The sequence below is a fragment of the Asticcacaulis sp. P2_C5 genome, from assembly GCF_056404555.1.
Genome location: NZ_JBFUDU010000005.1, coordinates 284,572 through 341,682 on the forward strand (window position 1 = coordinate 284,572; position 57,111 = coordinate 341,682).

Annotated in this window: 54 protein-coding genes (1 of these 54 only partly in view); 29 read left to right on the top strand and 25 right to left on the bottom strand. The window is 59.7% G+C overall.

From position 1 onward, the window contains the following. The 3 genes from rpoH to AC1DXO_RS11140 form a co-directional block, all read right to left on the bottom strand. Positions 1-262 carry the 5' portion of an RNA polymerase sigma factor RpoH gene (gene rpoH / locus AC1DXO_RS11130; RefSeq protein ID WP_476978310.1) on the bottom strand. It extends 638 nt beyond the left edge of the window, so only the first 262 of its 900 coding nucleotides appear in the window; its start codon is at positions 260-262; its stop codon lies beyond the left edge, outside the window. A gap of 328 nt (positions 263-590) precedes the next feature. After that, positions 591-1,565 (bottom strand): hypothetical protein, encoded by a 975-nt coding sequence (locus AC1DXO_RS11135; RefSeq protein WP_476978211.1) that lies wholly within the window; start codon positions 1,563-1,565, stop codon positions 591-593. Between the two features lie 98 nt (positions 1,566-1,663). Then, a complete protein-coding gene (locus tag AC1DXO_RS11140) occupies positions 1,664-2,668 on the bottom strand; it encodes an RluA family pseudouridine synthase (protein ID WP_476978212.1) in 1,005 nt (334 codons plus the stop codon). A gap of 114 nt (positions 2,669-2,782) precedes the next feature. Here AC1DXO_RS11140 and AC1DXO_RS11145 point away from each other — a divergent pair, with 114 nt between their 5' ends. The 3 genes from AC1DXO_RS11145 to AC1DXO_RS11155 are packed head-to-tail and all read left to right on the top strand — an operon-like array spanning position 2,783 to position 4,061. Continuing rightward, positions 2,783-2,974 (top strand): hypothetical protein, encoded by a 192-nt coding sequence (locus AC1DXO_RS11145; protein WP_476978213.1) that lies wholly within the window; start codon positions 2,783-2,785, stop codon positions 2,972-2,974. An 18-nt stretch (positions 2,975-2,992) separates the two neighbouring features. Beyond that, positions 2,993-3,868 (top strand): SPFH domain-containing protein, encoded by an 876-nt coding sequence (locus tag AC1DXO_RS11150; protein WP_476978214.1) that lies wholly within the window; start codon positions 2,993-2,995, stop codon positions 3,866-3,868. A 4-nt stretch (positions 3,869-3,872) separates the two neighbouring features. Further along, on the top strand, positions 3,873-4,061 hold the full coding sequence (locus AC1DXO_RS11155; RefSeq protein ID WP_476978215.1) for a type II toxin-antitoxin system antitoxin: 189 nt from the start codon (positions 3,873-3,875) through the stop codon (positions 4,059-4,061). Here AC1DXO_RS11155 and AC1DXO_RS11160 read toward each other — a convergent pair. The 3 genes from AC1DXO_RS11160 to folE all read right to left on the bottom strand — a co-directional run bounded on the left by AC1DXO_RS11160 (position 4,058) and on the right by folE (position 6,015). Further along, positions 4,058-4,483, bottom strand: coding sequence for an ExbD/TolR family protein (locus AC1DXO_RS11160; RefSeq protein ID WP_476978216.1), 426 nt, complete (start codon positions 4,481-4,483; stop codon positions 4,058-4,060). The two genes, AC1DXO_RS11155 and AC1DXO_RS11160, sit on opposite strands and share 4 nt — an antisense overlap. A 132-nt stretch (positions 4,484-4,615) precedes the next feature. Continuing rightward, positions 4,616-5,050, bottom strand: a complete 435-nt coding sequence (locus tag AC1DXO_RS11165; protein ID WP_476978217.1) for a biopolymer transporter ExbD — start codon at positions 5,048-5,050, stop codon at positions 4,616-4,618. A gap of 332 nt (positions 5,051-5,382) precedes the next feature. Next, a complete protein-coding gene (gene folE, locus AC1DXO_RS11170; protein ID WP_476978218.1) occupies positions 5,383-6,015 on the bottom strand; it encodes a GTP cyclohydrolase I FolE in 633 nt (210 codons plus the stop codon). A 319-nt stretch (positions 6,016-6,334) separates the two neighbouring features. Between folE and cysS the strand changes: the two genes are divergently transcribed. From cysS to AC1DXO_RS11220, 10 genes are all read left to right on the top strand, one after another. Next, the gene (gene cysS / locus AC1DXO_RS11175; protein WP_476978219.1) at positions 6,335-7,744 is read left to right on the top strand and encodes a cysteine--tRNA ligase; all 1,410 of its coding nucleotides are present in this window, start codon (positions 6,335-6,337) and stop codon (positions 7,742-7,744) included. 3 nt (positions 7,745-7,747) lie between these two features. Further along, positions 7,748-8,305, top strand: coding sequence for an SRPBCC domain-containing protein (locus AC1DXO_RS11180; protein ID WP_476978220.1), 558 nt, complete (start codon positions 7,748-7,750; stop codon positions 8,303-8,305). A 376-nt stretch (positions 8,306-8,681) separates the two neighbouring features. Beyond that, complete coding sequence (locus tag AC1DXO_RS11185) at positions 8,682-9,200, top strand: hypothetical protein (protein WP_476978221.1); 519 nt, start codon at positions 8,682-8,684, stop codon at positions 9,198-9,200. Between the two features lie 113 nt (positions 9,201-9,313). Beyond that, positions 9,314-9,742 carry an iron-sulfur cluster assembly scaffold protein gene (locus AC1DXO_RS11190; protein WP_476978222.1) on the top strand — a complete coding sequence of 143 codons (429 nt, stop codon included), beginning with the start codon at positions 9,314-9,316 and terminating at the stop codon, positions 9,740-9,742. Between the two features lie 177 nt (positions 9,743-9,919). Beyond that, entirely contained in the window at positions 9,920-10,162 is a 243-nt protein-coding gene (yidD, locus tag AC1DXO_RS11195) for a membrane protein insertion efficiency factor YidD (protein ID WP_476978223.1), read from the top strand. A 148-nt stretch (positions 10,163-10,310) separates the two neighbouring features. Further along, positions 10,311-12,278, top strand: a complete 1,968-nt coding sequence (gene thrS, locus AC1DXO_RS11200; RefSeq protein WP_476978224.1) for a threonine--tRNA ligase — start codon at positions 10,311-10,313, stop codon at positions 12,276-12,278. A gap of 235 nt (positions 12,279-12,513) precedes the next feature. Beyond that, positions 12,514-13,521, top strand: coding sequence for a glycosyltransferase family 2 protein (locus AC1DXO_RS11205; RefSeq protein WP_476978225.1), 1,008 nt, complete (start codon positions 12,514-12,516; stop codon positions 13,519-13,521). Between the two features lie 260 nt (positions 13,522-13,781). Further along, entirely contained in the window at positions 13,782-14,132 is a 351-nt protein-coding gene (locus AC1DXO_RS11210; protein ID WP_476978226.1) for a helix-turn-helix transcriptional regulator, read from the top strand. Continuing rightward, complete coding sequence (locus AC1DXO_RS11215; protein ID WP_476978227.1) at positions 14,129-15,469, top strand: HipA domain-containing protein; 1,341 nt, start codon at positions 14,129-14,131, stop codon at positions 15,467-15,469. Before AC1DXO_RS11210 ends, AC1DXO_RS11215 begins: the two co-directional genes overlap by 4 nt. A gap of 72 nt (positions 15,470-15,541) precedes the next feature. After that, a complete protein-coding gene (locus AC1DXO_RS11220) occupies positions 15,542-16,711 on the top strand; it encodes an FAD-dependent oxidoreductase (protein WP_476978228.1) in 1,170 nt (389 codons plus the stop codon). Here AC1DXO_RS11220 and AC1DXO_RS11225 read toward each other — a convergent pair. Then, a complete protein-coding gene (locus AC1DXO_RS11225) occupies positions 16,689-18,140 on the bottom strand; it encodes a nitrilase-related carbon-nitrogen hydrolase (RefSeq protein WP_476978229.1) in 1,452 nt (483 codons plus the stop codon). The genes AC1DXO_RS11220 and AC1DXO_RS11225 overlap by 23 nt on opposite strands. 158 nt (positions 18,141-18,298) lie before the next feature. On the opposite strand from AC1DXO_RS11225, the gene AC1DXO_RS11230 reads away from it, so the two are divergent. Further along, positions 18,299-19,066: a LytTR family DNA-binding domain-containing protein gene (locus AC1DXO_RS11230; RefSeq protein WP_476978230.1), complete on the top strand. Its 768-nt coding sequence runs from the start codon at positions 18,299-18,301 to the stop codon at positions 19,064-19,066. On the opposite strand, the gene AC1DXO_RS11235 is transcribed toward AC1DXO_RS11230, so the two are convergent. The 4 genes from AC1DXO_RS11235 to AC1DXO_RS11250 all read right to left on the bottom strand — a co-directional run bounded on the left by AC1DXO_RS11235 (position 19,067) and on the right by AC1DXO_RS11250 (position 25,455). Then, positions 19,067-19,477, bottom strand: coding sequence for a response regulator (locus tag AC1DXO_RS11235; protein WP_476978231.1), 411 nt, complete (start codon positions 19,475-19,477; stop codon positions 19,067-19,069). It lies immediately after the preceding gene. Positions 19,478-19,704: 227 nt separating this feature from the next. Then, positions 19,705-20,397, bottom strand: a complete 693-nt coding sequence (locus tag AC1DXO_RS11240; protein WP_476978232.1) for a TetR/AcrR family transcriptional regulator — start codon at positions 20,395-20,397, stop codon at positions 19,705-19,707. A gap of 49 nt (positions 20,398-20,446) precedes the next feature. Continuing rightward, entirely contained in the window at positions 20,447-22,666 is a 2,220-nt protein-coding gene (locus tag AC1DXO_RS11245; RefSeq protein ID WP_476978233.1) for a beta-glucosidase, read from the bottom strand. 5 nt (positions 22,667-22,671) lie between these two features. After that, positions 22,672-25,455 (bottom strand): glycosyl hydrolase, encoded by a 2,784-nt coding sequence (locus AC1DXO_RS11250; RefSeq protein WP_476978234.1) that lies wholly within the window; start codon positions 25,453-25,455, stop codon positions 22,672-22,674. A 247-nt stretch (positions 25,456-25,702) separates the two neighbouring features. Between AC1DXO_RS11250 and AC1DXO_RS11255 the strand changes: the two genes are divergently transcribed. The 4 genes from AC1DXO_RS11255 to AC1DXO_RS11270 all read left to right on the top strand — a co-directional run bounded on the left by AC1DXO_RS11255 (position 25,703) and on the right by AC1DXO_RS11270 (position 32,219). Further along, positions 25,703-26,062 (top strand): hypothetical protein, encoded by a 360-nt coding sequence (locus AC1DXO_RS11255; protein WP_476978235.1) that lies wholly within the window; start codon positions 25,703-25,705, stop codon positions 26,060-26,062. 269 nt (positions 26,063-26,331) lie between these two features. Continuing rightward, a complete protein-coding gene (locus AC1DXO_RS11260) occupies positions 26,332-28,668 on the top strand; it encodes a TonB-dependent receptor (protein ID WP_476978236.1) in 2,337 nt (778 codons plus the stop codon). A 182-nt stretch (positions 28,669-28,850) separates the two neighbouring features. Next, the gene (locus AC1DXO_RS11265; protein WP_476978237.1) at positions 28,851-29,795 is read left to right on the top strand and encodes an alpha/beta hydrolase; all 945 of its coding nucleotides are present in this window, start codon (positions 28,851-28,853) and stop codon (positions 29,793-29,795) included. A 30-nt stretch (positions 29,796-29,825) separates the two neighbouring features. Then, positions 29,826-32,219, top strand: a complete 2,394-nt coding sequence (locus tag AC1DXO_RS11270; RefSeq protein WP_476978238.1) for a family 78 glycoside hydrolase catalytic domain — start codon at positions 29,826-29,828, stop codon at positions 32,217-32,219. Positions 32,220-32,604: 385 nt separating this feature from the next. Here the strand turns inward: AC1DXO_RS11270 and AC1DXO_RS11275 are convergent, their stop codons facing one another. From AC1DXO_RS11275 to AC1DXO_RS11290, 4 genes are all read right to left on the bottom strand, one after another. Next, positions 32,605-33,801, bottom strand: a complete 1,197-nt coding sequence (locus AC1DXO_RS11275) for an FAD-dependent oxidoreductase (protein WP_476978239.1) — start codon at positions 33,799-33,801, stop codon at positions 32,605-32,607. Positions 33,802-34,025: 224 nt separating this feature from the next. Then, a complete protein-coding gene (locus AC1DXO_RS11280; RefSeq protein ID WP_476978240.1) occupies positions 34,026-34,862 on the bottom strand; it encodes an SDR family oxidoreductase in 837 nt (278 codons plus the stop codon). After that, complete coding sequence (locus AC1DXO_RS11285; RefSeq protein WP_476978241.1) at positions 34,863-35,369, bottom strand: GNAT family N-acetyltransferase; 507 nt, start codon at positions 35,367-35,369, stop codon at positions 34,863-34,865. A gap of 21 nt (positions 35,370-35,390) precedes the next feature. Next, positions 35,391-36,215 carry a helix-turn-helix transcriptional regulator gene (locus tag AC1DXO_RS11290; RefSeq protein WP_476978242.1) on the bottom strand — a complete coding sequence of 275 codons (825 nt, stop codon included), beginning with the start codon at positions 36,213-36,215 and terminating at the stop codon, positions 35,391-35,393. Positions 36,216-36,435: 220 nt separating this feature from the next. Here AC1DXO_RS11290 and AC1DXO_RS11295 point away from each other — a divergent pair, with 220 nt between their 5' ends. After that, entirely contained in the window at positions 36,436-36,873 is a 438-nt protein-coding gene (locus tag AC1DXO_RS11295) for a MarR family winged helix-turn-helix transcriptional regulator (protein WP_476978243.1), read from the top strand. A 77-nt stretch (positions 36,874-36,950) separates the two neighbouring features. On the opposite strand, the gene AC1DXO_RS11300 is transcribed toward AC1DXO_RS11295, so the two are convergent. From AC1DXO_RS11300 to AC1DXO_RS11320, 5 genes are all read right to left on the bottom strand, one after another. Next, on the bottom strand, positions 36,951-38,375 hold the full coding sequence (locus AC1DXO_RS11300; protein ID WP_476978244.1) for a serine hydrolase domain-containing protein: 1,425 nt from the start codon (positions 38,373-38,375) through the stop codon (positions 36,951-36,953). A gap of 9 nt (positions 38,376-38,384) precedes the next feature. Then, positions 38,385-38,948: a hypothetical protein gene (locus AC1DXO_RS11305; protein WP_476978245.1), complete on the bottom strand. Its 564-nt coding sequence runs from the start codon at positions 38,946-38,948 to the stop codon at positions 38,385-38,387. After that, positions 38,945-39,469: an RNA polymerase sigma factor gene (locus AC1DXO_RS11310; RefSeq protein WP_476978246.1), complete on the bottom strand. Its 525-nt coding sequence runs from the start codon at positions 39,467-39,469 to the stop codon at positions 38,945-38,947. Before AC1DXO_RS11310 ends, AC1DXO_RS11305 begins: the two co-directional genes overlap by 4 nt. 718 nt (positions 39,470-40,187) lie before the next feature. Further along, entirely contained in the window at positions 40,188-40,751 is a 564-nt protein-coding gene (locus tag AC1DXO_RS11315) for an RloB domain-containing protein (protein ID WP_476978247.1), read from the bottom strand. Further along, entirely contained in the window at positions 40,748-41,980 is a 1,233-nt protein-coding gene (locus tag AC1DXO_RS11320; protein ID WP_476978248.1) for an AAA family ATPase, read from the bottom strand. The genes AC1DXO_RS11315 and AC1DXO_RS11320 overlap by 4 nt, the downstream gene beginning before the upstream one ends. Positions 41,981-42,754: 774 nt before the next feature. Between AC1DXO_RS11320 and AC1DXO_RS11325 the strand changes: the two genes are divergently transcribed. Then, complete coding sequence (locus AC1DXO_RS11325) at positions 42,755-43,717, top strand: alpha/beta hydrolase (RefSeq protein WP_476978249.1); 963 nt, start codon at positions 42,755-42,757, stop codon at positions 43,715-43,717. 19 nt (positions 43,718-43,736) lie between these two features. On the opposite strand, the gene AC1DXO_RS11330 is transcribed toward AC1DXO_RS11325, so the two are convergent. Both AC1DXO_RS11330 and AC1DXO_RS11335 read right to left on the bottom strand, forming a co-directional pair. Further along, positions 43,737-44,537 (bottom strand): helix-turn-helix transcriptional regulator, encoded by an 801-nt coding sequence (locus AC1DXO_RS11330; protein ID WP_476978250.1) that lies wholly within the window; start codon positions 44,535-44,537, stop codon positions 43,737-43,739. 160 nt (positions 44,538-44,697) lie between these two features. Beyond that, positions 44,698-45,627, bottom strand: coding sequence for a helix-turn-helix domain-containing protein (locus AC1DXO_RS11335; protein WP_476978311.1), 930 nt, complete (start codon positions 45,625-45,627; stop codon positions 44,698-44,700). A gap of 67 nt (positions 45,628-45,694) precedes the next feature. Between AC1DXO_RS11335 and pobA the strand changes: the two genes are divergently transcribed. Next, a complete protein-coding gene (gene pobA, locus AC1DXO_RS11340; protein ID WP_476978251.1) occupies positions 45,695-46,864 on the top strand; it encodes a 4-hydroxybenzoate 3-monooxygenase in 1,170 nt (389 codons plus the stop codon). A 145-nt stretch (positions 46,865-47,009) separates the two neighbouring features. Here the strand turns inward: pobA and AC1DXO_RS11345 are convergent, their stop codons facing one another. From AC1DXO_RS11345 to AC1DXO_RS11355, 3 genes are all read right to left on the bottom strand, one after another. Beyond that, a complete protein-coding gene (locus AC1DXO_RS11345; RefSeq protein WP_476978252.1) occupies positions 47,010-47,846 on the bottom strand; it encodes an SDR family NAD(P)-dependent oxidoreductase in 837 nt (278 codons plus the stop codon). Between the two features lie 110 nt (positions 47,847-47,956). Next, complete coding sequence (locus AC1DXO_RS11350) at positions 47,957-48,859, bottom strand: LysR family transcriptional regulator (RefSeq protein WP_476978253.1); 903 nt, start codon at positions 48,857-48,859, stop codon at positions 47,957-47,959. A gap of 155 nt (positions 48,860-49,014) precedes the next feature. Continuing rightward, positions 49,015-50,223, bottom strand: coding sequence for a LysR family transcriptional regulator (locus AC1DXO_RS11355; protein WP_476978254.1), 1,209 nt, complete (start codon positions 50,221-50,223; stop codon positions 49,015-49,017). A gap of 103 nt (positions 50,224-50,326) precedes the next feature. Here AC1DXO_RS11355 and AC1DXO_RS11360 point away from each other — a divergent pair, with 103 nt between their 5' ends. From AC1DXO_RS11360 to AC1DXO_RS11395, 8 genes are read left to right on the top strand one after another with little or no spacing between them, the layout of a single operon-like run. After that, on the top strand, positions 50,327-51,013 hold the full coding sequence (locus AC1DXO_RS11360) for a 4-carboxy-4-hydroxy-2-oxoadipate aldolase/oxaloacetate decarboxylase (RefSeq protein ID WP_476978255.1): 687 nt from the start codon (positions 50,327-50,329) through the stop codon (positions 51,011-51,013). Further along, positions 51,013-52,104, top strand: coding sequence for a 4-oxalomesaconate tautomerase (locus AC1DXO_RS11365; protein ID WP_476978256.1), 1,092 nt, complete (start codon positions 51,013-51,015; stop codon positions 52,102-52,104). Before AC1DXO_RS11360 ends, AC1DXO_RS11365 begins: the two co-directional genes overlap by 1 nt. Further along, on the top strand, positions 52,101-52,949 hold the full coding sequence (locus AC1DXO_RS11370) for an NAD(P)-dependent oxidoreductase (RefSeq protein WP_476978257.1): 849 nt from the start codon (positions 52,101-52,103) through the stop codon (positions 52,947-52,949). Before AC1DXO_RS11365 ends, AC1DXO_RS11370 begins: the two co-directional genes overlap by 4 nt. Then, positions 52,946-53,986: an amidohydrolase family protein gene (locus AC1DXO_RS11375; RefSeq protein ID WP_476978258.1), complete on the top strand. Its 1,041-nt coding sequence runs from the start codon at positions 52,946-52,948 to the stop codon at positions 53,984-53,986. Before AC1DXO_RS11370 ends, AC1DXO_RS11375 begins: the two co-directional genes overlap by 4 nt. Then, entirely contained in the window at positions 53,986-54,876 is an 891-nt protein-coding gene (locus tag AC1DXO_RS11380; protein WP_476978259.1) for an amidohydrolase family protein, read from the top strand. Before AC1DXO_RS11375 ends, AC1DXO_RS11380 begins: the two co-directional genes overlap by 1 nt. Next, positions 54,873-55,268, top strand: a complete 396-nt coding sequence (ligA, locus tag AC1DXO_RS11385; protein WP_476978260.1) for a protocatechuate 4,5-dioxygenase subunit alpha — start codon at positions 54,873-54,875, stop codon at positions 55,266-55,268. The genes AC1DXO_RS11380 and ligA overlap by 4 nt, the downstream gene beginning before the upstream one ends. Next, the gene (locus AC1DXO_RS11390) at positions 55,268-56,116 is read left to right on the top strand and encodes a class III extradiol dioxygenase subunit beta (protein ID WP_476978261.1); all 849 of its coding nucleotides are present in this window, start codon (positions 55,268-55,270) and stop codon (positions 56,114-56,116) included. Before ligA ends, AC1DXO_RS11390 begins: the two co-directional genes overlap by 1 nt. Then, the gene (locus tag AC1DXO_RS11395; RefSeq protein WP_476978262.1) at positions 56,113-57,069 is read left to right on the top strand and encodes a Gfo/Idh/MocA family oxidoreductase; all 957 of its coding nucleotides are present in this window, start codon (positions 56,113-56,115) and stop codon (positions 57,067-57,069) included. Before AC1DXO_RS11390 ends, AC1DXO_RS11395 begins: the two co-directional genes overlap by 4 nt. The last annotated feature ends 42 nt before the right edge of the window (positions 57,070-57,111 follow it).

Sequence of the window (57,111 nt, forward strand, 5' to 3'; positions counted from 1 at the left end):
CGACATTGCCTTCGGAAATCACTTCACCGACCGGCAGGCCATAGCCGCGATAACCCATGGCGATCTTGGCCACCAGACGCAGATGCGAGGTGACCAGCTTGTGGGCGGCCTTGGCATCCTGATGTTCCGCCCAGCGCTTGGCCAGCATGAATTCTTCATCCTTGGCCAGCATCGGGAACTTGCGGATTTCCGAAAGGTAGCGGTTCAGTCCGCCGTCCGGCGACAGGGCCAGGCCGGCCGACAAATTGCCGGACGTGTTCATCGAAGTGAGGGCTGTGGAGCTGCTCATCGGGCTATCATCTCTTTCGGAAAGTCGATCACTAAGATCGGAAGAAGAAGTTGTGTCGGTCATGAGCGTCTCTTCCGCGAGGGGGAACGCAGTAAGGGAACAGCCCATGCCCGACAACTGCGTTCAGATTTAGGTAGGGTTTTGCCAAAAAAAAGGCCTGAGCCCGCGACAAATTCTAAATTGTCGCTTTAGCCTAGCATGTGTGACCCAAAACCAACCTTCACAAGGCAGTGAGTGCAGCGCAACAATTCGTCTGGGCGGCGCTATAGTCTCGCTGGTGTTACAGAGAGTTGAGGTCGCTTTAATGCACCGACTTGGCCTGTCGCGCGGGCAACAGCTTTATGCCGAGGTCTGTCTGAAGCCATGTCATATCATCTCGGGAACGCTGGCGTGTGTCATAGCTTGTCACCACGGTAAGATGCCCGGACGTGCCTCCCGACATCTCCACCGGCCGCGACGGAATCCAGATATTGGCGATGCGCAACAAGGAATAGTAGCTTTGCCGGCCTATAAGCTCATGCCCCTGAGTCGTTTGCCGATAAACCAGATCGTGGCGGATCGAGCCTTTGTCGGACTTTAGAAGTTTGTCGGGTATGGCAGCCTTCACGACGACGATATCGTCATCGGACAGATTTCCAACGCTACTTATGACGCACGCCCCGGTTTCGGCGAAATATTTGTCTATGTTGGTGGGCCCGGAATAAAATCGAGAATGTGGATTTGGGCAGTCCTTCCGAGCCTCCAATGCATATCGCGTTACCGCGACATCCGCTGGAAAGCGGTCGGAGAACCGAAGTGGCCTGTGCTCCGGTCGCGTGGCATAGTCGACATGGCTGACCCTATGCTCCGTGAGAAGCGCCATACACAAGGCATTGCAATATCCGAAATCTGGGCCGCCGGTATCATCATCGCTGACGATGATCGCCAGATTTTGGGTGGGTACCGACTGCGTGGCAGGATGATCGGCGGCCTTCAATCCCGCAAGGACATTGTTTTCAGGGATGTTAAGGAGCCAGGGTACGCCCACAGCAACTAGGGCCATGCCGGAAACCGTCGCCAGAATGCGTGTGACCGGATGCCAGCGGGCGATCAGCAGGTTGAGACCAAAGGCCAAGAGCAGGTAGATAAAGAGCGGAACCGCAAGCAGCAGCAAGGCACCAACGAGGATAAACAGCGAGAGCAGAATCAGATCGTTAGGCAGTAGCCAAGCCAGTAGCGCCGCGCTTCCGATGGGCACGAGGAATACCAGCCACACCTTGAATTCCAGCCTCGTCATAAGTTCGTGCTTTCCCTTTTGCGCACAACCTTAAACAACAAGCTCTATTTTTGCCTTAAGTTGTAAGGGCGCATGACAGGCGTTTCTCTATATTTTTTCTACATCTCGCTTAGTGCCGCGACCAGTTCGGCCATGTCTTCGGGCAGGGGCGCCTTGAATTTCAGTTTTGCACCGGTGATCGGATGAACAAATCCGAGCAGTCCGGCATGCAGCGCCTGACGACTGAAATCCAGTTCGCGCACAAGCTCCTGGACCTCGCGCGCCGGCGAACCTGAGCCATACACCGGATCACCCAGGCACGGACAGCCGAGATGCGCCATATGCACCCGAATCTGATGCGTGCGCCCGGTTTCCAGACGGCAGGTTAGCAGGGCGGCGAGGGGTTTGGTCGTGCCGAATACCTCTTCCAGTCGGTAATGGGTAATGGCTTCGCGGCCGCCGCCGCGCAGTACGGCCATCTTTTTTCGGTCGTGGTGCGAGCGGCCGATCTGGGTCTTGACTGTGCCGGTAACATATCTCGGTGCGCCGCGGACGATGGCGCGATATTCCCGGTCGATATCGTGCCGGGCAAACAGCTCCGACAGGGCGCGGTGGGCAGCGTCGCTCTTGGCCGCCACCAGGACGCCGGACGTGTCCTTATCCAGACGGTGGACGATGCCGGGGCGCAGGACACCGCCTATGCCCGACAAAGAGTCGCCGCAATGAAACAACAGCGCATTGACCAGGGTGCCGTCGCGCGTGCCCGGCGCCGGATGGGCCGCCATGCCGGCGGGTTTGTTGACGACGATCAGGTGTTCGTCCTCGAAGATGACTTCGATGGGCAGGTCCTGGGGCTCGGGCGTCGCGCTGATCAGGGCAGGAATCAGCAGGCTGTACTCGCCCGGCTTGGCCTTGTGCTTGCCATCCGTTATGACGGCGCCGTTGGAGCTGAGCCGGCCCTCGGCGATCAGAGCCTGCAGCCGCGCCCGCGACAGGTCGGGAAAATGAGAGGTGAGGGCGCGGTCCAGCCGGTCGCCGGCCTCATCCTCGGTTAGGGTGGCAGTCAGGATCTCGCCTTCGGAGGTCAGATCGTCGTCGTCGATATCGTCGGGATTGGAAGTCATGCGTCCCTGTAGTGGACGCGGGCGCAAAAGGGAAGTTATCGATTGATGCCCCCTTGCTTGACAGTCGGCTAAAAAGTGATATCACTTTGATATATAAACCGGAGGGCTGGAACCATGGCTGAAGACGATAAACCTGTAAGCCAATTGGTGTCCCAGGGCTGGGAAATCATTGCTTTCACCGCATCCAATGAGGGGGACGGCATGACGCAGTCCTTCCTGATGCGACGTCAAAAACAGCACAAGATTCTCCGCGTGCGGCCCAAGGCCTTCGGCAAGGGTTACGTCGTCAAGGAATTGGACGTTTAGCAGCCTGGGAGGGCACCTATGAGCGATTCATCTATCAACCGGACGCAAGAGGTCTCGGGCGGCGGCAATTCCGGCGGCCTGTGGTTGCTGATCTTCTTCGCCATGCTGGCGGTGGTGATCATCGCCCCCTTCCTGCTGGGGGTGCGTGCGGTCGCTGTATCCATACCGCTGGGCATCACCGCATTCTTTACCCTGTGCGGCTTCTACGCCATCCAGCCGAACCAGGCGGTCGCCGTTACCCTGTTCGGCAATTACAAGGGCACCGATCGCACGACCGGCCTGCGCTGGGTTCCTTTCTGGTACGGCCGCAAGAAGGTCTCGATGCGCGTCCGCAATGTCACCAGCGAGACGCTGAAGGTCAATGACCAGCGCGGCAATCCGGTCGAGATTGCCGCCAATGTCGTCTGGCACGTTGCCGACTCCGCCCAGGCCCTGTTCGACGTCGACGACTATGTCGCCTTCGTCAATATCCAGATCGAGACGGCCCTGCGTGAAACGGCCCGCCAGTACGCCTACGACCACGCCGATGACGGTCAGCCGACCCTGCGCGACGACGCCGAGATCGTTGGCGAGCGGCTGAAGGCTGATCTGGCCAAACGCGTCGAGGTCGCCGGCGTGGCGGTCGATGAGACCCACCTGATGCATCTGGCCTATGCGCCGGAGATCGCCGGCGCCATGTTGAAGCGCCAGCAGGCCGAGGCCGTCATTGCCGCCCGCCAGAAGATTGTCGCCGGCGCCGTCGGCATGGTCGAAATGGCCCTGGAACAGCTGTCACAGCGCGGTGTCGTCAATCTCGACGAGGAACGCAAGGCGGCCATGGTGTCTAACCTGCTCGTGGTGCTGTGTGCCGACCGCGAGGCCCAGCCGGTGGTCAATACCGGCAGCCTTTACTAAGGCCATGGCGTCGCCGGGTAAGCGTGCCTATCCACTTCGGGTCCGGCCCGAAGTCCTGGCGGCGGTCGAACGCCTGGCCGCCGCCGAACTGCGCTCGACCAATGCCCAATTGGAAATGCTGCTGCGCGAAGCCCTGACCCGACGGGGGATTCGTCTGGCAGCGCTCAAGCCGGACGACGGCGAAGAGGTTTAATCGATATCCTCGTTGACCAGGCCGACCTTGAGATAGCCGTGCTGCTGCAGGCCGTTGAGCACCTGCATGAAGTCGGCATATTGCACATCCTTGTCGCCGCGGATCAGCACGCGTTCGGCCAGCGGGTCGGGCGACTGCAAGGCGGCGCGCAGGTCGGCGTCCAGTGTGGCCAGCGAGGTCTGATCATCGCCGATGAAGATGCGGCCAGGCCCCATGACCGAAATAAAGACAGGCTTGCGATCACTGTGGACGGTGCCGTCGGATGGCGGCATGTCGAGACGTACGGCCTTGGTGGCGACGGGTATCGAAACCATGAAAATGATCAGCAGAACCAGCATGACATCGACGAACGGCGTGACGTTGATCTCTGCGTTCTGTTCGATAGCGTACACCGAACTGCGTGTGTGAAACCGTGCTCCCATTGGCTTTCCCTCCCTCTGACGCGCCGGCGACAGGCCAGGCGCAGCGCCATTATACCATGGCGAGGCGGGCATGAAAAAAGCCCCGGCGGAATGAACCAACCGGAGCTTTTAAATGCGTGAAAATTCGAAAAACTATTCGATATCTTCGTTGATCAGACCGACCTTGAGGAAGCCGTGCTGCTGCAGTTCGTTCAGCACCTTGACGAAGTCGTTGTACTGGATGTCCTTGTCGCCACGCACCAGAATACGTTCATTCAGCGGATCGGGGCTTTGCAGGGCGGCGCGGACGTCGGCGTCCAGCGTGGCCAGCGAGGTCTTGGTGCTGTTGATATAGATGTCTTCGGACGACATGATCGAGATGAAGACCGGGTCCTTCTTCTTTTCAGACGAGGGCGGCGCCTTGGCGGGCGGAAGGTCGAGCTTGATCGACACGGTCGCGGCCGGGATGGACACCATGAAGATGATCAGGAGCACGAGCATGACGTCGACGAACGGCGTCACGTTGATGTCTGCATTCTGATCGACGGTATATTTACCGCCGCCCTTGCCACCGAGCTTTGCGCCCATGAGTAAACTCCCTAACTGCCCGGCGTCGGCCTGACGCGCGGGTCGGAAAATTATGACGTACGATCGCCGCCGCGCAATGACATGCGCTAACATTAACAACCGACACCGGGATTTAGGCCAAGTCCCGGACAAAAGTAAAGACCTAAACCGCCTGTAACCCGGCCTTAAGCGACCTATAGGGGACAGAGATTAAGATTATTCAAAGCCATCAAGGCCTAATTCTCCCTTGGGGCGAAAACTTAAGCAGGAAAAATTACGGCGTCCGGATCACCTGACCACGGACGCCGTAAAAAAGCGATTCTGAATCGCAGCGTGCTATCTGCGAGCCAACCTTACTTATGAGTTAGGCGCAAGAAACGATCCTGCAGAGCCTGGTCGGTCTTGAACACGCCGGTAAAGCGTGTGGTGACGGTCGAGACATTCTTGTGGTGCACGCCGCGCGTGGTCATGCACTGGTGCTCGGCATCGATCATGACGGCCACACCCAGAGGCGCCAGGGATTGGTCGAGCGCGTCGGCGATCTGCTTGGTCATGGTTTCCTGGGTCTGCAGGCGCTTGGCGAAGATCTCGACGACGCGAGCGATCTTGGAAATGCCGACGACCTTTTCCGTCGGCATATAGGCCACCCAGGCCTTGCCAAGGAAGGGCGCCATATGGTGTTCGCAGTGCGATTCGACGTCGATTTCGCGCAGCATGACCATATCGTCATAGCCCTGCACGTCTTCGAAGGTACGTGACAGCTCAATTTTCGGGTCGGCCTGATAGCCCTGGAACCATTCGTTATAGGCATCGACCACGCGCTTGGGCGTATCGATCAGACCTTCACGGTCGGGGTTGTCGCCCGCCCACGCCAGAAGCGTGCGCACCGCTTCCATCGCGGCTTCGCGCGAGGGGCGGTTGGTAAAGGTGGTGATGCTTACCGGCTTGGAGGTAGCGAGCAGGCTTTTCGGATCCAAACTATCCATGTTCAACACATATTCCCTCATGAGGGCCGAGTAGCGCCGGAACGACGGTTCCGGAATGACGCGTGGCATCCCTCAATTTGCATGCTCAAGGCGCATGCTGGCCTCACTCTATACTCATGCTCAAGGCGCATGCTGGCCTCAACTCGTTTTGCGCCTTATGAGCGCCGGCCGCGTCAGTTTCCGTCAGGAAGTGCGACCGTGGCGATTACACATACGTTCATAGCACATTTTTGGTTCAAGACGTGTGACATAAACATGGTGCGAAGGCCCGACCGCGTCTATATGGGACACGGACCCATCATTACAACTGAAATTGCGCATGAAACTGTACATTCACGACACGCTGAAACGCGACAAGATTGAATTCATTCCGAAAAATCCTGAGCGCGTGACTCTGTATGTCTGCGGTCCAACCGTCTATTCCTATGCCCATATCGGCAATGCCCGACCTGTCGTGGTGTTCGATGTCCTGTTCCGTCTGTTGCGGTCCCTGTTCGGCCAGGCGCACGTCATCTATGCCCGCAACATCACCGACGTCGATGACAAGATCAACAAGGCGGCGATGGACGAAGGCGTATCGATTGACGTCATTACCAACCGCTATGCCGACATCTACAATGCCGATATGGCCAGCCTGGGCGCCCTGCGGCCGACGATCGAGCCGCGCGTCACCCACAATATGGACGCCATCATCAAACAGATCGGCGATATTGTCGCCAACGGCCATGCCTATGCGGCGGAAGGCCATGTCCTGTTCGATGTCGCCTCCTTCGAAGCCTATGGCGAATTATCCGGCCGCACGCTCGACGACATGATCGCCGGCGCCCGTGTCGAGGTCGCGCCCTATAAACGCAACCCGCAGGATTTCGTGCTGTGGAAGCCGTCCAAACCTGGCGAGCCCGTATGGGCCAGCCCGTGGGGACCCGGTCGGCCGGGCTGGCATATCGAATGCTCGGCGATGATCGAGGCCAATCTCGGCCTGCCGATCGATATCCATGGCGGCGGTCACGACCTGATCTTCCCGCACCATGAAAACGAGATCGCCCAGGGGAGGTGTGCCCAGCACAGCCACGGTCATGAGGCCGGCTACGCGAACTACTGGATGCACAACGGCTTCCTCGAATTCGGTCCAAAAGACGCGCCTACGAAGATGTCGAAGTCCCTGGGCAATGTGAAACTGGTCCACGACCTGATCAAGGAGGTACCGGGCGAAGCCCTGCGCCTGGCCTTGCTGTCCGGACACTACCGCGGTCCGCTCGACTGGACGCCGGAACTGGTCGCCCAGTCGCGCGCAAGGCTCGACGGCCTTTATGGCACGCTGCGCAAGTTCGCCGATGTAGCGACGCGCGATGTCGTGACGCCGCCGGCGATCCTGGAGGCGCTGTGCGACGATCTCAACACCTCCCAGGCCCTGGCCGAACTGTCGTCCCTGGCCAAGACGCTGGAAACGGCGACCAGCGAAGGGGCGCGCGTCGTCGCCAAGTCGGAACTTTTGGCGGCCGGGCAGATCCTGGGCCTGCTGCAGGGCGACGCCGAAGCGTGGTTCAAGGTCGGCGCCAGCGATGAACTGACGCAGCAGGTCGACGCCCTGATCGCTAAGCGCATAGCGGCACGGGCAGCCAAGGATTGGCCGGAAGCCGATCGTATCCGCAAGACTCTTGACGAACTGGGTATCGAGGTGATGGACTCCGCGACGGGAGCCACCTGGAAGCTAAAGGTAGGGGTGTAGATCATGTTCAAGATTGAGGCACGGGCCGGAATCGCGGCCCCGATCGACGATGTGTATGAACTGCTGGCGGACATAGACTCCTGGCCGACCTGGAGTCCGATCCACAAGGCGGCCTCTGGTAAGCTCAGTTTCGGTGCGCCGTTTCATTCGGAAGAGCAGTTCGAGGGCCTGGGCGTGTGGGAAATCGACGGCGTCATCGCCGACTGGACGCCGTTGTCGCACATCCATATCCACGTTCCGAAGAAGTTCTATGAAGGCACGCTGACGCGCTATTACGAACTGGAAGCCTTGTCCGGCAAGGGGACGGTATTTTCGGTCGGCGCGGCGTTCAACGGTTTCCTGTCGGAACGCGAAGGGCGCCGCTACGCCAAATTCCTCAAGCCCGGCTTCGAACAGATGGTGGAGGGCCTGAAGGCGAAGGCCGAGGCGAAGTTTGCCGAAAATCCCGACCGGCTGACCAATTACGATCCGCCGGTGACGCCGCCTAAATCGTTTGCGCCGCCACCGAAGAAAGCACCGCCCTGGGCGCCGCCCAAGCGCTGGAAGATCGGCGTGAAATAGGCTCAGCGGCTCAGGATTTGGCCTATCGCGGCCGCTTCGGGTGTTTCGGTTCCGATAATGAATGCTTCCGAACATGGCCGCTGCATGACGGTCATTAAGCTGACTTCGGGTGTAGGCGCTGTGGCGCTCGAGCGATGTAAGGCGATCAGGAACGGACCGGGCGCCATGGTCCCAGGTTTGCCGAACATTCCCTGCATTCCAGGTCACCTTAAGCCTCTCTGGAAGCTTCTCTGGAGCCTTCCCTGCCAGCACATGGTCCACAAGAATGTCGAACCGCGCATTAATCGCCGCTAAACCCCGTTCCCTGCCTTGTATCGGCAAATCCTTTAACGCCCCGCGGTTAGATTAAGGTACACATCTTCAGGAGAGCTATTTCGTGGTCATTGGCAATCATGGGGCGTTCGGCTTGGTGGTCGTCGCGCTGCTTTGTGGCTGCTCCAGCCATCACACCGATTCCGAGCGATCCAGCCTGCCCGGCGGGCTTAGGGCAGGCAAGGTGATTTCGGGATCGATAGATCGAAATTTAGCGTTCCAAGAGGGCGTCGTCATTTTCGAATTGCCGGAAACGACGGCCCGACAGTTGAAGTACGGCGGCGTTGCCGTCCTGCGGCTGATGCTGCAAAACGCTGGGGGAGCCCGCGCAAAATACAGCGCTTGGCAAGAAACACCGGCTCTACGCCCGGACGACTATCGTGACATCCACAGTGGCAAACCGGTTCGTGCTCTGAGCGCGTTGAATTGCAGCCGCGGGAAGGCGGGTTCTTTCCGGGACAATTATTCGCTGTGTGCTGCGCTTACTTCGCCGGGCAACTATTATTCGATGCGTGGAGACGAAGAGATCGTCATAGTCATGCCCAGGCAAAAATTAATTGCCTATGCGATTTGCGACCAATAGGTTCCGCCCGAAGCAGGCGCGAGCACGAGCGCGCTGAAAAAATCTGCGAAATCTTTGTAATCTGCGGATAACCTTCTTCCTACCCGAACCGCCATAACCTATGTAGGCAGTTCATGATCGATGAACTCTATTCCCGTGAAATCCTCCGTCGGACCACCATGCTGCAGCATGTCGGCAGGTTGGCGCATCCCGACGGCAGCGCCGACAAGACGGCGAAGCTGTGCGGCTCGACCATTCACGTCGAGGTCGCCATGGACGGCGACACAGTGAAAGACTTTGCGCACGAAGTCCAGGCCTGCGCCCTGGGCCAGGCCGCCGCTGCCATCCTCAGCCAGCATGTCATCGGGGCGGACACTCATGAGATCACAGCCGCTCGCGACGCCTTGCGCAGTCTGCTAAAAGGCGAGGCGGTCGCATTTCCGGAACGCTTCGCCGACCTTGCCATTCTCGCCAGTGTCAAGGATTTCCCGGCACGGCACGCCTCGACCCTGCTCGCGCTCGAGGCCACCTGTGAAGCCATTTCCCGGGCCCAGGCCGCTTAGGCATTTGTACCGCACTGCCGTGATTAAAGTGCATCATTGTTGCGCCGCACCATTGTAAGTTCGTTTCGGGGTTGCTTTACGGCAAAAAATAGGCTGGAATATCCCAAGGGATGGGAACTGTAGTGCGCGTAATGTAATGCGGCTCGTCAAATGTTCGTCAGAGACTGACTTCGCGGCATGTCCAGATTTTATGAGCGTTCCGTGCGCGCGGCCCTCCGTGCGTACAAACTAACCCTTTCACCGTATATCGGGCAAGGCTGCCGGTTTCGGCCGACCTGTTCTGAATATATGGCCGATGCTTTGATCCTTCACGGCCCGGTTGCCGGTTCGTGGCTGGGTATCAAACGAATCTGCCGGTGCCGTCCGGGTGGAGGGGCGGGTTATGATCCGGTCCCCCTGAAAACAGGGGGTTCCATATAAGATTTCCCGTGGTATGCGGGTGACACGAAGTCGGTTCGACAGGTCTCAGAACGAAGACCACATCGAATCTTTATAAAATTTATTGCGCGATGAAGCCCGCCGTAAGGGCTACAGGTCGCCAGCTAGAAGTGCCAAAAACGTGACCTTGATGACGATAGACTTGACGTTCCCCGATGGCGCCATTCGCTCCTTCGAGACGGGGACAACCGGCAGACAGATTGCCGAGAGCCTGTCGAAATCACTGGCCAAGAAAGCCGTGCTGATAAAGCTCGACGGTGCCTTGTTGGATTTGGATCGACCTTTGCAATCTGGGGGGAGGCTTGACATCTTGACGCGCGAAGCTCCCGAAGCCCTCGAGGTGATCCGCCACGACACGGCGCATATCCTGGCCCAGGCGGTGCAGGAACTGTTTCCCGGCACCCAGGTCACTATCGGTCCGGCGATCGATGACGGCTTCTATTACGACTTCGCCCGCAGCGAGCCGTTCAGCACCGAAGACTTCCCGAAGATCGAAGCGAAGATGCGCGAGATTGTCGACCGCGATGACAAGATTCGCCGCGAAGTCTGGGACCGCGACGACGCGATCGCCCATTTCGAATCGATCGGCGAGGCCTATAAAGCCGAGATTATTCGCGACCTCCCGGTCAGCGAGCCGATCAGCCTGTACTGGCACGGCGACCAGTGGAAGGACCTGTGCCTGGGGCCCCACCTGCCGTCGTCGAAGTTCGTCGGCAAGGCGTTCAAGCTGACCAAGCTGGCCGGTGCCTATTGGCGCGGCGACCACAACAATGCCCAGCTCCAGCGCATCTATGGCACGGCCTGGGCCACGGAAGCCGATCTCGAAGCCTATATCCAGCGCGTCGAAGAGGCGGAAAAGCGCGACCATCGCAAGATCGGTCGCCAGATGGACCTGTTCCACATGCAGGAAGAAGGCCGTGGCATGGTCTTCTGGCATCCCAAGGGCTGGACCCTGTGGCGGACGCTGGAAGCCTATATGCGCCGCCGGCTCGATGCTGCGGGCTATGTCGAGGTCAAGACGCCCCAGGTCCTGGACCGCTCCTTCTGGGAAAAGTCCGGTCACTGGGAAAAGTACCGTCCTAACATGTTCGTCTGCGAAACGGTCGAAGGCGAGACCCTGTCGCTGAAGCCGATGAACTGTCCGGGCCACGTCCAGATCTTCAAGGTCGGCCTGCGTTCCTACAAGGAACTGCCGATCCGCATGGCCGAATTCGGCGCCTGTCACCGCTACGAACCGTCGGGTTCGCTGCACGGCCTGATGCGCGTGCGCGGCTTTACCCAGGACGACGCCCACATCTTCTGCCGCGAAGACCAGATCGTCGACGAGACGGCGAAGTTTGTCCGCCTGACCCAGCTGATCCATGGCGATCTCGGCATGGAAACGGCCTATATCAACCTGGCCACTCGCCCCGAAATCCGCGCCGGTTCCGATGAATTCTGGGACAAGGCCGAGGGCATGTTGGCGCAGGCGGCTGAAAAGGCCGGGGTCGAACCGATCATCGCCGTAGGTGACGGCGCCTTCTATGCGCCCAAGCTCGACTTTATCGTCAAGGACGCCATTGGTCGCGAATGGACCTGCGGCACGCTTCAGCTCGATTATGTCCTGCCCGAACGCCTCGACGCTGAATATGTCGCCGAAGATGGCTCGCGCCAGCGTCCGGTCATGCTGCACCGGGCGATCCTCGGTTCGTTCGAACGCTTTATCGGCATCATGATCGAAAACTACGCCGGCAAGTTCCCGCTGTGGCTGGCTCCGGTCCAGGTCGTGGTCGCGCCGATCACCTCCGACGCCAATCCCTATGCCGAGCAGGTGGCCGACACCTTGCGCGCCGCCGGCCTGCGCGTTGACGCCGACCTGCGTAACGAAAAGATCAACTACAAGATTCGCGAACACTCGCTGGCCAAGGTGCCCGTCATCGCTGTCGTCGGCCGCAAGGAGGCCGAAACCGGCGAGGTGGCGTTGCGCTTCCTGGGCAGTGACGGCCAGACCATCCTGTCCTTGGCCGACGCCGCTCAGCGGTTGAAAACGGATGCCACGCCACCTGACTTAAGACAGGGTGAGGGCCTAGCCTCCTCTAATTTTCGGAGCGCGGTATGAGACCAGATTGTTCAGTTTCAGGAGCGAAGCCACAGAAAGGGTTTTCCCCTTTCAAGGCTTTGCGACGCCAAAATGAACTATCTGGGCCATATCCCTTCGGGACGCGGCGTATTTCGTCCCTGAAGGCGTCGAAAATCCTTTGTGGTGTAGACACCACGGCAGTCCTTTCTCCTGTTCAGGGAGCGAAATCCGCTACGCGCCGCGCCCAAATATTAGGGGAGGCTAGGCCCTAACCATGAATCATACCCTGCCGCCGACCATCATCGAGCTGCTTAAGCAGCGGAAGCTGGCGACCAGCGAGGCGCATTACTTCGTGATGCCGCATCTCGACATGTCGCCCTACGATGAGACGGTCGACGGCGTGACGGTGATCATGATCGTCTTCCACACCGGCAAGGTGCTGTTCGAATCCATAGCCAAGGTGCTCGACGATCCGCAGGTGCGGCAGTTCGTCATCATCGACAACGGCTCTTCCGAGCGCGTCGCTGAAAAGCTGCGCAATCTGAAGGACGAATACGACCACATCCTGCTGGTCCAGGGCCACGGCAATATCGGTTTCGCCAAGGCCGCCAATCTGGGCGCGCACCTGGCCAACCAGCCCTGGCTGGTCTTTCTCAATCCGGACGCCCAGCTGCGTCCGGACTGTATCAAGCGCCTGGTCCAGTCGGCGCGCGGTCAGGTCGGGCCGTGCATCATCGGTTCGCGGCTGCTCAATCCCGACCTCACCGAGCAGCGTGGCGCCCGCCGAGGCGAGGTGACGCCGGTCACCACACTGCTGGCCCTGACGCGGCTGAGCAAGTTCATTCCGGAACTGCAAAAATTCGAAATTCACTACGAAGGCCATGACCTGCCGGAACAGCCACAGAGCGTCCCGACCATTTCCGGCGCCTGTTTCGTTGTGTCCAAGCGCGATTTTTCCCGTCTGAAAGGCTTCGACACCCACTTCTTCCTGCATGTCGAGGACGTCGACCTGTGCTGGCGCGCCCGTGAAGCCGGCGGCACGGTACTGTTCCACCCCAAGGCGGAAGTCATCCACGAAGGCCACACCTCGCGCGTCGAACCTTTGTTCGTCGAACTGCACAAGGGCATGGGGCTGTGCTACTATTTCCATAAACGCGCCAAGGGTTTCTGGCGCAAGGCCTATGTCCTGGCCCTGGCGCCGGTGATCCTGACCGTCTCGGTGGCGCGCGCCCTGACGCGCCCGCGGCTGAAGAACGACGAAGACGAAATCGCTGCGCAATAGCTAACATCTGTATTGTGAATTTGGATATGCGTTTTAATGCTCCCGTACGGGAATTTTTTAGCGCAATTGATGTAAATTTTTCATATCTGCACCCGAACGGGGGCGGATATATATTTATCTTTATAAAATGGCCATTTTGATCCCGTACGGGGGCCGTTTAGCGTTTTGAGACGTAATTTAACATTTTTGTTCCCGAACGGGAGCGCAATTAGGAATTTTGTCATTCCGATGCTAGTATCTTACTGAAGGGAGAGACAGCCATGTCCGACTTGCCAGTGCTACCTGCGTCCAATGACAAACCGGAAACGACTTTGGCGAATGTTATTGCCGGCGTTTTCAATGCTGTGGGCGGTGCATACGGAACAAGTAAGGGTTTCAAGCCGGTCAATAGCGCGAACGACGTTGGAGAGCGTGTTCGGGAAGCGCGCAAAGCCATGGGCCTGTCGCAACAGGCTTTTGCGGATTTGGCCGGCGTTGGCCGGCGGTTTGTCTCGGAGCTGGAAGGCGGCAAGGCAACACTGGAGTTTGAACGCGTTCTTAAGGTTTGCCAGGCCGCAGGCATAGTTGTTTTTACCTCGCCGCGCAGCGCCATTGTTCAGAGGACGCCATGAGCGAACGCTTGCGCCTCGACGTATGGCTTGACGGAACGCCGATCCCGGCTGGCATGCTGATCGCCGATACGGATGGCGCGGTAAATTTCATATATAGTGACAATTATCTTGAGTCCGGCGGACTGCCGTTGTCCCTATCCCTGCCCCTGCAACAAGGGACGGCGGGCGACGTGAAGTCCCGAGCCTTTTTCGCCAATCTGCTTCCGGAAAACAACCAGACCCAGGGCCTTATTGAGCGTGAAGGCCTGGAGGCCAACGACATTGTCGGTATCCTGTTTCATATGGGCGCTGACTGTTCCGGCGCCGTGTCGTGCCTGCCCTCGGGTTCGGCGCCTGTAAAGGTGCCTGGTGTCCTGGCAACGGACTACAGGCCGCTCAGCAATGCCGAAATTTCCGACATTATGATCGGCCTGGCCGATTACGAGCGCCTGCCCGACAATGCCAGGGATCCGTCTCCGCTGGCCGGTGTCCAGGGAAAGATCGCGATCACCGTTCTGCCGGATGGCCGCTGGGCTTTACCGGATTCCCCTTTGAAAGTTCCCACGACCCATATCCTTAAGGTGCCCCAGAAATCGGACGCCGGCGACGTCAGGCTGGAAGCCGCAGCCTGTCAAATGGCACGGGATGTTGGATTTGCCTCCAGCGTGTCTCGACCGATACGCCTGGCTGATCGCGACGGCTTACTGATAGAGCGTTTCGACCGCGTCGTTCACGACGGCGTTGTGCATCGTATCCACCAGGAGGATTTCACTCAGGCTCTGGGGCTGCCGGCAAGCCTGAAATACCAGCGAAAAGGCAAACCGGGCCGTCGCTTCGACGTCGAAGCGATCGCCCGATTGCTCCAGCATACGGCCCAACCGGCCAAGTCCCGTGAAACCTTCCTGCTGGCTACAATGTTCAACCTGGTGGTCGGCAACAGCGATAACCACGGCAAGAACCACGGACTTCTCTACAATAACGGCGCCAGCCCAAACCTTGCGCCTCTGTATGACATACTGCCCATTCGCATGGGATATCGCTACAGCCACCAGCTAGCTTTCGATATCGGCGCAGCCACTGAGGCTCAGGAAATTGCGGCTGAGGACTTTGCCGCTTTTTTTGCCGCTTTTGATCTGACGGGACCAAGATTACGCAGATTTTTGCAAGGCACCGTCAAACCTATGCTGGAACGGTTCGAAGTCAAGTCTGGAACCTTGCCTCAGTGTGGCCTCAAAGCGTTCGACGATTTCATCGGTCAGGAACTGGAACGCATCTCTCAAATCCTTGAGCTGGGACTAACTCTGAGGACGCGCGATTATTATGCGCCGCGCGGCGGCGGCTGGGCTGTGAGTTCCTGAGTCATACCCTGGTTTGGTGTTGCACGATCCGCCCCATCCGTGCCACTTCTTGCGCAAAGCGAGGGTGACGACATGGACCGGCGAAGCTTACTGAAATCGGGATTTGCGGTGGCCGGGTTGATCACTATGCCCAATCTGGCGCGTGCGCAGACCGGTGGTATCATCCCAATCCAGGTCGATCCGGCCGAGGTTTTCCGCACCACCGTATGCCTGCGTCCCTTCCGCGCTGTCGGGCCGCGCATCGAAAGCGAGGAGGTCGGCCGCAAGCAGGTCGTCCACAACTATGGCCACGGCGGCAGCGGCTGGTCGCTGTCGTGGGGCTCGGCCGCCGAAGCCGTCAAGCTGGCCATGCAATCGTCGCCTCAGAAGATCGCCGTCATCGGCGCCGGCGCCCTGGGCCTGACCGCCGCCATTACGGCGCAACGCGCCGGCGCCGACGTCACCATCTATGCGAAGGAACGCTTTCCTTTCGTCCGTTCGGCCCGCGCCACCGGCAGTTGGACGCCCGATTCGCGGGTCGCTAAGACGGCTTCGGTCGCGTCGGATTTCGGCGACCGATGGGAACGCATGGCGCGCCGCGCCCTGACCATGCACCAGTCGTTCCTGGGTGTGCCGGGTAACCCGGTTGAATATCTTGACAACTACGTGCTGCGCAATCACCCGCCGTCCGAGCAGCCCCCGCAACCGGCCACTCCGACCGTCCAACCCGCCGTAACGGCGGCTGAAGAGCAAGATCCCGGCTTCATCGATCTCGAAGACCGCCTGTATGACGTTTCCCCGCGATACAATGACGTTGCCCCCGACGCCCACCCCTTCGCCGCCGGCTATGTCCGCCACGGTCGCGACATGACGTTCAACGTGGCCGACTACGCCCGCCAGTTGGAGAGCGATTTCCTGCTGGCCGGTGGCCGTTTCGAACCGGCCGATTTTCAGGCCCCGTCCGACCTCTCGCGGCTGAAGGAGAAGGTGGTCATCAACTGTACCGGCTACGGCGCCCGCGCGCTGTGGAAGGATGACAGCATCGTTCCTGTCCGCGGCCAGATCGTTTGGCTGGTCCCTCAGCCCGACGTCCATTACGGTCTTTACTACCACGGGGTAAAGGTTCTGGCGCGGCGCGACGGCATCGTCGTGCAGGACCTTGGCCCCAACGAAAACTTCGGCTGGAACGACGACAACGAAACGCCTGATTTCGCTGCCAGGGACGCCGCGCTGGAAAAGCTCAAGACGATTTACCGCGCATAATCCGGATCCGGCCCAGAACGATCAGTCCGACGGTCAGTGCTGCGCAGATCATACCGAAGACATCGCCGATCCGGCTGTAAAGGGTCGACCCGGTGGTGGCCGGCACGTCCGCCGTCACGACCGTCACCGCGTCTCCCGACACCTGTTCGGCGATCACCCGGCCGCGGCTGTCATAGGCGCCAACCATGCCGTTGCGCGAACTGCGGGCGATAGCATAGCCGCCTTCCACCGCGCGCAGGGCTGTCATGCGCGCCGCCATCCAGCCATCCTGGCCGAAATCCCATGCCGGTACGGCCATGACGGCAGCGCGTCCGGCGTATTCGCGCCCAATCGACGGTATATGCATGTCCTTGCAGATGGCGACGCCCTGCGGCACGTCGCCGACTTTGAAAAAGACAGGTGTTGTGCCGGGCACATCGCGTGCCTCCAGGCCGGGAACCATCCTTTGCTTGTCGTACCAGGTGAGGCTGCCGTCAGGGCGGGCAATGATGGCGCGGTTGCGAAAGACCGTGTCCTTGACCTCCAGCCCTGCGACGATGGTCGAATGCCGCGCCACGGCGACCGCACTCAAGTCGCGCGCTGCCAGATCTGCCGTCGCGCGATCGAGCAGGGCGATCTTTTCCGGCAGGACCAGGATGCCGCCGGCCGGTGCCCTGGCCGCCACGGTCGGCTGGTAGAGGTTCCATACCGCCGCCCAGTCCTCGGGAATGCCGGGGAAGCGGTTGCTGGCCACCATGACGGCGGGCACGGTGCGCGCTGGCGCCGGTGTTGTCAGCCGCGCAGTGGAATAGACCGTCACACCGGCGGCGATGGCAGCCACCATCCCGACCGCCACCGCTGTCTCGGGCAGGGGTCGCGCCCGGCTCAGCAGCAATCCGGCCAGAGACCCGGGCAGCAGCATGACGAAGACCACGGCGGGCACGCCACCCAGGGCCGCCACCTGCACCACGCCCGGCACGTCCATCTGGCTGTAGGCCAGGCTGCCGGCCGCTCCGTGGGGGGACAGGCTTAGGGTCAACCATTCAAGACCCGCCGCCATGGCAGGCAGGATCAGCACGGCAAGCGGCAGGGGCAGTCGTGCACCGATGCTGTGGACAGCCCGCGCCATGCCCATCCACGAAACCATGCGCAGGACGAAGAACATGGCGACGACCGGCCACGGCATCAGGCCGGCATAGTAGGTAACGAGACTGGCCATGGCGAGGGCGCCTGCGACAGCGCCGGTCCAGGTGGCGTGCAGCGCCGATCCGCGTCCGGCGGGAATTAGCAGCACGGGCGCCAGCCACGGCGCCCACCACAACGGATGAAGGGCATAGCCGGCGGTCAGCAACAGGCCGGCGGCCAGGGCCAGGCCCAGTCGCATGACGACAGGAAGTGAAGGGGATGGGGCCAAGGAAGGGACCTGGGAAGAGGAAGCGCTGTCGGACATGTAAAAACTCCTGTGTTTCCTGATGCTTGCCATGACAAATGCGGGCCTGCCATTCTGTCTTCGCCAATGGGCGAACGGGTTCGGCGGCAGGCGAACGGAAGACGACTTGCCTTTGTTCGCGGTCTGGGTTTCAAACAAGGCAGGAGGGACTCACACCCATGCGCGTTCAGGATTGGCAAGGCGAAGGCGGGGATCGCAGCTGGTGGCTGCGCGCCCTGGCGTTTGCCGTGGTGCTCGGAATCGTTTTCGGTGTACTAGGCCCCTTCGGCAGCTTCCTGAACGGCGACGCCTCGCTGCGTATTGTCAGTTGGACGGGGAACATGGTCGCCGGCACCGTGCTTATCGGTGCGCTTGCGCCACCCCTGACGCGTCTCTTCATGCGTGCCGGATTACCGGTGCTTGCCGCGCTGGGACTTTCGCTGGTCATGCTGAACGTGCCCGGCGCTACCTTTGCCGCCATGTACGGCAACTGGCTATGGCCGCAGGCGGTCGCCCATGTCCGGCCGATCGACTGGTATGTCGAAAGCCTGATCATGACGATGGGCGTTCTCGTCCTGTGGGTGTTGCTCAACCTGGCAAGCCAGGCCCTTAGACGTCCGACGGCGCCGGAAGTCCCGTCTACGGCTAGCGACAGCCGCGAACCGGTTCTGTGCCTGCAGATGGAGGACCATTATGTCCGGGTCCATCGTGCCTCGGGTTCGCGTCTCGAGCTGATGACGCTCGGCCAGGCCATCACCCGCTATGGCGGCGATGGCTTGCAGGTTCATCGTAGCTGGTGGGTAGCGGCATCGGCGGTCTCGGTGGCCGAACGCGACGCCCGTAACCTGCGCCTGCACCTCGTCAACGGTCTGATGGTGCCGGTCGCGCGCAATCGGATCAGTGACGTCCGGGCGCGCGGTTGGCTCTCGGGCGAGGCATCCGACTAACTAAGAATGGGCCGTTGCGACCAGGCGGACGACCTCGGTGAGACTCGCCGGCTTGACCAAATGGATGTCGAATCCCGCCTCATGCGTTTTCGCCCGCATATCCTCGCTGCCCCAGGCTGTCTGCGCAATCATCAGTGTATCGGTCATGTCGGGTTGCAACCGGATGGCTTTGCACGCCTCCAGACCATTCATCACCGGCATGCCGATATCGAGCAGCACAACGTCGGGATGGAAGGATTTGGCGATTTCAACAGCTTCGCGACCATTATGGCAACTCATGACATTGTAGCCGGCGTCTTCCATCGCCCAGGTCATGATCGTAACCAGTGGCTCATTGTCGTCCGCCACCAGAACGCGGGTCGAATGCGGCGCGGAATTTTGGCGTATTGGATCTTCGGGAACTCGTATCACAGGCAACTCCACTTCAGGTTTTGGCCACGCCGGTGAGGCGAGGATCAAAGCCGGACCACCAATCATGCCCGAAAGGCCGTTGCCTTGCAGTGCGGATCGAAGGCTGTTTTGCAAGGGCGTGATCATCTTGAGAGGCCGGTTGCCCGGCCGGTGGTCATGGCTGCGCGAGCACCCATGCCATCAAGCGACCCGGCGTCAAGGACCTCGCTGACAATCCCGCGCGTCCCTTATTGAGACGCGTTCTCCGCAACTATACCGGCCATCAGGAGATTGACGATGCGCTCCGCGGCGAATTTGAACGAAGCAAAATCGCTCCTGAGTTTTAGCACCTGCACGCGGTTGAAGTGACCACCTGCCATGTCGATGATCGACGCGGCTATGAACTCGGGATCGCGGACCCGAAGGTGGGACCGCTTCGCGGTATCGATGATAGTCTGCGCAATCGGCTTGATGCCGATGTCGCGCGTCATTTCTTCGGCAATCTGCGCGATTTCCGGAAGCCCCAGCACCTCCGCCGATCCCAGCGTCCGGATAACCTTCATGGTTGGATCGCTGGCGATAATGAAATAGTTTTCGGTATGAAAGGTGAGGCATGTCCGCATGTCCGAGAATTCCACCGGCTCCGGCACGGCGGCATTTCGAATAATGGCGGCGAGGACCTCCTTGAAGAGGGAAATCTTATCTGGATACCGGACATAGAGGGTTCGCTTGGCGATGCCAACCTTGGTGGCAATCGCCTCCATTGAGGCCGCGGCATAGCCCTTGTCAGCGAATATTTCGGTCGCGACCTTCAAGATGTCGGTGTCGATGACCGGGGCGTGATCCTTTTTGGGGCGGCCGCGAAGTTTCGGACGCTCCGCATGCGTCCTGTCGTCGACAATCGCCGGCATCGACCGGTCAGAGGCAGTAGAAGTTTCCATAATTTTCACTTTAATCAGTCTTTTGCCCAAACGCATCCACAAATGAAGGTCAGGGCGCCAGGATAATTTCGTCGAGTTGTAGATCGGTCGTTGCCTTTGTATCGTCGGACGCCTTGCCGAGGATCAGCTTATAAGTGCCGGCCTCCACCCGCCACTTTTGCGCAGCGACGTCGAAATGCGCCAGCAGCCGGGGGTCGATCGATACCGACAGGTTCTGCGACTGCCCGGAAGCAAGGGTGAGGCGGCTCCAACCCACCAGTCGGCGGACAGGCTTGCCGTCCCGGTCCGGAATCATCGCATAGATTTGAGGTGTGTCGGTGGCGGTGCGCCGCCCGACGTTCTTGACGCGAAACGTCACCGCAATACCCTTGGAGGTATTGGTTGCGAGCCCGGAATAGGTAAACCGTCCGTAGGACAGGCCGTAGCCGAAGGGATAAAGCGGTTTCAGGCCCTGGCGGTTGAACCAGCGATAACCGACCTCGGCGCCCTCGATCGTATAGTCCACGTCGAACGTCTTGAGGCTGTAGTCGAGACCGTAGCTTACGGTGCCTTTGGAATTGGTCTTCTGGACGAGGCCGGGAATGTCACGGCGTGGCAACTGATCCACGCTCATGGGGAAGGTTACAGGCAGGCGTCCAGCCGCGTCGACGTCGCCGGCGAGGACACGGGTAATCGCGCGGCCGCCATTCGAGCCCGGATACCAGGCCTCGACGATAGCTGCCACCTTGTCCCGCCAGGGCAGGAGGACGGGGCCACCGGTTTCCAGGACGACGATCGTCCGCGGATTGGCCTTGGCTACCGCTGCGATGAGGTCGTTTTGATGGTCTGGAAGATCGAGGTCGGGAACATCCTCGCTTTCCGTGGTCCACTGGCCTGCGAAAAGAATGACTATGTCGTTCGTCTTCACGAGCTTTACGGCGGCTTCGATATCGTCGCCGCTCTCGAAGGTGAAGGCGCTATTTGGAAAGCGTGCTTCCAGTTCCTTCAGCGGAGACGAGGGAAAATATGTGATGCGCGAAAAGGCAGACGCGGATCCCTCGGGCTTGAGTTCGAGGGCCGGCCCGCCGACGGGACGGACCTGCGACGACCCTCCGCCGGACAGAACGCCAATATCGGCATGGCCGCCGATAACCGCGACTCTTTTGCCGTCGAGCTGCAAAGGCAACAGATTGCGCTTGTTTTTCAGCAGTACGATCCCAGCCTCCGCGGCGTTTTGGCTGATGAGGCCGTTGGCCGCGTAGTCGATAGGCTGCGCGGTGTCCGGAACGGGCGAGTCCATTAGCCCGGTCGCGTAAAGTGAGCGCACGATGCGTAACGACATGTCCTTCAGCCGCGCCGCGGGAACCTCACCGCTTGCGACCGCTACCTTCAAGGGTTCACCGAAAAATGGCTTGCGATCGAGTGTATATCCGGATTGATGGTCCAGGCCCGCGAGCGCGGCCTTCGTGGTGCTGTGAACCGAACCCCAATCGGACATTACCCACCCCTTGTAACCCCAATCCTGCTTTAACACGCGATTGAGCAGGAAGTCGTTTTCGCAGGCGTAGTCGCCATTGACGCGGTTGTAGGCGCACATGACCGACGCGGGCTGCCCAATTTCGATAGCGATCTGAAAAGCCAGAAGGTCGGATTCGCGCAGGCTGGCTTCGTCCAGCCTGGCATTGAGCACATTGCGGCCGGTTTCCTGGTCGTTGAGGGCGAAATGCTTGATCGTCGACAGGATATGGTTGCTTTGCACGCCCTTGATAGCATGACCAGCCATGACGCCGGCCAGTAACGGGTCTTCACCTGGATATTCGAAATTGCGGCCGTTGCGCGGATCCCGGACGATATTTGCCCCACCCGCCAGCAGCACATTAAAGCCTTTTGCCCGGGCTTCGGAGCCGATCATGGCACCGCCGGCATAGGCCATTTCAGGGTCCCATGAGGCGGCTATGGCGAGCCCCGACGGCAACGCCGTGGCGACGTCGTCCAGGCGCTTGTTCAGCAGGTTCGCGACGCCCAGTCCGGCATCGCTTTCGCGCAGACTGGGCAAGCCCAGGCGCGCGATGCCCGGCACGTATCCGGCCGCAATAATGGCGTCGGGTGCGCGCTTGGTCTCGAAGGCGGGAAACTGGCCCTTGACCAGTTGGAGTTGCTCATCCTGGCTCATTTGGTCGACCAGGTTTGCCGCCTTGTCGTCGGCTGACTGGGCGTTAGATTGTGAAGCCAACAGGCAGAGCACGAGCGGAAGTAATAGGGTTGCCACGCGATAGCGGTACTCGGTCATCAAAATCAGGCTTTCAGAATGAAGTGTACGGGGCCTATGAGACCTGACGGCTTGAGGGTCAGGTTCTTCAGGCCGGGCAGCTTTGGGTCCATCATCGCGTTGTTGGGGCCGTTGAAGACGCGGACCACCAGCGCATTGGCGCCCAGCTTAAGCGTGCGCGTAATGTCGACCTGGAAGGGAGGGGCAATCAGCGTGCCGCAGGCGATTCCATTGACCTGGACCCGGACGATGTCATGCACAGTCCCGAGATCCAGTAACACCTTGGCATGGGGCCGCAGCCATGCCCCTTCAACTGAGAAGGATGTCGAGTAAACGGCCTCACCCGAAAAATCGCTGAAATCTGCGACTGTCGAGAGATCCTGCGCGGTGAAGTCGGCCCGAGCGGTTTCGACCGTCCGGCCGCGGTGGCCGTGCCCCAGGACCGACAGCGACCACGTGTCGGGTCCTGGTTTTGTCGCCATAACGGCAAAGGATTTCGCAGGCGCTATATGATCGGTGCCAAATAGTATGAAGGCTGCCTCGCCCGGGCCAACCTCGACCTTCAACTGCGTGCCTGTGTCCGTACGCGAGGCGTCCATTCCCGTTCGATTGCCGGTGAACGGATCGAGCCGTGTGGGATACCCGCGTGCCTTGACCGTGCAATCCAGGGCAAGCGGCGTGGCGGCCGTGTTGTGGAAGACGAACAGGGTTTCGCTGCCGCGGCGCTTTTCGATAAACAGGCAAGGCTTGCCGTGGAAGATCACGTTTGAGGGCGCGCCCAGCTTCGTGAGTGTCGGCGCCAAACCCGAAGCCGGTGCGACCACTGCGCCCGCGGCCTGGAGGGCCGTCACCCCTTGCCGGACCGTGGCGTCGGCCACCGCTGGATTGTTCAGACTGCTCGATCGATGGGGAAGCTGATCGACAAAGACGATTCTGACACCGGCCTTGGCAAATTCGAGCAAAGCGTCCAGCACGACCGGCGCGAGGCCGTCGAGCGCCGGCACGACGACAGCCGAATAGACGGCTCCGCCTGGCGTGACGCATGTGGCATTTTTTGCATGACTTTTCTTCAGGCCGTCGGGACTGATGCGGTCATAGTCGTAGCCGGCGTCAAGCAGGCCTTGCAGCCACGCTTCGACCTTGTCCTCGCCGGCATTGGAGCCGTAGCCGATGTCGGTAATCAGAACGGCAAGGTGGACGACATTGGCGCCAGACTGGAGCAGACCCTGAGCCCGGGTCAGATAGGTGTTGAGTGTCGGCACGGCCGCCCAAAGGGGGTTGGCCTCGCTGATCAGGCTGCTGAAGCCCGACAGGAAAGGACTCGGTTCGAACGGGAACCAGCCGGGCCATTTGTCTCTGTGGAGGGCGTAAGGGAAGCCATGCACGATCAGTTCGTTGATACCGCTTACGAACAACAGGTTGGCGCGTGCGAGCCATTCGGCGGGGGTAACTTCATAGGGCTTTCCGATCCAGCACAGGCTTTCGCAACTGACGATCGGGCGGCCATAGATATTGGCGGCGGCGCGAGGCAGGCGCAGATGATGTGTATTGCCGCCTCCGCCCAGGTCTTCCGTTTCGGGGATGTCGGCCAGGCCATAGGCGCGGATGAGATCGGTCGGTCCGCCGTGCGCTTGCAGGCGCGCCTTGAAGCCATGTTTATGGTTCCACGCAACGAACGGCTCCCAGAAGTTTTCAATCAGAAGCTCCGAGACGACAGCCTGATAATCCGCCCGCACACGGTCGCCCGTATCGTCGGAGACGAAATAGGGCGGAGAGACCCGGGGACTCCACGGGTTCATCCAGCCGGGCTGCAGGATATAGGGCAGGAAGCCCGTCAGGTCGTAACCTCGTCGCTTTTGGAACTGGTCGAGGAAATCGTCGCACCAGTGCAGGTCCGTCATCAGTTCCAGACTGTCGATGAAGGTCGCCCGGATGGCTTTCTTCGCGGGGCCCAGTTGGTCGAGTGGATCGCCTACGCGGTGGGCATGCGCCTCGAAAGCCGCCTTGTTGAAGTGATCGAGCACCAACTGGGGGCCTTCGCCAACGCCCGCCATCACGCCGCTGTCGACATTGAACTGCTTGAAGGCAATGATTTGCCACGGACCGGGGGCGGGCGGCGTCCAATCCAGCGTACCATCAGCCTGCAGCCTGTCGGTGACAAGGATACCGGCACCGGGCGCGATCTTGCCCGGCGTGACGACGTTGGAATCGCGGAATGTCTTGCCCTCGGCGACGGCCGCGGTGCCTTGCACGGCAACTATGGCAATTAGCTTCCAGCGCTTCTGGAGCCGGTCCTTCCAGTCGGCGGCACGCGGATCGCGATTGCGGGCGTCTAGACCACCCATGGCGCCGAACTTTCGGGTCTGGACGGGGAGATTGAGCGGAATCGGCCCCTGAACAGGCGCTGTGATCGACGTGACAGAGGGGGTGAGTTCGACGAGCGCCAGTTCCGGCGTCACGGCAAATCCGCCACCCGATGGCCAGGCCGAACCGAACGTGTAGTCGATCTGCGTCCCGTCTTGCAGCGCGGTTTGTGCGCACTGGCGGACATGTTCGAAGAAGGCGGGATTGGCGTAGTCATTGATGTGGGCGCGCTCATCCGGTGTCAGGCCCGGGATGGCCGGGTTGAACGCCTGGATTTCGGCTCCGCCAAAACCAGCCGCCCTGAGGAGGTCGATTTCCCGTTTCAGTTCGGCGGTTTCGACGGCGCCGCCGGGCCACCACCATCGAATCCAAGGCCTGGACGAACCCGTGCCCGAGACAAAATCAGATGACCAGGGCGACGCTCCGCTCAAGGCCGAGGTCGCCATGAGAGACGCTCCGCCGGCGGCGAGCCCAAGTTGCAATATGTGCCTTCTATTTAAATGCAACGGCTTCGTCTCCTTTTGTCCCACATACTGAATTTTGCGGTAAAGTAACATGACCGTTTACTTTTAACAAGCGTCAGGTTATGGTGGGGATGTCGATGACGATAATGCGCGCGTCCAGCGATGGGAAAAGCGCGCAGTATCAAAAGAGGAAATCCGGGTAGTCGTCCGGTAAAGTAAGGAAATTATTATGAAAAATATGAAAATAGTGGCTTTGGCCTGTGGCTTCGCCGCTGTCTGTGCGGCTTCCGCGATGGCGCAAACCGCATCTGCCCCGGCGGAATCGTCCACTTCGTCGTCTGCGGCCGCGGCCTGTGTCGCTGAAAAGCTGTCGTCCGATTCGATGGTCGGAGATCTGCTGGATAATCCGGATGCCAAGGCGATGCTGGTCAAGCATGTTCCGGACCTCAAGGATAACGATCAGATTGAGCAGGCGCGCCCGATGACTCTGCGCTCGCTACAGGCATATGCGCCGGATACCTTTACAGACAAGGTGTTGGCCGACCTGGATATCGATCTGGCGACCCTACCGGTTTGTGCCGCGAAATAACCTTCGAATCCTCCCCGAAGGTCGACTTGGCGCCGCATCCTGCGGCGCTTTTTTTGATCTGTGCTATGCTGCAAAAACGCAACAGTATCGTCTACTTTTAATAAAAATAATGAAACGGTAGTTGACACTTATTTGGGGCGGCCTCAAGATTGCCACAGATACAAACCGGGCCGGGAAGGCTCGGATGCAGGCGAGCAATTCGGTCCCGGCCGACAATCAGACAGATGGCACGACCGGAAACGGCGAAGGCCGCAGTCCAGGAGGAAAAAATGAAGCTGTTCAAATCGGTCATGTACGCGTCGGCTGCGATCGGCGCACTTGCTGTGGCCCTACCTGTTTTCGCGCAGGACACGTCGGCAGACACTGCGGATGCAACCGTGGTCATTGTGACGGCGTCGAAGCGTAAGGAGAGCCTGCAATCGGTGCCCATGTCGGTTGATGCCCTCACTGGCGACACGATCGCCAAGATGAACGTCCAGAAGTTCGAGGACGTGCAAAAGCTCAGCCCTGGGCTGATCCTCAATGCCTCCGACGGTCGTGGACAGAACGTCTCGCTTCGCGGCGTAACCTTCGATCCCGATACCGGCGCGTCACCGACCGTTCAAGTCTACTGGAACGAAACACCGATTTCGACCTCGGACGCGTTCCGCAGTTTGTTCGACGTGGGGCAGATTGAAGTTCTGCGCGGCCCGCAAGGGACATTGCGCGGCCAGACCTCGCCGGCCGGCGCCATCACGATCGGGACGCAACGTCCAAGCCTGCGTGCGTTTGGAGGCATGCTTAACCAGACTATAGGGGCGAACGCGCAATGGAACACCCAGGCGGCGTTGAATGTTCCTCTGATCGACGGCAAACTGGCGCTGCGCGTCGCCGGCGTTTACGACTATTCGGAAAATGGCGTTCATAATGTCACCAATGGTCGCGACAATAGCGATAGGGCGCACGGCGGTCGCGTGTCATTGCTGTATAAGCCCACGGACGGCCTGGAAATCCTGCTGGTCCACCAGCAGCTCAACGATGCCAATGTAAACTATCCGGCCGTCGTCGGGTCTCCGGCAAGCGGGCAGGGGACGGGGCTGCCGACGCTGACGAAGGCGAATCGCGCCTCGAATCTCGACGGCAATTATGACTTCCACAACCATTCCCAGCTGACATCGCTGAACGTAACCTGGGACTTCACGGGACATCGCCTGAGCTATATCGGTGGCGTGCAGGATGGACGCGAAACCGACCAGCGCGATCTGGATGTCGCAAACGTCATCCCGGGTTGGGCCTACGAACAGGATGTCAACGTCAAGACGCACCAGGACACGCATGAGCTTCGGCTTGAGACGACGGCCGCGCCATTCTGGAACTGGATGATCGGCGCCTACTCCGGAAAGACCACGGGCGACGCAACCTTTACCCAGCCACTCCCCTACTACTTCCCGTCACCCTATGGCCCGCCGTTGGAAACGCCATTGGTCGGCTCGACCGCACCTGGAAATTACGGCAGCAGCACGGCCTTTTTCACCGATCATCGCTTCGCGCTCAGCTCTCAGGACAGTCTTGAACTCGGGCTGCGATATCAGAGCAATGTTTCGCTCAATCAGCAATATCTGACGATATTCGGCTCAACGGTCCCGGCCCTGAGCCCGAATCTTGTGAAGCAGACGAGCAAGGGCTGGACGGGCTCGGCCAGCTACAAGCATAGTTTCACCAAGGATCAGATGGCCTATGTCAGCTATTCGAAGGGTCTGCGTCCCGGCGGCGCCGTCGCCTTCGTAACAGCAGTCGGCCTGGACCCGAACCTCTATATCTACAGGCCGGAAACAACCGACTCTTACGAGATTGGCTTCAAGTCGAAACTTTTCGATCGCCGCGTAACCTTTAACGCTGACCTGTTCCAGCAGGATATCCACGACTATATCGCGCGCGCCAATGCCATCTGGATCCGCACGGGGGCAGTGCCCGGAGAGCCTGCCGGTACCGGCGCCGGCGGAACCTATCTCGCCGATCTGGGTTCGGGCCCTGCGAACCTGAACACCAATGGCGATGTTGTTTCGAGGGGCCTGGAAGCTTCGGTCAATTGGTCGATAACCGATAATTGGAACATTCTGTGGTCGGGAAGCTATATCGAAGCGCATTACAAAAACGCGCTGCTCTATTGTAACGATGGGAATAATGACGGAGTTCCCGACAGTATCGGGCCGTTCGTCCAGCCCGGACGGCAGGTCTCGCTGTGCCGCAGCAATCGACCGCTGCAGGATACGGCGGGTAACGAACTTGGCAAGTTGAACATGACCCTGCGTTCGGAATACACCCACACCATGGGCCAATACGATCTCTTCGCCCGCGGACTTGTCCGCTATATCCCGCCGGCCTACAATCTGGCGCGGGATAAGCATATTGCGTCCTATACGCCGGTCGACCTGTATCTCGGCGTTCGCAATGCAGAGCAAAATTGGGAACTCAGCGTCTGGGCGCAAAATCTCTTCGACCGTTCGGTCGATCGGGGGCAAAACCAGAACTTCGTTGGCGGTATGGCGGGCGGCTACAGCTGGTTGAGGGTGCCTCCCGAAGAGCGCCGTGTCGGCGCGACCCTGCGCTATAATTTCGGCGGCTGATGTTTGGACCGGGCCGACAAGGCCCGGTTCCTTCCCTTGTTCGAAAGGCGCGTGCGAAAATGAATGATATTTCGCGGCGAAGCGCATTTGGTTTTCTCGGATCGTTGGTTGCGGTTTCGGGAAGCGCCTTGTGGTCCGGGGGAGCGCGGGCACAGACATCAGCCAGCTCGGACGGGTCCGAGTTGTCCTATGTCAACCCGGTGCTTCGAAAGGCTTTCCGGTCAATGGTCAAGGCGCAGGCGTCCGCGTCTGAGCCGAAACTCGAAGATGCGCGCAAGGCGGCAAACCATATCCTGCCATTCGTCGCCCAACCCCCTGTTATCGAACGGATGGTCGAGGGTCCGAAAGATGCTCCGGATGTAAAAATCTACCTCATCAATTCAAATCCAGGCGCAGGTGCGCGCCCTGCGATTTTACACAGTCACGGCGGCGGCTTCATCCAGGGCAGCGCCCGATCCGGTGTTCCGGCTCTGCAAAGACTGGCCCTGGAGCTCGACTGCGTCATCGTGACGGTTGAATACCGGCTGGCGCCCGAAACCCCCTTCCCCGGCGCGCTCGAGGACAATTACGCGGCCCTGCGCTGGCTGCACAACAACGCCACCGCCCTGGGCGTCGATCCCGACCGCATTGCGCTGATGGGCGAGAGCGCGGGCGGCGGCCACGCCGCCATGCTGGCCATAGCCGCCCGTGATCGTGGCGAGGTGCCGGTTGTCCTCCAGGCCCTGATCTATCCGATGCTTGACGACCGTACCGGAAGCTCGCGTCCCGTACCGTCGCGCCGGGGCGAGGTTGTCTGGACTCCACGGTCAAACCAAAGGGGCTGGACAGCGCTTCTGGGCAAGCCGGCCGGCTCAGCCCGTGTTCCTTATGGCAGCGTGCCGGCACGGATAGAAAACTTGCATGGGCTTCCGCCCGCCTTTATAGGTGTCGGAACCCTCGACCTCTTTTTGGATGAGGATGTAGACTATGCCCGTCGGCTGATCGACGCCGGCGTTCTCACCGATCTCCATCTCGTTGCGGGGGCCTTCCATGGTTTCGAACTGTTCGCCCCCACCAGCGACCTTGCGAAGCAGTTCCATGCGAATCTGGTGGCGGCGCTACGCCAGGCCTTCATTGCAAAAGCCTGACTGTGTTCAGGCGACAGAACGGACCGTCCTATGAAACCTTTGTATTTGTCCCTGCTGGGCCTTGTTTTCAGCGCAGCCGCTTTCACCGGCATGGCGCGGGCCGAAGGGGGCTGGATCACGGCGCCGGGACTTCAGGAGGGCACGCCGGTTGTACTGCATTTCCGGCGCGAGATCGATATTACCAGGACGGAAAAAGTTTTCCGGGTCCGCGTCAGCGCCGATAATCGCTTTGTCCTGTATGTCAACGGACAGCGCGTGGGGCAGGGGCCTGCCCGAGGCGATCTTAAGCACTGGCGTTTTGAGACGATCGATATCGCGCCCTTCCTCAAGACGGGGCATAATGTCGTGGCCGCCGAGGTGTGGAATGCGGTCAAGGACCCTTCCAGGCCCGGCATTAAGGGGGCGCCGTTTGCCCAGATCACGGCCCGGACGGGTCTTTGGGTGGAAGGTGAGGGAACCGCCTCGGGCGTGGATACGTCATCGGGCTGGCGTGTGTCGGTACAGCCTGGGCATGATTTCGCATCACCCTTCGCGTCGCTGAACCGCGCTTTGAAAACAGGAATATGGTACGCGGCGGCTGGCAGCGAAACCATTGACGGCGCCAGGGCGGACTGGGCCTGGGCGGGCCCTGTTGAATCCAAGGCCAGCTGGTCCGACGCAGTACCCGCTCTCTCCCCTGGGGAAAAGGTGCCGTGGACGCTTCAGCCCGACGCATTGCCGGCAATGATGTATGCACCGCTCGGCCCGGGCAAGGTGGTGAGGGCGGATCTGGCCGCGGCTCGACACTTCCCACAGAAGGCTTTGGCGGTGCCGGCGAATACCGAAACCACGGTCCTGATCGACCAGGCCCGGATGATTTCCGCCTACCCCGAATTCGTGGTCTCCGGCGGCAAGGGCGCTACGATCACGGTTACCTATGCTGAAGCGCTTTACGATGATCAGGCGCGCAAGGGCGATCGGAGCGCCGTCGATGGCCGAAAGGCCATCGGACTTGAGGACACCTTCCTGCCCGATGGCAGTGGGCATCGGACTTTCCGACCTGTATGGTGGCGCACCTGGAGATTTATGCAGATCACAGTGAAGACCGCATCCGATCCACTGACAATGGAGGGCATGGCGCTGCATGAGACCGGATATCCGTTCGCCCAGACAGGATATTTCAAGAGCAGTGACGCCGAACTCAACCGGATTTGGGAGATCGGCTGGCGAACCCTGAGGGTCGACGCCCACGAAACCTTCATGGATAGTTCCTATTGGGAACAGCTGCAGTATGTCGGGGACACGCGTCTCGAAAACCTGATTGCCTATTCCGTCTCGGGTGATCCCAAACTGCCGGTCCAGGCTATCGACGCCTTTGGTCAGAGCGCCAGACCGGACGGCATGATCCAGTCCGCCTATCCGAGCAGCACCGACAACATCATCCCGACCTTCGGCCTGTTATGGATCGGCATGATGCACGATTACTGGATGCGCCAGCCGGACCAGTCCGTCATCCTGCGTAATCTGCCGGGCGCGCGGAAGATACTGGATTGGTATGCGCCCTATGTTGCGGCAAACGGTCTGCTGAAACGAAATCCGGAATGGAATTTCGTTGACTGGGTCGGTGATCCGGCACTCGCGCGTGAAAAGTTCCCCTCGTTCGACACGGAGACGGGTACCTCCTGCATGACGTCGCTTCTCTATCTCGGCGCCCTCAAACAGGCGGCGGATCTTGAAACCGCGGTGGGCGATGCGGGCCTTGCAAAGGCGGACGCCGGCAAGGCGGCGACGCTTTCGGCGGCGATCCAGGCAAACTGCTGGGATGCTTCACGCGGCCTCTACGCTGACGATCCATCCCATACCATTTTCAGCCAGCACACCAATGCCCTGGCGGTGCTGTACGACGTGGCGCCGCAGGCGCAGGCGGCGGCCGTCCTTCAAAAGGTGAGCAAACCGAAAGGTGTCGACGCTCCCGACGGTATTCTGGAAAGCAGCTATTACTTCTCCTGGTATTTGATCCACGCGTTCGAGCACGCGGGCCTGGGCGATCGCTATCTCGATCAACTGCAGACCTGGCGCGATCTTGCCCGCCTGAACTACACGACCTGGCCGGAGCAGCGGGGCACGACACGGTCTGATACCCATGCCTGGAGCGCCCACCCGACTACCGACCTGGTTGAGATCGTAGCTGGAATCCAACCGGCTTCGCCGGGCTATGCTTCGGCCCGTATCGCGCCGCATGTCGGCGGTTTGAAGGCCTTCGACGCTGTCGCGGCCACGCCAAAGGGCGGTGTCCGCGTCAGGTACAAGGCAGGCCGGAAGATGGTGACCTTCAGGATCGCGATGCCCGAGGGGCTTCCCGGCAAGTTCGAATGGGGCGGCCAGACCCATGTCCTCAAACCTGGCAACAACACCTTTGCCTTCGCGGCGTCCGCGCCGAACTGAAATGTGACTTAAAGTGACTGAATCAAAACGTTCGGCCCTTTTAAGCCGGCAGCGTCGGGTTTGCGAGTCGTCCTTACCAAGCGCGATGAGTCAAGGTCATCGCGGCTCGGTATCAGTAGCGTTTGCCGGCTGATCGATGACCCAAAGCCAGGCTCCATCTTGTTGTCGGCGTGCGATTTCGGCTGTGACCAGGCCGTTAAAGCGCAATCCGATAAAGTGGACGCCACTTTTCGGTTAAATTGCGCGACAAAACAAATAATTAGAGTGAAATGACGATTCTACCTAAAGTCATTTCGCTCTAGGAAGGCGCGTTGAGGTCAGTGCCAAATCGCCGCAGATTATCGGTTATGCAAACTGAAACATTATCCCAGACTCTGCAGTAAAGTCATGGTGCTGAAAGAGGGGTTTGATCAACCCTGAAGACATACAGTTTTGCCGTAACGGCCCCACCGATGCGAACAAACATCGGCAGAAACAGGTCTCGAAAAAACACCGCCACCGGACCCGTCGATGCCTTTCGCGATCCCGTTTGCGCTGTTATTGCGGCGACCTTGTCGACGCGTCGGCTGCGCAGCAGATGAAACCGCCTGAACGCTTCGGTGTGTCCGGCGAATGTTGTAAGGCAATGGGCAAGCACTATGCCGTCTTCGATGGCGAGCGACGCGCCCTGGCCCGCATGCGGACCGAAGGCATGCGCTGCGTCCCCCATGAGGACGACGCGGCCACGCGCCCAGGATTTCAGGCGGGGCACGTCGTAAATCGGATAGGCGCGATCCAGTCGATCGAGATGCTGGAGAATAGTAAGGTTCGGCTCTGGATCGGTGGCATGCATGGTAAGTATGCGATTGGCGAAAAGCACGGGGTTGTCAGCCCGTGTCTGATATTCATTGGAAAGGAAAGAATTGAACCAATAGACTGGACGCCCTTGCGCTTTGATATAGCCGAAAAACGCTTTTTCGCCGAAGGTCATCCGCATGACCCCGTTTGTGTCGGGCACCGGCGCATCTATGACTCCTCCCGTGCCGACCTGCCCCGTAAAAGTCGGCATCGGAAAATCCGGGAAAGCCAGTTCCCGCACTTTTGAGCGCACGCCGTCAGCCGCTACAACCGCATCGAACATTTCGGTTCTGCCGCCGGAGTCCGTCAATGAGACCTCATTGCCGGTGTCAGAGATAGCGGCAACTGCACTTTCAAAGCGAACCTCCACCCCCACCGACCGCGCCCGTGCCAGCAAGACGGCAACCAGTTCGCCGCGCGTCAGGGTGCAACTCGGTGCGCCAAACCGCGTCTCGAAGCTCGATTGATCTATAAAGCCGATGCGTCGCCCCGCCGCATTGAGAATCTCGAGACCCGTCATATCGATCCCCTTGACCCGAACTTCATCCATCGCATCGATTGCGCGCAAGCCGTTCATCCCATTAGGCGCCACCGTCAGGAACAGTCCTTCCGTCGTGATGCCTTCCTCGGATCGCGCCTCGAAGACGACCGGCTTCAGGCCGCGCAGCGCCAGGGCAGCGCCCAGGACCAAACCGCCAATCCCTGCTCCGACAATGGCAATCCGTAGATGCGAAGGCTCGGTCATAGGTTTTTTCCTTTCAAGCGCGCATAGGGAATCCATGACCGCCGCCTGTCGCGGTGGACACCGGACGTCATTCCTCAAAAAGTGAGATATGTTTTGAAAACAAAGTATCTCTTAAACTAAGAATATTCTACAATAAGATATTGTCAAGCGCCAGATGCTACTCGACGTTTGTTGGCGGCGAATGACGCGGGTTTCAGTCACTCGCCTGCCGCCGTCTTTTCGGGCTACAATAACCGTACGGACATGCCGCCATCGACGATCATCGGGCTGCCGGTCATGAAGCTCGATCGATCGGACAGTAGAAAAAGGGCCGCCTGAGCTATTTCCGTCGCGCTGGCCATGCGCTTCATGGGATGCAGGCCGGCGATGAACCTCAAGGCGTCCGGATTACCTTCGCCTCCACTGGGTGTGATTGTACCGCCCGGCAAAAGGGCGTTTACACGAATGCCTTCAGCCGCATGATCTGACGCAAGAGATTGCGTCAGTCCGATCAACCCGGCCTTGGCGGCAGCATAGGCGCCCATACCCGGCATGCCGCCATTGCTGAACCCGACAAAAGACGAGGTGAAGACGATCGACCCCGCGCCCCTTTTCTTTAGCTCCGGGACCTGAGCTTTCGCGGCCAAAAAAGCAGACGTCAGATTGACCGCAAGCACCTTATTCCAGTTGCTGGTTTGCATATCCGGGATCGGAGTCATATCTCCCATTATACCCGCATTGTTGAACGCACCGTCCAGGCCGCCGAAGGTCATCACTGCGCGTTGCACCAGGTCATCGGCAAACCTTTCGTCTGCGACGTCGCCAGCCAGAAAGGCAGCCCGTCCCGGTCCAAGATTTATTTTTTCGGCCAATGCGGCCAGTTCCGCCGAACGGCGTGCGCCAAGAACCAGGTTGGCGCCTTCACGCGCGAATAACAAGGCGGCCGCCGCGCCAATCCCGCTGCTTGCGCCGGTAATTATGATGGTCTTGTTTTCCAGTTCCATGATGTTTGCTCCAGACATTGGGTAATGGAAATTATGCCCCTGTGCCATTTTCGTATCGATCCGGTTCTTGCTACCCAATCATCTCGCCGACCGGTCCAATGGGCCGCGCACCAGTACGGTCGAAGTTTCGACCTGCCGGTCCGAAATCGACCAGTAGCGGCGCAGCAGAACCGGGATCTCGCTCGGCGCCGCGACAGCAAACCTATGGCTCTGGTAAAAGCGAACGGCCCAATCCGCCGCCGCCCAGGTACCAACCAGAACAGAACAGGTGGCATCCTCGCAAAGGGTATTTAGCAATCGCGTGCCGGTGCCCCAGCCCTGCAGAGCCGGGGCAACATAGGCGTGGCGTATCAGGAGGACATCGCCAACCGCCTGCTGCCCCATGACGCCAACCACTCGGTCGCCCTCGAGCGCGCCCCAAAAGCGGACACCGGCAGCCGTCTCGCTCTCCAATGTGTCGGCGGCCATGTACGGGTCTCGCCACAGGTCCGCAGGCAGGATGCCGCGATAACGTTGTGCCGCATCGTTAATGACGGTGAGCATGCCCGGACGGTCCGCGGCGGTACAGGGGCGGATATCTGGCATGAGAAAGCTCCTTCCAGGGTATCATCCCCCCGGACGAAGGCGCCCGTCTTGAACGAAATTGCAGGCGTCTGCCAAACGACCCGGAGTAAAGCCGTAACGCGCGGAAAAGGCGCGCGTCATGTGGCTCTGGTCGGCGAATCCGGCAATGACGGCGGCTTCGGCCAGGCCGGTTCCATCCAGAATGCGTTGGCGGGCATGTTCGACACGCCGTTGGATAAGATAGGCATGCGGTGTCAGGCCGGTGGCACGCGTGAACATTCTGATCAGTTGGAAACGGCTAAGACTTGCCGCCGCGGCAAGCTCTCCCAAGGACAGCGCCCGCGTGCTGTCGTCGTCAATCAGGCTGACGGCATGGCGGATGGACGACGGAAATCCCCGGTCTCGTCCTCCCGGTCTGCGTATGCCCAGACGCGCCAGCAGCCCGGCCAGAAGGCTCTCACAAAGCAGCGATTGGGCTTTGGGATCTGCAAGCTGTTCGAAAAGACGGCATAGGTCCTGGGCGGCCCGAACATTATGACTTGCGGGACAGGCGAATTCGTAATCGGCCGCCAGATCATCGGTCAGGGGCTTGGCGTCTTTCGGTTCGAGATAGATCATACGCCACGACCGCGGCCCATCGTCCACCGGACGTCCGTCATGCACCTCGCCGGGATTGACCGTAATGACCTGACCGGCGACCGCCTCGATCTCGCCGCGCCCGCTCAACGATTTGTGGGCGCCCCGGTCGATCAGGCCCAGACCGTACTGATCGTGGCTGTGGCGGCCGAAAGCACGATTCGTGCGCGCCTGGACCATTGTCAGTCCGAGGGATGGATGGCGAACAAGAGTGAAATCGCTTATCGACATGGTCTCTTATCGGCCGTTATCGGAAATGCTCTGATTTTCGTCTTCCGCCGTAAAATCCCCATCGTCTGTTGCCCCAGGGCCAGCCGGCCACGCCCCATCGACAGCCGAAACAGAATCGTCGTATCTTTCAATAGCGAAGTATCTTTTCAAACAAGATAAAACATCGAGAGAAAAAGTCCAGAGAGAATGTCCTTTGCTCCATGACGCCGCGACACGCCTTATGACTGCCATGCGCCGGGCTTCAGCCATCGGCGTCATACTTAGTCAGGCCGTTGCCCAGAAGGCCGGATTGAATTCCGTCGATCTCGAATGCCTGGACCTGCTGGTCACCGGCGGCCCGGCAACAGCCGGTCAGATCGGCCAACGCACCGGCCTGACCAGCGGCGCCGTCACTGGCCTGATCGATCGCCTGGAGCGGGCTGGTTTCGTCCGCCGCGCACCTGACCGGCATGACCGCCGCAAGGTGCTGGTCGAGGTTCTGCCCGACCGCATGGCGGCACTCGACGCCCTGTTTCTTCCGATCAACGAAGCCATGACGGACCTGTTGCGCACCTATCCCCCGGAAGATCTGGAACGATTTGCCGAATTCCTGGAAAAGGCTTCCGATGCCAGCAGCGCCTGCGTCAAGACTCTGACCGAAACCCGGCGCCAGCCATAGACTGCGGGACAGGTGACGGGCGCGCGCATCTTTCTCGCTGACAGCAATACTGGCGCCAGCCTCGACAGCGCGGCCCGCTACCCAGCCGGTGCGACTGCTATCGCAGCGTCGCCCAGGGACGCGCTTACCGCAGGCTGCACTTGGCCAAGGTTGCCGTCATTCGCGGCAGCCACAGCAACGATGCCGTGTTCGGGATCGATAGCCACCTCAGCATACCATAACGTGTTCGATCCGTTGTGCCAGAGCCTTTGGCCCGCCACGACCCAACCCATGGCGTAGTTCCCACCAAAGGGTGGCGTGTGCAGCGTGTCCCACGACTCTCGGCGCAACAGTTTGGCGCGGTCGCGGTGCGCTGTGAGATAGACAAGAACATCGTCCATGTTCGCGTGCACGCGTCCGGCTGGACCGAGAAACGCGGGATTGTCGCTGACGACTCCGCCCGGCGGAAAAGGCGTATGCTGCGAAAGCGGACCTGCGCCGTGACCCACCGGCTCATCGAGACGGCCCGCAACGCCCGGCGCGCCGAAGCCGGCCGAAGCCATGTTGAGCGAGGAGAAGAGCCTTTCTCGGATCAGGTTTTCCCAAGGGGCACCGAGTTTTGCTTCCAACATGGCACCGGCGATGATGAAGCCGTTATTGGCGTACTGAAATGTCGTTTCCTTCGGACCTACCGGCGCCATGGCCAGCGCAATGCGCGCGACCGCGACGCGATCCGCCCGCGCATCCTGGCTTTCGCGCGGGAACTTGGCGAACTGATCCATTGAAATATCGCCGGGCAAGCCGCTACGGTGACACAGCAAATGCCGGAAGCTCACGTCGCGGTACTCTGCTCGCATCTCAGGGATCTCCGCGCCAAAAACTGATCCAATCGTATCATCCCATGAAACCACGCCAGCCTCGACACAAAGCGCCACCAAAGTCGCCGTCATGGATTTGGTAATTGAGCCAAGATGCCAACGGTCACGGGTTGTAACATCGACGCTCGCATTAGCGCTGCGCAGGCCGTCAGCCAATGAAATGCGCCCGCCACCGAGCTGCGCAGCCGCCGCCGCAAGTGCGGGCGCGCCACTTTGGTCGCGTAGGCTGCGCAGCACAGCGGGCGTCAGCGCGACCATCGGGATTGGCGGCGGTGCGGCAGGTGCAGCGGGTGCCGCGCCGCGTTCAAACACCAGCGGATATGCTTGTCCCTGCGTGAATGTGCCGTCGATACGGCCTCCGGCAAGCCGCCCGACGAAGCTCGCATTGATCACCGAAAACGCAAGAACGATCTGGTCGCCGGTAATTGCTGCGTTGGAGGCCGGAATGCCCGCATTGCCCTGATCCACACTGAACAGCGTCGCTTGTGGACCAGCAGTGATGACCAGGTGCAAACGCAAGGTCGCGCCGCCAGCATGTAGCGTGCCGTTCCATTCGCCCTCGAACCCGGTCTCCTGTGCGAACGCAGGCATTGGAAACGCGGCAGCGAGCGCGCCGAGCAGTAAAGGCCGCCTAGAAATGCGCATGTAATCCTCCTATTCGCGCGCCAGCGCGTCCAATCGTTCAATTTCGCGGCGTATCTGCCGGGCCACCCGCCAGTTCAGCCAATATACGCCGGCGAAGAACGCAGCGAAGCTCGCGAACGTGGTACACATATTTACCCAGTCGTGCGGCCCATGCATGAACATCGGTCCCAGCACAAAAACCAAGAGACCGGGAACCATCGGGCCGATATACCAAAGCCAGACGCCTTCCAGCGCGCGCTGTTGGCGAAGCAACTCGGCGCGATGAAAGGCGAGCACATGGGTTGCCGTCGCACTGGGATCGAGTTTTGCTGGGCTCGCCCGCCGATATAGTTCCCACATGACGTAGAGCACGCCAACGATGATCATAACGCTGCCGAGCCTCACCATCGGTTCGGAGAGAAAAATCGCGTACCCCGTGAAAATCGGAATCACGATCGCCGCGGCGATGTATTCGACCAGATTTCGTTGGCGAATCTTCTTCTCAAGCCAGTTGCTGCGTTCGCGCAATTGCTCGAGCGAGAGCGGCGGACTGTTTACATCCTGATGCATCCAGAGAGATTTTGGATCGTTCATCTCGCGCCTCCAGCGTTGAAGCGCTCGGCGAGCAGAGCTTTTAGGCGATGGATACGCGTCGCCACTGCGCCGGGCGACAACCCAAGAATGTCCGCCGTCTCAGCGGCATCGACGTCTTCCAGATAAAGAATCATGATTTGGCGATCCAAAGGCTCCAGGCTGCGGATCAGGATCATCAGCCGATCGAGAGATTGCTTCGCCGCGGCGTCCTCTTCCGGGTTATCTTGTGCCGCCACGGCATTTGCCGCACTGAGGTCAGTCTTCCCGACACGGCGCCGCTGTTCCCCAACCGCATGTGAAGCGGCGATATTGTGCGCGACGCGATAAACCCATGTGCGCACGGAGCAGCGGCCGTCGAATGCCATGAAACTCTTCCACAGCGCCAGATGGATGTCCTGTTCGAGGTCACGCCGCTTGTCCTCATTGCGTTCGTAGGCGCGTGCGAGCCTGGCGAGCGCCGCGCCATGTATGGCGACCGCCTCCTCGTAAAGCTCGTCTTGATCGCTTTTCGACGTCGTCATTCAAAGGGCCCGCATCGTGCTCATGAAAAGGTAGTCGGCGGCGCGACGAGTTTCTTACATGGGAAATATGATTGAAGATTTGGGTGAGAGAATCCGGGTGTTCATGCGGTCATTTTGTCGCCAGCGCTGAACAAGACATGATTTCTTGACTTTGAATGGTGGATTTGATCCGGTCCGTAACGGGTCAAGCGCCTGCCGGCTCGCGCAAAGTATTGAATTTCCAGCCTTAAACAATGACCGAGCGTAACAGATAATGTGCGCGAACAAGTCTGTTTTTATTGCACACCTTACGCCCTGGCCGGCGGCTTTTCGGAAAAGTCCACACTACTGTCCGGTTAAGCGAAACTCGAAAGTCAAAATTCCTCTTTACTGCAATGGTTTACGGCCGAAAACCAGCGGTGTCGACTCGAACTTGCCGTAAGGGCGACTCCGAGAGGCACACGGACAAAAACGCCGCGAACGGACTTATCATTTGGCGCCCGAGTCGTTAATGGCAATGGCACGGCCTATATCGGCGCGGCTGGAAGTTAGGATTGCATCGAGGGTGCGCGAGACCGACAGATCTCTTCCGGAGTTGGCCCAATCCGGACATTTTCTCTGGACATTTTCACCTCGGCTTCCGCGGCAATTTGATCCTTTTCGTGTGCGTCATGTCAGGCCCTGTGTGCACATACGAGCGGTCCAGCTCTTCTTTTTCTTCCGGTGTGAGAACCATGGGTCATTCCTGAGGTACAATGAGACCGATAGTGATCAGAAGGCTTCGAAGTCCGGCGATCTGCGCGGCACCTTGGCGAGCCGCCGCCAGATCGATCCGTGAAGCCACCTTTTGGGCGGTCATGGCTTTCTCGTATTCGGGCCAAAACTCGTGCAGATGCACCATGGCGTCGCCGGCGGTTTGCGGTTGTTTATTCGCACCTACAAAGTGTTTCGCCAGCAGTCCTTCGTGGCAGGGCCTTTGCCAGATGACCGTTATTCCCAACTTTTGCGCAAGGGCAGACGCCTGCGCAGCATTTTCCGCGCTGAGGCGCAGCTGATCGGTGTCGAGGAGGGCGAACTTCGCCTCGAATCGGCCACGCTTGATCAGGTGGGGCAAACGGCGTTCAGCCGTTTCCAGTCGCTTTAAGGCGTCGCCGGCGCCCAGGAGTTCAGTGAGAAGGTGTACGTGCAAGCCGGCATCATCACATAGTCCCTGAAGGACCTGCACGTATGACTGTTCAGACTCCCCTTCGCACCCGACGAAAAAGCGCGTTCGGGGCGGAATGTGACCAATGCGCACCTTCATCCGATCATCGGCACGCCGCCATATGCCCCTCCCAGGTATTTTTTGTAGAGGTTATCGTCCCGCCGGACCGATTTGATATCCATGAGGCTGAATATGGTAGTTCGCCCCATCCTGTCCTTTTCGGTGATGACAACCTCTTCCTTGGCGAGTTCCTCCAACAGGGTCGCCGAATGACAACTTAGCCAGAGCTGACCGTCCAAAGGATTGCGATCAGCCTGATCGTAGAACCAGCGGAGCAATTCGGGTAAGATCAATGGATGTATGAGCGTATCGAATTCATCGATAAGCGCGATGCCTCCCCGTTCGAGCGTGAGCGCCAGGACCGGAAACAGCCGGATAAAGGCGTGTGTGCCCTGGCTTTCCAAGGCCCATGGCATTTCCTGGTGCAAACCGCTATGTTTGAACATAGGTTGAGGGCCACCGGGGGAGTCCACAAAGCGCAGCTCTTCGACCCCAACGTCAATTCGGCTCAGGTCGCGGTTCAAGCTTGTCAGGAAGTTCGGGTTCTCAACGAGAAATCTGATGAGAAAGCCGTCGTTCGCTGGAGAGTGGTTGCCTAAGAGGTTTCCGAGAACCCGATGCGCCAGGTCCATGTAGAGCAAAGCCGTCGGGTGTTTGAAATAGGCAAATCCGGCAATAACGGATTCCGTCGGCCTCAGCGTCGTCAAAAGGTGATTGTAGCCAGTAATCTTGAAGCTGGTTGAACCGAGCACGTCCCCCGAAGCCTCTCGTTCAAAGACGCGCTGCCATTTGCCTTTGCCAAGTGGCCTTTGGCGAATAGCTTCGGTGAGAACGCGGGTAAAGGTGCCATCCTTGACTTCGATTTCTAGTTCGTAGCGCCAGGTGCCGAAGACGACGGGCACGCCTTCCTTGTGGTCGGCGTCGATCGACTGGTTGTAATCCATAATCCCGCCGAGTTCGATGGCAAGACGGATCGGCCGGTTCATCGACTCTTCGTCGTTGAACCGCTCCAGGGGCGATACAAATGCCTTGGCTTGCGCACTGTCGCGAATGAAGGCGGCAATGAATTGCAGGGCTTTCAGAATGGTCGTCTTGCCCGACGCATTTGCGCCATAGATCGCGACGATTTTAGGAGCGCGAATATCGCTGCCGTCGAAAATCGGGGAATACCGACTGTCAGGGTCGAAAACATTTGAGGGAATCGACAGATCAATGACCTGACGGTCCCGAATCGAAAAGAAATTTTCGATCTCAAGTCGATAAAGCATGGCAAACCTTCCTTGGCCTATAAACCACAAAATCACATATTTTTGTTAAAATGGCAAGAATATAGATATATTCAAGAGGTCATGGCGCCGTTGCTCGGAAAAAGTCGCCCTCCTTCCCGGGGCTCCTGACCGACATCCATCTGCGATTCTTCAGGCAATCGGCAGCGGTGCGACAAAAATTCAAAAACCGATCGGACGTTGGTGACCGGTCCGCAATTATTCTATGTCCGTATGCCGTTCATCCAGCGTGCAGGCTAGCCGGGGTGCTGTTTCACCGGACGCCCGTGCCCTGTCCGACCGGACGCGAAGCTCGGCCGGGTCCGAAGACACCATATCCGTCACAGCTATGCCAGCCTCGACTGCACGCAAATCCCTGCCCCTCCCAACGATTCAGCGATTGCTTGGTCATGCCGGTCTCGACAGCACGGCGCGGTATACGCATTTCGACGACCGGTATCTGATAGAAGTTGGCAGGCAGCCTTTAACTGCGATCCGCAAGCGACCCCCTAGCCGGCGGCTTTTCGGAAAAGTCCAGGTAGTTGGACTACTATGAGAAGCTAGGCCCTTCCGTCGAGATTCAGAAGGTTTAAATTCGCTTGGGAGCACTTCCCGAAGCGGGCGTCGTCGCGCCGACCGATCGTGAGGCTGCGACCCATGCCATCGCGCGCAGAGGCTGGTCTATGTTCGCGAAACAAAGCCCGGGCACCGGAGTTCGATTTCATGATCACATGCACTCAGCATCTCGATCGCAGGACTTTCGCAACCGGTTTCGCCATGGCCGCAATCGCCGCGCCTGGCCTTTCCTATGGAGCCTTGCCGATGACTCACTTTCAAAACGAGAGCGCACAGCAAAAGGTCAGATTCCAATCCGAGGACAGCTTCATTGTGGGCAGCCTGTTCACGCCGCCTGATTACCGCATCGACCGCAAATGGCCGGCCGTGGTTCTCGGCGGCTCATTGACGGCCGTCAAGGAACAGATGGGAGGTGTCTATGCCGCTGAGTTGGCAAAACGCGGCTATATTGCCCTGTCCATAGATTATCGCAATTATGGCGAAAGTGGGGGAGAGTTGCGACAATATGAGGATCCGGAAGCGAAGGCCGTCGACTGGGCATCCTCGATATCATGGTTGATGGCGCGTCGGGATGTGTCGGTGGACCAGATTGGCGGTGTAGGCGTCTGTACGTCCGGTGGCACGGTTCTCTATGCGGCCGCCCGGGACAATCGCCTCGGGGCGGTAGCATGCGTAGCCAGCCATTTCGCGGAACCGGCGATTACCGCCAGCATCTACAAGGGCGCCGAGGCCGTCGAGGACAGGCGTCGTTCCGCCCGGCGCGCACGTGATGCGTATTTACGATCCGGAATTAATCCGCTGATTCCGGCCTATTCCGACGTTGATCTATCCGCCGCGCATCCAGGTCCTAATGAATACTATATGGATAAGCGCCGTGGCGGGGGCGTGCTTGAATGGCGCAATGCCTTTGCCGTCATGGGTTGGGAGCCATGGCTCGACTTCGATCCGGTCTCACACGCGGCCAGAGTGAGGGCGCCAACCCTGATCGTGCACAGTGACGGCTGTGCCCTGCCTCAGCAAGCCCGGAAGGTCCATGATCTGCTCGCGGGTCCCAAAGCGCTTCACTGGACCACGGGATATCATTTCGATTTTTATGATGGACCGCAGCACGTTGCGGAGGCAGTTGAAGCCATTGACAGGCATTTCCGGCGCTACCTGTCGTGAACGGTCCTTTATGAGGCAATCAAAGTCCGAACGCCTTCGCGGTTTCCTCATTGGCAGGGGCCAGCAGGAACAGCAGGCTTTGTCCGAGCGTGGGAAGGATACTCCTGACCGAATAAACCTCGATATCGCCGAATTCCGGATGTGTGATCCGGACGGTCTGAGGCGCTATGGCCGTGGTTGACTGCATATTCCACAATTCCTGGAACTTCGAACTCGCACTCTGAAGCGCCTCGATCAAGTGCTGGTATTGCGGCAGTGTAACGTCGATCGCGGCCGACCTGAACAGGGCAACAAATGCGGCGCCGACACTTTCATAGTCGGGATAGAGCGCGCGCCGTGCGGGATTGATGAAAAACTGCCAGAGCTGGTTCCCCGGAAAGGGCTCCACGGCGTCCTCGAAATTGTAAAGTCGTCCCGCCAACCCATTCCATGCGACAAGGTTAAACATGGGATCAAGCACGACGGCCGGACCTTGAAACGTCGACAAGACGCGGTCGATCGCCAACGGGACCTCGCGCGGTGCGACATACTTGACGTCACGCGGCAGACCGGCAAGCAAGAACAGATGGGCCTCATCCGTGTCGCTTAACCGCAGGGCCTTGCTGATTCGGTGCAAGGTTTCCGCGGAGGGCATAATTTCGCGGCCCTGTTCCAGCCACGTATACCAGGTGAGACCAACACCGGCGATGGCGGCCAGTTCTTCGCGTCTCAGACCTGACGCCAAGCGCCGCGTTCCACGCGGCAGGCCGAAATCTTCCGGCTTTAACACCGCGCGGCGGGCACGCAGGAATGCCTTCAACTCAGAACGACGAAAGTCCATGCAACTCGACCCACAGCGAACGACAGGGTGTCAATTCCCCAAGTTCTTGCGACCCACCGGTTTAAACTACCGCGGCGAAAAACGGCATACCACCTAGGCCTACAATACCAAACCGCGCGAAAGATGACCAATACTGAACGCGCGTTTCGGACCGTAGCTGTCAGCCCTGGCGATGCGCCAGTCTGTAGGCGCGCGGAGACATGCCTGCGGATTTTGTGAAGGTCCTTGAGAAGTAGGCGGGATCTTCGAAGCCCAGGGATGCGCAACACTCAGCTATGGTCATGTCGGAATAGATCAGCAGCCTGCGCGCCTCTATAAGGCGCCGCTTCTGGACCGCCTGGGCCGGTGCGCCTTCACCAGCGCGTTCGCAGGCATAACGAAGCTGCGACTCCGTGACCTTGAGGCGGGCAAGATAGGCCGAAAGGCTTAAGGACTCCCGGTAGTGCGCCTCGATAAGGGTGTGAAATTGCGCCATAAGTTTCAGGTGCGGCGCCTGGATATCGGGACGGTTTTGGCTGGTTGACAATCGGTGCAGATCGACCAGCAACCCGATAAGATTGGCCTCGATGGCCGCCAACTGGGCAGGGGCCTGCCACGCCAGTTCTTTCTTCAGACGCAGAATCCAATGACGCAGGCCATTGAGGCGGCCGCGTCCGGACAGGTCCAGCAACTCAACTGGCCTGCCATAGCCGCCGAACTCCACCCCTCTTTGCGTCAGGTTGCGCAGATAGGGGCCGGCAAGGGTGAGAACATAACCTGATACCGTGGCGTCAAAGGCAAAGCCATGGATTGTCCGTTGCGGCATAAATAGCAGGTGCGGCCCAGAAAAGTGCAACTTGTTACCGTCCGCCAGCACGTCGCCCGTTCCCGTTTCGAACAGAAAAATATGGTTCAGCTCGGCATGAGAATGCGGTTTTATGCTGCCGCCAGCGGGCCCGCTTCTCTCCGATATGGTCTCCAGGTGGAGAAATTGCGGATCGACGTGGCGGGACGGTTCTCCGTACAGATAGAAACTGGGGGCGATGGCGGATCTGACGGGCATGCCGCAATAATTCCTGTTTTTGTCCAAGTTTATACAGTGATCGTCCATGGTCGGCAAGGCGCCGTCAGGTCATTGTTCGACAACGCAAATCAAGAACAGCTCTGGGGATAGCAGATTGAAGACGACGGTTGCGATCATTGGCGGGGGCGTGTCAGGGCTGATCCTGTCGCACCTGCTCCACGTCGAGGGTATTTCCTGCATTGTTCTGGAGCGGCAGACACGCGCCTATACCGAAGGCCGTATTCGTGCGGGCGTTCTCGAACAAGGAACTGTGGAAGTTTTGCGGCGCATCGGCGTAAGCGCCCGAATGGACCGCCTGGGCCTGCCTCACCAGGGCTTTACGCTTTTGGACAACGGCGATGCTTTTCGCATAGATCTGCACGACCTCGTCGGCCGGGATGTCATGGTGTACGGCCAGACGGAAATTACCATCGACCTCATGGACGCCTGCGAAGCGCGCGGCATTCCGCTCGTTTTCGGGGCTGACAAGGTCGATCTGCATGACCTGGCCACATCGGCGCCCTTCGTTACCTACACGCTGGATGGGGTAGACCACCGCGTCGATTGCAGTTTCGTTGCTGGTTGCGATGGCTTCCGCGGCGTTTCACGGAGCAAGATCCCGGACGCAAACATCCGGACGTTTGAAAAAGTCTACCCGTTCGGCTGGCTGGGAATCCTGGCAGACGTCCCGCCCATGGATCATGAACTGATCTATTCAAACCATGAGCGTGGTTTTGCGCTGGCGTCGATGCGGTCGGCGACACGCAGCCGTTATTATATTCAGTGCGCGCTGACGGAGCAAATCGAGGATTGGCCCGATGACAGAATATGGGCAGAGCTCGAGACACGCCTGGGCGACGAAGATCGCCAGCGAATTGTGCGCGGTCCGTCCTTAGAGAAATCGATCGCGCCGCTGCGTTCGTTCGTCTGCGAGGCGATGCGCCATGGGCGGCTTTTCCTGTGTGGCGACGCCGCGCATATCGTACCCCCGACCGGCGCCAAGGGTCTCAACCTGGCCGCCTCGGATGTGTTTTATCTGGCGTCGGCGCTGAGCCAGCACATCAAGGCAGGCGATGAATCCGGATTGAACGGCTATGAGGCGCGAGCCCTTGGCCGGATCTGGAAGGCCGAGCGTTTTTCATGGTCGATGACACTATTAACCCATCGCTTTCCCGACATGGGCCCCTTCGATCGGCGGATGCAACAGGCTGAACTCAGTTACATTCGCTCCAGCCGCTCAGCGCAAATCGCCATTGCCGAAAACTACATCGGATTGCCGTATTGATGGGTGAGGCCTGAACCTGGGCAAGCTGACGATCACGTTGCCGCGGGTTGGGCATCTTGGGCATGGGCGCCGACATCGAACGTAAGGGCGGTGACGATTACAAATGTGCTTAATGAGTAGATGCGTATGGCTTGTTGCCAGGGGATCAAAACGCGCCGTCTGTTGATGTCGTCAGGTCCTCGAACGCCCTAATTTCGTCCAATCGTGCCTCCAGAGCCGGCTTGGCAACAGCCAAAGCATCGCTGCCGGCAAGGAACTGATGCGGCGGCTTTTCCATCGAGGCGATCTTCACAAGAGCTACGGCGAGTTTCGCCGGGTCGCCTGGCTGGACGCCGTCATAGCCCGACCACATGGCCTCCGCTGTGCCTTCGGCCGCGTAGTCGGCAATCGTGCTGGCTGAATACCTGGCGTTCCGGGCGTCGAGAAGATCGGTCCGGAAGAAACCGGGGGCCACGACCGTTACCTTTATGCCGAAGTGTTCGACTTCCTGAGCCACCGATGCCGACAGGCCTTCGACCGCAAACTTCGTCGCGCTGTACGCTCCGCAATGTTTGAAACCAACAATCCCGGCCAGTGAGCTGATATTCATAATCCGTCCCGACCGCTGCTGGCGCATAACCGGCAGCACAGCGCGCATCATGTGCATCACACCCCACAGATTGGTGGCCAGCAGCCCCTCGATTTCAGCCGTTGCGGTTTCTTCGAAATTGCCGAGCAGGCTGTAGCCGGCGTTGTTGACGAGAATATCGATGCGATCGAACGCCTTTAGTGCCTGCTCGACGGCTGATTTCGTCTGAACTTCATTGGTCACATCCAGTTGGACCAAAAGCAGGTTGTTGTCCGCTACGTCGCCCAGAGCATTGTGCAACTTATCAAGATTACGCCCGGTGGCGACAACACGATCACCGGCCTTCAAGGCCGCTCTGGTCGTGGCCGCGCCTATGCCACTACCCGCACCCGTAATGAACCATACCTTGCTCATATCTATCTCCTGCTTTCGATGAAGCCGAAGATAACACCGCGGACAGGCGCGGATTAGACGTTGTAATGCGCATGTGGTTATAAATGGGATTTATAAATCTAATATCGGTGTCATCCTGGCGACCCCCTGTACCGAAGGGCTTCTACCAACACTGAGAAGGCCGGAGTGTGCTGTCGGCGGCTTGGATAGTAGAGGTGATAACCTGAGAACGGCGGACACCAGTCTTCAAGCACACGGATCAGCCGCCCTTCGGCGACATGCCTCGATATCTGACTTTCGAACGTGTAGGCCAATCCCAACCCGTCCAGGGCCGCATTTTCCAACATCTCGTTATCATTGATGATGAGGTGACCGCCGACTCGTACCTCAAGCTCAACGCCGTCGCGCTCAAATTCCCAGGCATAGGTGCCGCCCCCCGTGATCTGCCGGTAACTTACGCAGTTGTGCTCACCGAGCTCACGGGGCGTTTCGGGTGGCTTATGCGTGGCAAAGTAGGCTGGTGAACCCACGACGGCCATGCGGATATCCGGACTGATCCGAACGGCGATCATATCCTTCTCGACCTGCTCTCCCACGCGAATACCCGCATCGAAGCGTCCGGCGACAATGTCGGTCAGCCCCTCATTGATGTCGATCTCGAAAACGATATCCGGATATTCCGTCATCAATTTCGAGAGCGCCGGCCAGAGCACTATCCTTGCGGCATGGCGGAAGGTAGTGATGCGAACGGTTCCAGCCGGCTTGTCGCGAAGCGCACCGATCGCCGCGATTTCACTGTCGATAAAGTCGAAGGCAGGCCGCAGGCTGTGGAGCAATTTTTCCCCGGCATCGGTAATCGACAAACTACGCGTCGTCCGCGCAATCAAACGCACGCCCAATCGCTCCTCCAGCCCACGCACGGCATAGCTGAGCGCCGCCTGGGACAGGCCGAGCCTGGCGGCGGCGCGCGTGAAGCTTCCGGCTTCGGCCACGGCAATAAACGCAGCCAGATCGCTGAAGTCACCCTTCCTCATTTATAAATCCTATTTATATCTTCATGCAGATTATAGCTGCCGATCAGAGTAACCGTCTCCCTTTATTTATGCGCGATCGCGACACGACTTTGGCTTGTCCACCAGTCGAAATGCACCGCGCCGGACTGACCGTCCGCGAGCGCCCGGAATCCGCTTCAGGCCCACACCGACCTGATCTGATCCAGAAAAGCCTGTTGCAGACCCGTCGGCCGGAAGCCTTTACGCAATGTGATACCGATTGGACGCGACGACCCGGTCAGGGGCGGCCCCATGATCTTGATCTGGTTCTGCGGCAGGTCCGCCTCGACCTGCTGACGCGACAGGAGCGCCGCATGGTTGCTCTGTAAAATCAGCGACCGTGTGGTAACAAAGGAACTGCATTCGACGACCGAGCGCGGTGGTGCAAGACCCTTGGCCGCCATAAACGCCTCGAAGGTATTCCGACCGGGCGTACCCTGGCGCGGCAACACCCACGCGAGTTCCCCGAGTTGGCCAGCCGACAACTTATCGCGATCACTGTCGAATCCGCGCGCGAAGGGATGGCTTGCCCTTACGACAATGACAAACGGGTCCGTGAAGATTTCCGCCTGGACAATGTCCTGTCCTGCCGGCGGATCGCGCAACGCGCCGAGGATCATATCGATGCGCCCGTGGCGCAGGGCATTGAGCTGCTCGCCATAGGGTCCGTCCATCACGCTAACCCTCGCCAGCGGATAGGTACGCAGGACCTGGGCCAGGCCATCGGGAAGCCACTTGGCGCGCGCCAGCGGCAGGGCGCCGATATTCAAACTGCCGTCGACAATGCCTTGCAGTTCGCGGATTTCATCAAGACCATTGGAGAGTTCCCGGAAGCAAAGGTCGCCCAGGCGCGCGAGACCCACGGCCTCATGCGTCGTCTCGATCCCGGCGCCGTCCCTTCGAAACAGGGGGATACCACAAAGCGTCTCAAGTTCACGGGCCGCACGGTAGACTGAAGGTTGCGATAAGCCGAGCTGGCGTGCCGCGGCATGATAGCCTCCGGCGCCAACGATCGCCGAAAGGGCGCGCAACTGTCCTTCCGTGACCAGCCGGTGGAGGGGAACTGCGCCTTTTCCGCGACGTCGCGCGATCTCGGCCTCTGCCGTCTTGAGATGCTCGAATGCCGAGTCGATACGCGCACAAAGCACCTTCCCGGCCTCCGTCGGCGTCATTCCACGGGAAGACCGCGTAAAGAGAGCGACGCCGACGTCGTGCTCACACGCAGCAACGGCATCGGCAACCGCGGGCTGGGACATGTGTACGAAACCAGCGGCTTTCAGCGCGCTGCCCTGTTCAAAAACGCCCAGAACGGCTTGCAGGCGCCGCAGTTTCAGACTCGGTATCATTTCGCCTCCGATAGCTAAAACCTATAGCACGTGTCGTCATTCCCGCTAACGCTTTTGAGGTCGAAAATGCAAAGTCTATTGCGCCTGTTGTGGAGAAAGTTGCATGCCCGTCGTCGTCACCCATATCAAACGCCCGTCGCCGGAGGCTTGTGCTGAACTGCAAGGTCACGGCGTGGCGACGGTGCACGAGGCGCAGGGGCGTGTCGGGCTGATGAACGCCTATATGCGGCCGATCTATCGTCCGGCCCTGATCGCCGGCCCGGCGGTGACGGTCGAGGTGGCGCCGGGCGACAACTGGATGATCCATGTCGCCGTCGAGCAGTGCCAGCCGGGCGATATCCTGGTGGTGACTCCGACCTCGCCGAATGAAGACGGCTATTTCGGCGATCTGCTGGCGACTTCTCTGAAGGCGCGCGGCGTCAAGGGCTTGATCATCAATGCCGGGGTGCGCGATATCGCCACCCTGACCGAGATGGCATTTCCCGTGTGGTCGAAGGCCGTGTTCGCTCGCGGCTGCGTCCGCGACACGCTGGGCAATGTCAACACGCAGATTGTCTGCGCCGACGCCATCGTCAATCCGGGTGATGTCATTGTCGCTGATGACGACGGGGTTTGCGTCGTGCCGCGCGACCAGGCCGAAGCCGTCGCCGCCAAGGCTACGGCGCGGGCCGCGTCAGAAGAAGCGCGCCGCGTGCGCTTTGCCAATGGTGAGTTGGGCCTCGATATCTACGATATGCGCCAGACCCTGAAGGATCGCGGCCTGGTCTATGTCGATCAGAAAGACGTCTGATGCCTGTGACAGCCATCCCCTGTAGCGTCTATCGCGGCGGCACGTCGAAGGGCCTGTATTTCCTGAAAGACGATCTGCCGGCCGATACCGCCACGCGCGACGCGGTCCTTCTGGCGGCCATGGGGTCGCCCGATGCGCGCCAGATCGACGGCATGGGTGGCGCCCACCCCCTGACCAGCAAGATCGCCATCGTCTCGGCCTCACAACACGACGACGCCGATGTCGATTACCTTTTCCTGCAGATTTTTCCCGACAAGGCGATCGTCACCGATCAGCAGAACTGCGGCAATCTACTGGCCGCCGTCGGACCGTTTGCCATCGAGCAGGGCCTGGTTGCGGCCATCGGCGACGTGACCCCGGTGCGCATCCATATGCTCAATACCGGCAGCCTGGCCGTGGCCCATATCCAGACGCCGGGTGGTATGGTCGAATATGAAGGCGATGCGCGGATCGATGGCGTGCCGGGAACGGCGGCACCGGTGCCGACCGATTTCCTCGATGTGGCGGGCTCGTCTTGCGGCGCCCTGCTGCCGACCGGGCATGCCCAGGATGTTATCCAGAGCGTGCCAGTGACGCTGATCGATAATGGCATGCCGGTCATTGTTATCCGGGCGTCCGATCTGGGGCGGACGGGCTATGAGACGGTCGAAGCGCTGGAGGCCGATACGGAATTGAAGGCGCGTATCGAAGCGATCCGCCTTGAGGCCGGGCCCCTGATGAACCTCGGCGATGTCACCCATGCTTCGGTGCCCAAGATCACCTTAGTCGCGCCGGTGAAGGATGGCGCCGTGACCACGCGGACCTTCATTCCGCATCGCGTGCACGAGGCCATCGGCGTCTTCGGCGCCGTGTCGGTAGCGACGGCCTGCGTGTTGCAGGATACGGTCGCCAACGACATGCTGCGACTGGTCATCGGCGGCAGCGTGAAGCTCGATATCGATATCGGGCATCCGACCGGCTTTTTCACCGTGTCACTAGACATCGAAGGCGAAGGGAAAGCGCTTTTGATCGGGCGGGCAGCCCTGCTTCGGACGGCACGAAAACTCATGTCCGGTGAGGTGTTCGTGCCGTCGGAGGTATGGGCGGGATGAGTATCTCCACGATTGCCATTATCGGCTTCGGCGAGGTCGGGCAGGCGCTGGCCGCCGACCTCATGCGCCGGCCTGGCCTGACGCTGAAAGCCTTCGACCTGCATAGGCCGACCGGTTGCGCTACTCCCACCGAGGCCGTCCGCGACGCCGACCTGATCATCAGTGCCGTCACCGCCGCCCAGACCGTGGCCGCCGCGCGCTCCGTCGTCGCTGGCCTGAAGCCCGGGGCATGGTATCTTGACCTCAATTCGGCGTCGCCCGAGGCCAAGATCGAGGCCTGTGTGTTGATCAGCGCCGCCACCGGCCGTTATGTCGAGGCGGCGGTCATGTCGCCGATCGAACCGAAACGACTGGCCGTGCCGATTCTGCTGGGCGGTATTCACGCTCGTGACTTTGCGACCGTGATCCAGGATCTGGGTTTTACCGGCGCGGCATTCTACAGCGATACGCCTGGTCAGGCCGCCGCCACCAAGCTGTGCCGCAGCGTGATGATCAAGGGGCTTGAAGCCCTCATCTCGGAATCGCTTCTGGCGGCGCGCCACTACGGCGTCGAGGACACGGTTCTGGAAAGTCTGAATAATCTGTTCCCGCATCCCGATTGGGAAGGCTATGCGCGTTACATGATTTCGCGAATCCTGGAACATGGCACGCGCCGCGCCGAGGAAATGCATGAGGCGGCGAGGACCGTCGCCGCGGCGGGTATCACACCGTGGATGAGCGAAGCCGCCGCCGAACGCCAGGCCTGGGCGCCGGATTATGCCGCGGCGCTGAACGCCGACGGGCTGAAGCCGATGCTGGACGCCATCCGTACCCAACTCCCTGCCCGTAAGGACGCCGCCGAATGAGCCTGGACAAACCGCTGATCATCGACTGTCACGGCCACTATACGACCGCGCCGGCGCCATTGACCAATTTCCGTGACGCCCAGATCGCCCATTTCCGCGATCCGCTGAAGCCGGCGCCTGCCGGTGTCGTCGTGTCGGACGATGAGATTCGCGAAACCATCGAACAGAACCAGCTCAAGTTGCTGAAGGCGCGCGGCGCCGACATGACGATTTTCAGTCCCAGGGCTTCGGTCATGGGGCCACATATCGGTGATGAGGCGGTGTCGAAGCGCTGGACGGTCGAGAGCAACAATATCATCAAGCGCGTCGTCGACCTGTTCCCCGACACCTTTATCGGGGTGTGCCAATTGCCGCAGTCGCCGGGCGTGTCGCTGGACGGTTCGATCGCCGAACTGGAACGCTGTGTCACCGAACTGGGCTTTGTCGGGTGTAATCTCAATCCGGACCCGTCGGGCGGCCATTTCAGCGCTCCGCCGCTCTATGATCGTTACTGGTATCCGTTCTTCGAGAAGATGATCGAGCTCGACGTCCCGGCCATGGTTCACGTCTCGGGCTCCTGTAATCCAGCCTTTCACGCCACCGGCGCCTATTACATCAATGCCGACACCACGGCCTTCATGCAATTTATCGAAGGCGACCTGTTCAAGGATTTCCCCGAATTGCGGCTGATCATTCCACACGGGGGAGGGGCCGTGCCCTATCATTGGGGGCGGTATCGCGGCCTGGCCGACATGCTGAAAAAACCGGCCCTGCGCGACCACGTCATGAAGAACGTCTATTTCGACACCTGCGTCTACCATCAGCCTGGGATCGACCTTTTGTTCCAGGTCATCGACAACAAAAATATCCTGTTCGGCTCGGAAATGGTGGGCGCGGTGCGCGGTATCGATCCAGAGACAGGCTTCTATTTCGACGACACCAAACGCTATGTCGACGCACTTACAATCTCGGCGGAAGACAAATACAACGTCTTCGAAGGCAATGCCCGCCGGGTCTATCCGCGTCTCAACCAAGCTCTATTGGCGAGGGGGCTGTGATGGCGTTCGAAAAGGACAAGGACTGGCTGGACTGGTGCGCCAATCCATCGAAGCCGCTATTTCAACTACCGAAGGGTGCGGTCGACGCCCATTGCCACGTCTTCGGACCGGGCGACGTGTTTCCGTTTGCGCCAGAGCGCAAATATACGCCGTGCGACGCCAGTTATGAACAGCTATTCGCCCTGCGCGATTTCCTGGGTTTTTCGCGCAATGTCATCGTTCAGGCGACCTGCCACGGTGCCGACAACCGCGCCTTGGTCGACGCGTTGGTGCGGTCTGACGGCAAGGCGAGGGGCGTCGCCACGGTAAAGCGTTCGGTGACCGATGACGAACTTCACGCATTGCATGCCGCCGGTGTGCGCGGCGTGCGCTTCAACTTCGTCAAACGCCTGGTCGACGCCCTGCCGTTCGACAGCTTGAGCGAGATCGCCGAACGGATCGCAAAGCTGGGCTGGCATATCGTCATCTATTTCGAAGCCGAGGACCTGAAAGAATATTTCAACTTCTTCACCGACCTGCCGACGACGGTCGTGGTCGACCACATGGGGCGCCCGGACGTGCGCAAGGACGCTTTCGGTCACGATTTCGATAGGTTCGTACGCCTGCTCGAATACGATAATTTCTGGTGCAAGACGACCTGTCCCGAGCGCCTGACCCATAAGGGGCCGCCCTATGACGACGTCGTGCCGTTCGCCAGACGCATTGTTGAAGCGTTCCCGGGGCGCGTCATTTGGGGCACTGACTGGCCGCACCCCAATCTGAAATCGCACATGCCTGACGATGGCCACCTGGTCGATTTCATTCCGAAGATCGCAGTGACCCAGAGCCTGCAGCAGAAGTTGTTGGTGACCAATCCGATGCGCCTCTATTGGCCGGAGGAACTTGCGTGACGAAATCCCGCCCCTATGACGACGTCCCCGGCACGACGGTTTTCGACGAGCGCATGTCGCGCCTGGGTTATCATCTCAACCAGTTCTGCATGTCGCTGATGAAGCCTGAGAATCGCGAGCGCTTCAAAGCCGATAATCGCGCCTATCTCGACGCATGGAAGATGAGCGAAGAGCAGAAGCAGGCGGTGATCGATCGCGACTACAACCGCATGCTGTCGCTCGGCGGCAATATCTATTTCCTCGCCAAGATATTCTCCTCCGACGGCCTGAGCTTTCAATATGCTGCCTCGACCATGACCGGCGTCACAGAAGAGGAATATCTGAAAATGATGCTGAATGGCGGCCGTTCGCCGGATGGTAACCGCTACAAACACGAATGGGAGACACCGTAATGGCCCGCATTACCGCAGGTGTCGCCACGTCACACGTGCCGGCCGTCGGCCGCGCCGTCGATACGGGCCAGACGCAAAGCGACTACTGGAAGCCTCTGTTCGACGGCTTCGAATTTTCGAAACAGTGGGAAGCCGCCGAGAAACCCGATGTCGTCTTCCTTGTCTATAATGACCACGCCACGGCCTTTTCGCTCGACTTCATTCCGACCTTTGCGATCGGGGTGGCAGAAGATTACGCCGTCGCCGATGAGGGCTTCGGCCCGCGCCCGGTGCCGCCCGTCGAAGGTCACGCCGATCTCGCCTGGCATATCGCAGGTTCGGTCATCGAGCAGGATTTCGACCTGACCATCGTCAACAAGATGGATGTCGATCATGGCCTGACCGTGCCCCTGTCGCTGATGTTCGGACAGCCGGAAAAATGGCCGTGCAAGGTCATCCCCTTCGCCGTCAATGTCGTGCAATACCCTGTGCCGTCGGGCCGGCGCTGCTACAATCTGGGCAAGGCGCTCCGCAAGGCCGTCGACAGCTTCGATGGAGAGCTCAATGTCCAGATCTGGGGCACTGGGGGTATGTCACACCAGCTGCAGGGCCCGCGCGCCGGTCTGATCAATGCGCCATGGGACAATGCCTTCCTGAGCGACATTGTCGACAATCCGGAACGCCTCGCCGCCATCCCGCCTGAGGACTATATCCGCGAAGCCGGCTCTGAAGGCATCGAACTCGTCATGTGGCTGATCATGCGCGGTGCGCTCGATGACCAGGTCACCGAACTGCATCGGCATTACCACGTGCCGGCGTCCAACACGGCCATTGGCCATATCATTCTGAAAAACGAGAAACCCAAATGAAAATCGCACTGGCAGGCGCGGGCGCTTTCGGCATCAAGCATCTCGACGGTTTGAAGATCATCGCGGCGGAACAGCCCGACGTCGAGGTCGTGGCCCTGATCGGCCGTCGCTTCGAGGAGACCAAGGCCGTCGCAGATAAGTACGGCATTGCCCACACCTTTACCGATCTGAACGAGGCGTTGAAACTGCCGGAGATCGACGCTGTGATCCTGTGCACGCCGACTCAGATGCACGCCGATCAGTCCATCGCCTGTATGAAGGCCGGCAAGCACGTCCAGGTGGAGATCCCGCTCGCCGATTCCTGGGGTGATGCCCAGGACGTTCTCAACATGCAGGCCAAGACCGGGCGGGTCTGCATGGTCGGCCACACGCGGCGCTTCAATCCGTCACATCAGTACGTCCATAATCTGATCCGCGACGGCAAGCTCAACATCCAGCAGATGGACGTGCAAACCTATTTCTTCCGCCGCACCAATATGAATGCCCTGGGGCAGCCGCGCTCGTGGACCGACCATCTGCTGTGGCACCACGCGGCCCATACAGTCGACCTGTTCGCCTACCAGGCGGGTTCGCCGATCGTGAAGGCCAACGCCGTTCAGGGTCCCAAGCATCCGGAACTCGGCATCGCCATGGATATGTCGATCCAGTTGCAGGCTGCCAATGGCGCAATCTGCACCCTGTCCCTGTCCTTCAACAATGACGGCCCGCTGGGCACCTTCTTTCGCTATATCGGCGACACCGGCACCTATATCGCCCGCTATGACGACCTGGTGAACGGCAAGGAAGAGAAGATCGATGTTTCGCAGGTCGACGTGTCGATGAATGGCATCGAACTGCAGGATCGTGAATTCATCGCCGCGATCCGCGAGGGCCGCGAACCCAACAGCTCGGTTGCGCAGGTTCTGGCCTGCTACAAGGTGCTGCACGATCTCGAGCAGCAGTTGGAGGGGTAAAGCGTTCACGCGCGGTTCATCCTTGCAATATTAAGTCTTGAT

Excerpts from the sequence above, each read along its gene's own strand:
- AC1DXO_RS11215 (WP_476978227.1), top strand. The coding sequence starts at position 14,129 with ATGAGCGAACGCTTGCGCCTCGACGTATGGCTTGACGGAACGCCGATC.
- AC1DXO_RS11160 (WP_476978216.1), bottom strand. The coding sequence starts at position 4,483 with ATGGGAGCACGGTTTCACACACGCAGTTCGGTGTACGCTATCGAACAG.
- AC1DXO_RS11220 (WP_476978228.1), top strand. The coding sequence starts at position 15,542 with ATGGACCGGCGAAGCTTACTGAAATCGGGATTTGCGGTGGCCGGGTTG.
- AC1DXO_RS11305 (WP_476978245.1), bottom strand. The coding sequence starts at position 38,948 with ATGAACGATCCAAAATCTCTCTGGATGCATCAGGATGTAAACAGTCCG.
- cysS (WP_476978219.1), top strand. The coding sequence starts at position 6,335 with ATGAAACTGTACATTCACGACACGCTGAAACGCGACAAGATTGAATTC.
- AC1DXO_RS11360 (WP_476978255.1), top strand. The coding sequence starts at position 50,327 with ATGCCCGTCGTCGTCACCCATATCAAACGCCCGTCGCCGGAGGCTTGT.
- AC1DXO_RS11370 (WP_476978257.1), top strand. The coding sequence starts at position 52,101 with ATGAGTATCTCCACGATTGCCATTATCGGCTTCGGCGAGGTCGGGCAG.
- AC1DXO_RS11295 (WP_476978243.1), top strand. The coding sequence starts at position 36,436 with ATGACTGCCATGCGCCGGGCTTCAGCCATCGGCGTCATACTTAGTCAG.
- AC1DXO_RS11325 (WP_476978249.1), top strand. The coding sequence starts at position 42,755 with ATGGCCGCAATCGCCGCGCCTGGCCTTTCCTATGGAGCCTTGCCGATG.
- AC1DXO_RS11395 (WP_476978262.1), top strand. The coding sequence starts at position 56,113 with ATGAAAATCGCACTGGCAGGCGCGGGCGCTTTCGGCATCAAGCATCTC.
- thrS (WP_476978224.1), top strand. The coding sequence starts at position 10,311 with ATGACGATAGACTTGACGTTCCCCGATGGCGCCATTCGCTCCTTCGAG.
- AC1DXO_RS11210 (WP_476978226.1), top strand. The coding sequence starts at position 13,782 with ATGTCCGACTTGCCAGTGCTACCTGCGTCCAATGACAAACCGGAAACG.
- AC1DXO_RS11205 (WP_476978225.1), top strand. The coding sequence starts at position 12,514 with ATGAATCATACCCTGCCGCCGACCATCATCGAGCTGCTTAAGCAGCGG.
- AC1DXO_RS11155 (WP_476978215.1), top strand. The coding sequence starts at position 3,873 with ATGGCGTCGCCGGGTAAGCGTGCCTATCCACTTCGGGTCCGGCCCGAA.
- AC1DXO_RS11245 (WP_476978233.1), bottom strand. The coding sequence starts at position 22,666 with ATGACCGAGTACCGCTATCGCGTGGCAACCCTATTACTTCCGCTCGTG.
- AC1DXO_RS11310 (WP_476978246.1), bottom strand. The coding sequence starts at position 39,469 with ATGACGACGTCGAAAAGCGATCAAGACGAGCTTTACGAGGAGGCGGTC.
- AC1DXO_RS11230 (WP_476978230.1), top strand. The coding sequence starts at position 18,299 with ATGCGCGTTCAGGATTGGCAAGGCGAAGGCGGGGATCGCAGCTGGTGG.
- AC1DXO_RS11365 (WP_476978256.1), top strand. The coding sequence starts at position 51,013 with ATGCCTGTGACAGCCATCCCCTGTAGCGTCTATCGCGGCGGCACGTCG.
- AC1DXO_RS11390 (WP_476978261.1), top strand. The coding sequence starts at position 55,268 with ATGGCCCGCATTACCGCAGGTGTCGCCACGTCACACGTGCCGGCCGTC.
- AC1DXO_RS11145 (WP_476978213.1), top strand. The coding sequence starts at position 2,783 with ATGGCTGAAGACGATAAACCTGTAAGCCAATTGGTGTCCCAGGGCTGG.
- AC1DXO_RS11250 (WP_476978234.1), bottom strand. The coding sequence starts at position 25,455 with ATGGCGACCTCGGCCTTGAGCGGAGCGTCGCCCTGGTCATCTGATTTT.
- AC1DXO_RS11375 (WP_476978258.1), top strand. The coding sequence starts at position 52,946 with ATGAGCCTGGACAAACCGCTGATCATCGACTGTCACGGCCACTATACG.
- AC1DXO_RS11140 (WP_476978212.1), bottom strand. The coding sequence starts at position 2,668 with ATGACTTCCAATCCCGACGATATCGACGACGACGATCTGACCTCCGAA.
- AC1DXO_RS11300 (WP_476978244.1), bottom strand. The coding sequence starts at position 38,375 with ATGCGCATTTCTAGGCGGCCTTTACTGCTCGGCGCGCTCGCTGCCGCG.
- AC1DXO_RS11270 (WP_476978238.1), top strand. The coding sequence starts at position 29,826 with ATGAAACCTTTGTATTTGTCCCTGCTGGGCCTTGTTTTCAGCGCAGCC.
- AC1DXO_RS11260 (WP_476978236.1), top strand. The coding sequence starts at position 26,332 with ATGAAGCTGTTCAAATCGGTCATGTACGCGTCGGCTGCGATCGGCGCA.
- AC1DXO_RS11165 (WP_476978217.1), bottom strand. The coding sequence starts at position 5,050 with ATGGGCGCAAAGCTCGGTGGCAAGGGCGGCGGTAAATATACCGTCGAT.
- AC1DXO_RS11275 (WP_476978239.1), bottom strand. The coding sequence starts at position 33,801 with ATGACCGAGCCTTCGCATCTACGGATTGCCATTGTCGGAGCAGGGATT.
- AC1DXO_RS11225 (WP_476978229.1), bottom strand. The coding sequence starts at position 18,140 with ATGTCCGACAGCGCTTCCTCTTCCCAGGTCCCTTCCTTGGCCCCATCC.
- AC1DXO_RS11150 (WP_476978214.1), top strand. The coding sequence starts at position 2,993 with ATGAGCGATTCATCTATCAACCGGACGCAAGAGGTCTCGGGCGGCGGC.
- AC1DXO_RS11315 (WP_476978247.1), bottom strand. The coding sequence starts at position 40,751 with ATGAAGGTGCGCATTGGTCACATTCCGCCCCGAACGCGCTTTTTCGTC.
- AC1DXO_RS11135 (WP_476978211.1), bottom strand. The coding sequence starts at position 1,565 with ATGACGAGGCTGGAATTCAAGGTGTGGCTGGTATTCCTCGTGCCCATC.
- AC1DXO_RS11240 (WP_476978232.1), bottom strand. The coding sequence starts at position 20,397 with ATGGAAACTTCTACTGCCTCTGACCGGTCGATGCCGGCGATTGTCGAC.
- AC1DXO_RS11345 (WP_476978252.1), bottom strand. The coding sequence starts at position 47,846 with ATGAGCAAGGTATGGTTCATTACGGGTGCGGGTAGTGGCATAGGCGCG.
- AC1DXO_RS11190 (WP_476978222.1), top strand. The coding sequence starts at position 9,314 with ATGATCGATGAACTCTATTCCCGTGAAATCCTCCGTCGGACCACCATG.
- AC1DXO_RS11290 (WP_476978242.1), bottom strand. The coding sequence starts at position 36,215 with ATGTCGATAAGCGATTTCACTCTTGTTCGCCATCCATCCCTCGGACTG.
- folE (WP_476978218.1), bottom strand. The coding sequence starts at position 6,015 with ATGGATAGTTTGGATCCGAAAAGCCTGCTCGCTACCTCCAAGCCGGTA.
- AC1DXO_RS11180 (WP_476978220.1), top strand. The coding sequence starts at position 7,748 with ATGTTCAAGATTGAGGCACGGGCCGGAATCGCGGCCCCGATCGACGAT.
- AC1DXO_RS11330 (WP_476978250.1), bottom strand. The coding sequence starts at position 44,537 with ATGGACTTTCGTCGTTCTGAGTTGAAGGCATTCCTGCGTGCCCGCCGC.
- yidD (WP_476978223.1), top strand. The coding sequence starts at position 9,920 with ATGTCCAGATTTTATGAGCGTTCCGTGCGCGCGGCCCTCCGTGCGTAC.
- AC1DXO_RS11285 (WP_476978241.1), bottom strand. The coding sequence starts at position 35,369 with ATGCCAGATATCCGCCCCTGTACCGCCGCGGACCGTCCGGGCATGCTC.
- AC1DXO_RS11380 (WP_476978259.1), top strand. The coding sequence starts at position 53,986 with ATGGCGTTCGAAAAGGACAAGGACTGGCTGGACTGGTGCGCCAATCCA.
- AC1DXO_RS11320 (WP_476978248.1), bottom strand. The coding sequence starts at position 41,980 with ATGCTTTATCGACTTGAGATCGAAAATTTCTTTTCGATTCGGGACCGT.
- AC1DXO_RS11335 (WP_476978311.1), bottom strand. The coding sequence starts at position 45,627 with ATGGACGATCACTGTATAAACTTGGACAAAAACAGGAATTATTGCGGC.
- AC1DXO_RS11355 (WP_476978254.1), bottom strand. The coding sequence starts at position 50,223 with ATGATACCGAGTCTGAAACTGCGGCGCCTGCAAGCCGTTCTGGGCGTT.
- AC1DXO_RS11255 (WP_476978235.1), top strand. The coding sequence starts at position 25,703 with ATGAAAAATATGAAAATAGTGGCTTTGGCCTGTGGCTTCGCCGCTGTC.
- AC1DXO_RS11350 (WP_476978253.1), bottom strand. The coding sequence starts at position 48,859 with ATGAGGAAGGGTGACTTCAGCGATCTGGCTGCGTTTATTGCCGTGGCC.